Origin of the sequence: Actinoplanes sp. NBRC 103695 (assembly GCF_030269485.1) — a bacterium.
Lineage (GTDB): Bacteria > Actinomycetota > Actinomycetes > Mycobacteriales > Micromonosporaceae > Actinoplanes.
Genome location: NZ_BSTL01000002.1, coordinates 243,057 through 297,571, shown reverse-complemented (window position 1 = coordinate 297,571; position 54,515 = coordinate 243,057). Strand labels below are relative to the sequence as shown.

45 protein-coding genes and 1 riboswitch (1 of these 46 only partly in view) are annotated in these 54,515 nt (G+C 71.4%); of the genes, 8 read left to right on the top strand and 37 right to left on the bottom strand.

All coding sequences use genetic code 11. The features are described from left to right. Nucleotides 1-19: 19 nt before the first annotated feature. The 7 genes from priA to hisD are packed head-to-tail and all read right to left on the bottom strand — an operon-like array spanning nt 20 to nt 5,072. Nucleotides 20-745 (bottom strand): bifunctional 1-(5-phosphoribosyl)-5-((5-phosphoribosylamino)methylideneamino)imidazole-4-carboxamide isomerase/phosphoribosylanthranilate isomerase PriA, encoded by a 726-nt coding sequence (gene priA, locus QSK31_RS03740; protein WP_285680910.1) that lies wholly within the window; start codon nt 743-745, stop codon nt 20-22. A gap of 27 nt (nt 746-772) precedes the next feature. Next, entirely contained in the window at nt 773-1,090 is a 318-nt protein-coding gene (locus tag QSK31_RS03735) for a hypothetical protein (protein WP_285680909.1), read from the bottom strand. Beyond that, nucleotides 1,087-1,854 carry an imidazole glycerol phosphate synthase subunit HisH gene (gene hisH / locus QSK31_RS03730; protein WP_352244360.1) on the bottom strand — a complete coding sequence of 256 codons (768 nt, stop codon included), beginning with the start codon at nt 1,852-1,854 and terminating at the stop codon, nt 1,087-1,089. Before hisH ends, QSK31_RS03735 begins: the two co-directional genes overlap by 4 nt. Then, nucleotides 1,854-2,012, bottom strand: a complete 159-nt coding sequence (locus QSK31_RS03725; protein WP_285680908.1) for a CG2302 family histidine operon protein — start codon at nt 2,010-2,012, stop codon at nt 1,854-1,856. The genes hisH and QSK31_RS03725 overlap by 1 nt, the downstream gene beginning before the upstream one ends. Continuing rightward, nucleotides 2,012-2,623: an imidazoleglycerol-phosphate dehydratase HisB gene (hisB, locus tag QSK31_RS03720; protein ID WP_285680907.1), complete on the bottom strand. Its 612-nt coding sequence runs from the start codon at nt 2,621-2,623 to the stop codon at nt 2,012-2,014. Before hisB ends, QSK31_RS03725 begins: the two co-directional genes overlap by 1 nt. After that, a complete protein-coding gene (locus QSK31_RS03715; RefSeq protein ID WP_285680906.1) occupies nt 2,620-3,765 on the bottom strand; it encodes a histidinol-phosphate transaminase in 1,146 nt (381 codons plus the stop codon). Before QSK31_RS03715 ends, hisB begins: the two co-directional genes overlap by 4 nt. Beyond that, complete coding sequence (gene hisD / locus QSK31_RS03710; protein ID WP_285680904.1) at nt 3,762-5,072, bottom strand: histidinol dehydrogenase; 1,311 nt, start codon at nt 5,070-5,072, stop codon at nt 3,762-3,764. The genes QSK31_RS03715 and hisD overlap by 4 nt, the downstream gene beginning before the upstream one ends. Nucleotides 5,073-5,210: 138 nt before the next feature. Here hisD and QSK31_RS03705 point away from each other — a divergent pair, with 138 nt between their 5' ends. Next, nucleotides 5,211-5,924: an LON peptidase substrate-binding domain-containing protein gene (locus tag QSK31_RS03705; RefSeq protein ID WP_285680903.1), complete on the top strand. Its 714-nt coding sequence runs from the start codon at nt 5,211-5,213 to the stop codon at nt 5,922-5,924. Here the strand turns inward: QSK31_RS03705 and QSK31_RS03700 are convergent. The 27 genes from QSK31_RS03700 to QSK31_RS03570 form a co-directional block, all read right to left on the bottom strand. Then, complete coding sequence (locus tag QSK31_RS03700) at nt 5,839-6,543, bottom strand: hypothetical protein (RefSeq protein WP_285680901.1); 705 nt, start codon at nt 6,541-6,543, stop codon at nt 5,839-5,841. The two genes, QSK31_RS03705 and QSK31_RS03700, sit on opposite strands and share 86 nt — an antisense overlap. A gap of 22 nt (nt 6,544-6,565) precedes the next feature. Next, on the bottom strand, nt 6,566-10,099 hold the full coding sequence (gene dnaE / locus QSK31_RS03695) for a DNA polymerase III subunit alpha (RefSeq protein WP_285680900.1): 3,534 nt from the start codon (nt 10,097-10,099) through the stop codon (nt 6,566-6,568). A 79-nt stretch (nt 10,100-10,178) separates the two neighbouring features. Beyond that, nucleotides 10,179-11,816, bottom strand: a complete 1,638-nt coding sequence (locus tag QSK31_RS03690; protein WP_285680899.1) for a MinD/ParA family ATP-binding protein — start codon at nt 11,814-11,816, stop codon at nt 10,179-10,181. A 165-nt stretch (nt 11,817-11,981) separates the two neighbouring features. Next, complete coding sequence (locus tag QSK31_RS03685; protein WP_285680897.1) at nt 11,982-12,944, bottom strand: hypothetical protein; 963 nt, start codon at nt 12,942-12,944, stop codon at nt 11,982-11,984. A 187-nt stretch (nt 12,945-13,131) separates the two neighbouring features. Then, nucleotides 13,132-14,016, bottom strand: coding sequence for an RluA family pseudouridine synthase (locus QSK31_RS03680; protein WP_285681408.1), 885 nt, complete (start codon nt 14,014-14,016; stop codon nt 13,132-13,134). A 38-nt stretch (nt 14,017-14,054) separates the two neighbouring features. Then, complete coding sequence (gene lspA, locus QSK31_RS03675) at nt 14,055-14,606, bottom strand: signal peptidase II (RefSeq protein WP_352244358.1); 552 nt, start codon at nt 14,604-14,606, stop codon at nt 14,055-14,057. A gap of 17 nt (nt 14,607-14,623) precedes the next feature. Further along, nucleotides 14,624-15,031, bottom strand: a complete 408-nt coding sequence (locus QSK31_RS03670) for a TraR/DksA family transcriptional regulator (protein WP_285680895.1) — start codon at nt 15,029-15,031, stop codon at nt 14,624-14,626. Between the two features lie 200 nt (nt 15,032-15,231). Further along, entirely contained in the window at nt 15,232-16,767 is a 1,536-nt protein-coding gene (locus QSK31_RS03665) for a potassium/proton antiporter (RefSeq protein ID WP_285680893.1), read from the bottom strand. Continuing rightward, entirely contained in the window at nt 16,764-17,084 is a 321-nt protein-coding gene (locus tag QSK31_RS03660) for a DUF167 domain-containing protein (RefSeq protein WP_285680891.1), read from the bottom strand. The genes QSK31_RS03665 and QSK31_RS03660 overlap by 4 nt, the downstream gene beginning before the upstream one ends. 646 nt (nt 17,085-17,730) lie before the next feature. After that, on the bottom strand, nt 17,731-19,587 hold the full coding sequence (locus tag QSK31_RS03655; RefSeq protein ID WP_285681440.1) for a hypothetical protein: 1,857 nt from the start codon (nt 19,585-19,587) through the stop codon (nt 17,731-17,733). A gap of 41 nt (nt 19,588-19,628) precedes the next feature. Then, nucleotides 19,629-20,450, bottom strand: a complete 822-nt coding sequence (locus QSK31_RS03650; RefSeq protein ID WP_285680889.1) for a DivIVA domain-containing protein — start codon at nt 20,448-20,450, stop codon at nt 19,629-19,631. Between the two features lie 43 nt (nt 20,451-20,493). After that, nucleotides 20,494-20,802, bottom strand: a complete 309-nt coding sequence (locus tag QSK31_RS03645) for a YggT family protein (RefSeq protein WP_285680886.1) — start codon at nt 20,800-20,802, stop codon at nt 20,494-20,496. Nucleotides 20,803-20,825: 23 nt separating this feature from the next. Then, nucleotides 20,826-21,542, bottom strand: coding sequence for a cell division protein SepF (locus tag QSK31_RS03640; protein ID WP_285680884.1), 717 nt, complete (start codon nt 21,540-21,542; stop codon nt 20,826-20,828). A gap of 215 nt (nt 21,543-21,757) precedes the next feature. Next, complete coding sequence (locus QSK31_RS03635; RefSeq protein WP_285680883.1) at nt 21,758-22,468, bottom strand: YggS family pyridoxal phosphate-dependent enzyme; 711 nt, start codon at nt 22,466-22,468, stop codon at nt 21,758-21,760. A gap of 55 nt (nt 22,469-22,523) precedes the next feature. Continuing rightward, a complete protein-coding gene (gene ftsZ / locus QSK31_RS03630; protein WP_285680882.1) occupies nt 22,524-23,651 on the bottom strand; it encodes a cell division protein FtsZ in 1,128 nt (375 codons plus the stop codon). Between the two features lie 305 nt (nt 23,652-23,956). Next, complete coding sequence (locus tag QSK31_RS03625; RefSeq protein WP_285681402.1) at nt 23,957-24,724, bottom strand: cell division protein FtsQ/DivIB; 768 nt, start codon at nt 24,722-24,724, stop codon at nt 23,957-23,959. 7 nt (nt 24,725-24,731) lie between these two features. Further along, nucleotides 24,732-26,177, bottom strand: coding sequence for a UDP-N-acetylmuramate--L-alanine ligase (murC, locus tag QSK31_RS03620; RefSeq protein WP_285680880.1), 1,446 nt, complete (start codon nt 26,175-26,177; stop codon nt 24,732-24,734). A gap of 28 nt (nt 26,178-26,205) precedes the next feature. Next, nucleotides 26,206-27,315, bottom strand: a complete 1,110-nt coding sequence (murG, locus tag QSK31_RS03615) for an undecaprenyldiphospho-muramoylpentapeptide beta-N-acetylglucosaminyltransferase (protein ID WP_285680878.1) — start codon at nt 27,313-27,315, stop codon at nt 26,206-26,208. Continuing rightward, nucleotides 27,315-28,679, bottom strand: coding sequence for an FtsW/RodA/SpoVE family cell cycle protein (locus tag QSK31_RS03610; protein ID WP_285680876.1), 1,365 nt, complete (start codon nt 28,677-28,679; stop codon nt 27,315-27,317). The genes murG and QSK31_RS03610 overlap by 1 nt, the downstream gene beginning before the upstream one ends. A 61-nt stretch (nt 28,680-28,740) precedes the next feature. Continuing rightward, entirely contained in the window at nt 28,741-29,847 is a 1,107-nt protein-coding gene (gene mraY / locus QSK31_RS03605) for a phospho-N-acetylmuramoyl-pentapeptide-transferase (RefSeq protein ID WP_285680874.1), read from the bottom strand. Then, the gene (locus QSK31_RS03600) at nt 29,844-31,196 is read right to left on the bottom strand and encodes a UDP-N-acetylmuramoyl-tripeptide--D-alanyl-D-alanine ligase (protein ID WP_285680872.1); all 1,353 of its coding nucleotides are present in this window, start codon (nt 31,194-31,196) and stop codon (nt 29,844-29,846) included. The genes mraY and QSK31_RS03600 overlap by 4 nt, the downstream gene beginning before the upstream one ends. Continuing rightward, nucleotides 31,193-32,719 carry a UDP-N-acetylmuramoyl-L-alanyl-D-glutamate--2,6-diaminopimelate ligase gene (locus QSK31_RS03595; protein WP_285680870.1) on the bottom strand — a complete coding sequence of 509 codons (1,527 nt, stop codon included), beginning with the start codon at nt 32,717-32,719 and terminating at the stop codon, nt 31,193-31,195. Before QSK31_RS03595 ends, QSK31_RS03600 begins: the two co-directional genes overlap by 4 nt. A gap of 21 nt (nt 32,720-32,740) precedes the next feature. Further along, nucleotides 32,741-35,110, bottom strand: a complete 2,370-nt coding sequence (locus tag QSK31_RS03590) for a peptidoglycan D,D-transpeptidase FtsI family protein (protein ID WP_285680868.1) — start codon at nt 35,108-35,110, stop codon at nt 32,741-32,743. 6 nt (nt 35,111-35,116) lie between these two features. Beyond that, a complete protein-coding gene (ftsL, locus tag QSK31_RS03585; RefSeq protein ID WP_285680867.1) occupies nt 35,117-35,704 on the bottom strand; it encodes a cell division protein FtsL in 588 nt (195 codons plus the stop codon). Then, complete coding sequence (gene rsmH / locus QSK31_RS03580; protein ID WP_285681399.1) at nt 35,701-36,756, bottom strand: 16S rRNA (cytosine(1402)-N(4))-methyltransferase RsmH; 1,056 nt, start codon at nt 36,754-36,756, stop codon at nt 35,701-35,703. The genes ftsL and rsmH overlap by 4 nt, the downstream gene beginning before the upstream one ends. Nucleotides 36,757-36,958: 202 nt before the next feature. Continuing rightward, the gene (mraZ, locus tag QSK31_RS03575) at nt 36,959-37,390 is read right to left on the bottom strand and encodes a division/cell wall cluster transcriptional repressor MraZ (RefSeq protein ID WP_285680865.1); all 432 of its coding nucleotides are present in this window, start codon (nt 37,388-37,390) and stop codon (nt 36,959-36,961) included. A gap of 461 nt (nt 37,391-37,851) precedes the next feature. After that, nucleotides 37,852-38,652, bottom strand: coding sequence for a C40 family peptidase (locus tag QSK31_RS03570; RefSeq protein WP_285680863.1), 801 nt, complete (start codon nt 38,650-38,652; stop codon nt 37,852-37,854). Nucleotides 38,653-38,658: 6 nt separating this feature from the next. Then, nucleotides 38,659-38,839, bottom strand: a riboswitch (cyclic di-AMP (ydaO/yuaA leader). 363 nt (nt 38,840-39,202) lie between these two features. Here QSK31_RS03570 and QSK31_RS03565 point away from each other — a divergent pair. The 4 genes from QSK31_RS03565 (at nt 39,203) to QSK31_RS03550 (ending at nt 43,056) form a co-directional block, all read left to right on the top strand. Continuing rightward, entirely contained in the window at nt 39,203-40,426 is a 1,224-nt protein-coding gene (locus QSK31_RS03565; protein WP_285681396.1) for a MurT ligase domain-containing protein, read from the top strand. Next, the gene (locus QSK31_RS03560) at nt 40,416-41,129 is read left to right on the top strand and encodes a type 1 glutamine amidotransferase (RefSeq protein ID WP_285680861.1); all 714 of its coding nucleotides are present in this window, start codon (nt 40,416-40,418) and stop codon (nt 41,127-41,129) included. Before QSK31_RS03565 ends, QSK31_RS03560 begins: the two co-directional genes overlap by 11 nt. A gap of 41 nt (nt 41,130-41,170) precedes the next feature. Beyond that, nucleotides 41,171-42,013: a TVP38/TMEM64 family protein gene (locus QSK31_RS03555; protein WP_285680859.1), complete on the top strand. Its 843-nt coding sequence runs from the start codon at nt 41,171-41,173 to the stop codon at nt 42,011-42,013. Nucleotides 42,014-42,432: 419 nt separating this feature from the next. Next, nucleotides 42,433-43,056, top strand: a complete 624-nt coding sequence (locus QSK31_RS03550) for a maleylpyruvate isomerase N-terminal domain-containing protein (protein WP_285680857.1) — start codon at nt 42,433-42,435, stop codon at nt 43,054-43,056. 70 nt (nt 43,057-43,126) lie between these two features. On the opposite strand, the gene leuS is transcribed toward QSK31_RS03550, so the two are convergent. Then, nucleotides 43,127-45,940, bottom strand: a complete 2,814-nt coding sequence (leuS, locus tag QSK31_RS03545) for a leucine--tRNA ligase (RefSeq protein WP_285680855.1) — start codon at nt 45,938-45,940, stop codon at nt 43,127-43,129. A 186-nt stretch (nt 45,941-46,126) separates the two neighbouring features. Next, nucleotides 46,127-48,964, bottom strand: coding sequence for a M36 family metallopeptidase (locus QSK31_RS03540; protein WP_285680853.1), 2,838 nt, complete (start codon nt 48,962-48,964; stop codon nt 46,127-46,129). 338 nt (nt 48,965-49,302) lie between these two features. Here QSK31_RS03540 and QSK31_RS03535 point away from each other — a divergent pair, with 338 nt between their 5' ends. Genes QSK31_RS03535 through QSK31_RS03525 form a run of 3 tightly spaced genes read left to right on the top strand, consistent with a single transcriptional unit; the run spans nt 49,303 to nt 54,133 of the window. Further along, nucleotides 49,303-50,355: an AAA family ATPase gene (locus tag QSK31_RS03535; RefSeq protein WP_285680852.1), complete on the top strand. Its 1,053-nt coding sequence runs from the start codon at nt 49,303-49,305 to the stop codon at nt 50,353-50,355. A 3-nt stretch (nt 50,356-50,358) separates the two neighbouring features. Continuing rightward, entirely contained in the window at nt 50,359-51,666 is a 1,308-nt protein-coding gene (locus QSK31_RS03530) for a DUF58 domain-containing protein (protein WP_285680851.1), read from the top strand. Between the two features lie 19 nt (nt 51,667-51,685). After that, complete coding sequence (locus QSK31_RS03525) at nt 51,686-54,133, top strand: transglutaminase TgpA family protein (RefSeq protein WP_285680850.1); 2,448 nt, start codon at nt 51,686-51,688, stop codon at nt 54,131-54,133. 365 nt (nt 54,134-54,498) lie between these two features. On the opposite strand, the gene QSK31_RS03520 is transcribed toward QSK31_RS03525, so the two are convergent. After that, nucleotides 54,499-54,515 carry the final stretch of a methyltransferase domain-containing protein gene (locus QSK31_RS03520; RefSeq protein WP_285680848.1) on the bottom strand. 805 nt of this gene lie beyond the right edge of the window, so 17 of the gene's 822 nt are visible here — the last part of the coding sequence; the start codon falls outside the window, past its right edge — the gene reads right to left on this strand; it ends in the stop codon at nt 54,499-54,501.

Genomic DNA, 54,515 nt, shown 5'->3' with positions numbered 1-54,515 from the left:
GACGCAGGACCGGGGGTCGTCATGCGGCCGCCAGCACGTCGAGCGCCTCACGCACGGTGAACGCCCCGGCGTAGAGCGACTTGCCCGCGATCACGCCCTCCACCCCGACCGTCTCCAGCGTGGCCAGGGCACGGAGATCGTCCAGGGTGGACACGCCGCCGCTGGCGATCACCGGCCGGTCGGTCCGCTCGCACACGGAGCGCAACAGCTCGAGGTTGGGCCCGCGCATGGTGCCGTCCTTGGTGATGTCGGTGACCACGTACCGCGCCGCGCCGGCCTTGTCCAGGCGGGCCAGCACCTCGTACAGGTCACCGCCGTCGCGGGTCCACCCGCGTGCGGACAGCGTGCTGCCGCGCACGTCGAGCCCTATCGCCACGCGGTCGCCGTACTCGCCGACGATCCGGTCGCACCACTCCGGGTCCTCCAGCGCCGCGGTGCCGATGTTGACCCGGGCCGCGCCGGTGGCCAGCGCACGGGTCAGCGACTCGTCGTCGCGGATGCCGCCGGACAGTTCCACCTTCACGTCCAGCCGCGAGACCACGTCGGCGAGCAGCGCGGCGTTGGACCCGCGGCCGAACGCGGCGTCCAGGTCGACGAGATGCACCCACTCCGCGCCGTCCGACTGCCACGCGAGCGCCGCCTCCAGCGGGTCGCCGTAGGCGGTCTCCGACCCGGCCGCCCCCTGCACCAGGCGCACGGCCTGACCATCGGCGACATCAACAGCGGGCAGCAACTCGAGCGTCACAACAGACTCCAGATGTGGAAAGAAAGATCAGCGCCGGCCGAGAACGACGGCCGTCAAAGCGGGCAGGACCAAAAGGATCAAGGCGATGAGTACGAGCCGGAGCGCGACCTCGGGCACCAGGAACCACACCGCCGACGCCGCGACGAGGGGCACCACGACGAGCCCGACCCGTTCGCGCCGGCTGAAGCGGTGCACTGTCCCGGTGCGCCCGCGCCGCGGCGGCTTGAGCTTGCGCACCAGCGTGCGCCGCCGCATCCGCCGGGCCACCTTGCGGGCGCGGACCGCCTTCTCGCGTTCCAGCACGGCGATGCGTTCGGCCCGCCGTTTCGCGCGTTCCTTGCTCACAGCCGGGTGACCCAGTTGCGCAGCAGCGCGTACCCGGCGTCGCCGGATTTCTCCGGGTGGAACTGGGCGGCCGACAACGACCCGAGCTCGACCGCGGCCGCGAACGGCAAATCGTGGCTCGCGGTCGTCACCGTCGCCCCGGCGTCCCGCAAAAGATCAAGATCCGACGCCGCGTACGAGTGGACGAAGTAGAACCGCTCCCCCGCCGCGGTGTCGTCGAACAGCCGCGACCCGGCTCCCGCCGACACGGTGTTCCAGCCCATGTGCGGGATCCGGGACGCGGTGAGCCGGGTGACCGCCCCGGGCAGCAGCCCGATGCCCTTGGTCTCCACGCCGTGCTCGACCCCGGAGTCGAAGAGGATCTGCATGCCGACGCAGATGCCGAGCACCGGCCGGCCCTGGGCGACGCGCGACGCGATGACCGGCCCGGCGCCGAGCGATTCGATCCCGGCCATGCAGGAGGCGTAGGCCCCGACCCCGGGAACGACCAGGCCGTCGGCCTCGGCGGCGGCGGACAGATCGGAGGTGACGGTGACGTCCGCGCCGGTGCGCGCCAGCGCCCGCTCGGCCGAGCGAAGGTTGCCCGAGCCGTAGTCGAGGATGACCACCCGCGGCCCTGCCGTCGGTCCGGGCGAGGGAGACGGCGAGGGAGCGGGCAGCGGCGAAGGAGACTGCGAGGACGAGCGCAGCGGCGAAGGAGGCTGCGAGGACGAGCGCAGGGGCGAGGGAGACGCCAGCGGCGGTGGCGGGGCCGCGGAGGTCATCAGCTGTTCCCGGGCATCAGCCAAAGCACGCCACCGGTCGCGGCCAGTGCCGCCAGCACCGCGACCAGCCCGATGCTGAATTTCGTGGCGCCCTGCCTGGCCAGCGAGATCACCCCGCCGACGAGGATCCCGGCGATGATGAACAGCACGATCGCCATCAGAGGACGCCCTTGGTGGACGGCAGCTGACCGGCGTTGCGCGGGTCGATCTCGACGGCCTCGCGCAGCGCCCGGCTGAACGCCTTGAACTGCGCCTCGACCACGTGGTGCGCGTCCGGTTTGCCGCCGTCGCGGGCCGCGCGCAGCACGCTGACGTGCAGCGTGAGCTTGGCGGCCAGCCCGAACGACTCGAAGATGTGCCGGGTCATGCTGGTCGGGTAGACCGGGCCGATGTACGGCGCGAGCTCAGGCTCGTCGTGCACCACGTACGGCCGGCCGGACAGGTCGACGGCGGCCCGGCACAGCACCTCGTCCATCGGGATGGTGGCCGCCCCGTACCGCCGGATGCCGGCCTTGTCACCGAGCGCGCGGGCGAACGCCTCACCCAGCGCCAGCGCGGTGTCCTCCATCGTGTGGTGCGCGTCGATCTCCAGGTCGCCCTCGCACCGGATGAGCAGGTCGAAACCGCCGTGCTTGGCGAGTTGGTTGAGCATGTGGTCGTAGAAGCCGACACCGGTGGACAGGTCACCCTTGCCGGTGCCGTCGAGGTCGATCTCGACGAGCACCTTGGTCTCGTTGGTGACGCGCTCGATGCGCGCGGTGCGGCTCACTTCTCCTCCAAAGCGGAAAGGCTGGCGTCCAAAGCCGAAAGAAAGGCGTCGGTCTCGGCGGGCGTCCCGGCGGTCACGCGCAGCCAGCCGGGCAGGCCGACGTCGCGCACGAGCACCCCATTGTCCAGCATGTGCCGCCAAGCAAGTCGCTGGTCACCGCCCACCTCGAAGAGCACGAAGTTGGCGTCGCTGTCGGCCACCCGCAACCCGCGGTCACGCAGCGAACCGACGACCCGGTCACGCTCGGCCTTGATCGCGTCGACGTTCGCGAGCAGGACAGACCGGTGGGCCAGCGCGGCGCGAGCGGCAGCCTGGGTCAAGGACGACAAATGGTACGGCAAGCGGACGAGCTGCACGGCGTCGACCACGGCGGGCGAGGCGGCCAGGTAGCCCAGACGTCCCCCGGCGAACCCGAACGCCTTGCTCATCGTCCGCGTCACCACCAGCCGCTCGTGTGAGGGCAGCAGGGTGAGTGCGCTGGGCGTGCCGGGCCGGGCGAACTCGGCGTAGGCCTCGTCGACGATCACCATGCCGCGCGCCGCACCGAGCACCGCGTCGATCACCGACGGGTCGAGCGCCGTGCCGGTCGGGTTGTTCGGCGAGCAGAGAAACACCAGGTCGGGGTCGTGCTCCGCGACGGCGTCGGCCGCGGCGCCGGCCGACAGCCCGAAGTCCGGGTCGCGGAAGGCGCCGATCCAGCGGGTGCCGGTCCCGGCGGCGAGGAGCGGGTGCATCGAGTACGACGGACCGAACCCGAGCGCCGACCGGCCCGGACCGCCGAACGCCTGCAGCAACTGCTGCTGCACCTCGTTGGAGCCGTTGGCCGCCCACACCTGCGCGGCCGTCAGCCCGAGCCCGAGGTACGCGGCGAGGTCGGCGCGCAGGGCGTCGGCCTCGCGGTCGGGGTAGCGGTTGAGGTCGCGCAACTCAGCGTGCAACGACTTCCCGATCGCGTCCACCACCTCGTCGGGCAGCGGATAGGAGTTCTCGTTGGTGTTCAGCCGCACCGCGACGTCGAGCTGCGGTGCACCGTAAGGGGTCTGTCCACGCAGGTCATCCCGGATGGGAAGAGCGTCCAAGCGGGAGGAGGACGAGGCCACGTCGGGACGAGCGCCGGCGAAGCCCGGCTGAGGCGCGGTCATGACGCGAACCGGGCGGTGACGGCCTGGCCGTGCGCGGGCAGGTCCTCGGCGTTGGCCAGAGCGATCACGTGCGGGGCGGCGTCGCGCAGTGCGGCCTCGTCGTAGTCGATGACGTGGATGCCGCGCAGGAACGACTGCACCGACAGGCCGGACGAGTGCCGCGCGCAACCCGCGGTCGGCAGCACGTGGTTGGAACCGGCCGCGTAGTCGCCGAGCGACACCGGCGAGTAGGCCCCGACGAAGATCGCCCCGGCGTTCCGGACGCGCATCGCCAGGTCGCGGGCGCCGCGGGTCTGGATCTCGAGGTGCTCCGCAGCGTAGGCGTCGACCACCCGCAGGCCCTGCTCCAGGTCGTCGACGAGCACGATGCCGGACTGCCGGCCGCCCAGCGACTCGCGCACCCGGGACTCGTGCTTGGTCGCGCCGACCTGGGTGGCGAGCTGGGCGTCGACCGCGTCGGCCAGGGCCACCGAGTCGGTGACCAGCACGCTGGCGGCCATCGGGTCGTGCTCGGCCTGGCTGATCAGGTCGGCGGCGACGTGCGCCGGCGAGGCCGTCTCGTCGGCGAGGACGGCGATCTCGGTCGGACCGGCCTCGGCGTCGATGCCGACCCGGCCCTGGAGCAGCCGCTTGGCCGCGGTGACCCAGATGTTGCCCGGCCCGGTGATCATGTCGACCGGCGCGCAGGCGTCGGCGTCGTCGGCGCCGGTCGAGCCGTAGCCGAGCATCGCGATGGCCTGTGCGCCGCCGACCGCGTACACCTCGGTCACGCCGAGCAGGGCGCACGCGCCGAGGATGGTGGGGTCGGGCAGCCCGTCGTTGGACTGCTGCGGCGGGCTCGCCACGACCAGCGACGTGACGCCGGCCTCCTGGGCGGGCACGACGTTCATCACCACGGTGGACGCGAGCACGGCCAGGCCGCCGGGGACGTAGAGGCCGACCCGGCCGACCGGTACCCATCTCTCGGTGACCGTGCCACCGGGCACCACCTGAGTGGTGACGTCGGTCCGTTTCTGGTCGGCGTGCACCCGGCGCGCGCGACTGATGGCTTCGAGGAGCGCAGCGCGTACATCAGGATCGAGGGTCTCCGCGGCAGCGGCGATGACAGCGGGCGGCACCCGGAGGCGGGACAGGTCGACCTGGTCGAAGCGCAGGGTGGCGTCGTGGATCGCGGAGAACCCATGCTCCCGGACCGCCTCGACGACGGGGCGGATCTGCTCGACCGCGGCGGAGACGTCGAGTTGAGCACGGGGCAGCAGGTCGCGCGGGTCGTCGAGCGAGCCGCGCAGGTCGATCCGATTCAGCACGCGGGTAAGTCTAGGCCGGGGGTCCGACAGGCTCGCGGGGCGATTCCAGCCATCGGGATGGCCGGTATGCCCGAAAGGCAGAGAGATCGCGACCCCCGGAGTGCGCGCGGACAGCGACCATGCCGATACGCTCGCCTCGTGGGCACGATTCTCCCGGTCTTTCCGCTGAGCACGGTGCTTTTCCCCGGCCTGGTGCTGCCCCTGCACATCTTCGAGGAGCGATACCGCACGCTCGTGCGTGAGCTGGTCGCCGCGCCTGAGGACGGGCCGCACGAGTTCGGCGTGGTGACGTTACGGCACGGTTCCGAGGTGCTGACGGCGGTCGAGGGTGAGCCCGACCCGCCGATGCCCGATACGCCGGTGACCGCCGAGCAGCTCTACGACGTGGGTTGCACCGCGGAACTGCGGCAGGTCACCGAGCTGCCGGACGGGCGCTTCGACATCGTCACCGTCGGCCGGCGACGGTTCCGCGTGCTGGCGGTGACCAGCGGGCCGGAGGGTTACCTGAGCGCCGAGGTGGAGTGGCTGCCCGACGAGGACACCCCCGGCGAGACGGCCGAGTTGCTGGCGCCGCGGGTGCTGGCCGCCTTCCGCACCTACCTCGACCTGCTGCGCCCCGACAGCGAGGTGCTCGACCATGTGCCGGACGACCCGACCGTGCTGTCCCACCTGATCGCGGCGACCGCCCAGCTCACCACCGACGAACGGCAGCTGCTGCTGGCGGCGCCGGACACCGAGACCCGGCTGCGCACCGAGCTCAAGCTGCTCACCCGCGAGGCGGGCCTGCTGGCTCGGGTCCGGGCGGTGCCGGTGCCGCTGTCTGATCTGGCGCGACCGGCCAGCCCGAACTGACGTCGGGCGGCGGCGGCAGCGGCGCGTTGCCCAGGTCGTTGCCGTAACCGGGGCGCGACCCCGGCGTGTCCAGGTCGGGGTCGTTGGCCCAGCCGGCCATCAGGGTCAGCACGATGGCCGCGCCGAACGCGGCGACCAGAAGCGTTCCGTGCGCGCTGAGGTCCGCCGGCGCCGCGTACGTCGCGCCGAGCTCCGACGAGCCCCGCCAGTCCCGGTAGGCTTCCAGGCCGAACAGCCGCCCCGCCTGCCACGCCACCAACGGGCCGGCGAGCGTGCCCAGGATCACCCCGGCAAGCAGCCACGGGCCGCGGTGCCGGCGCAGCACCAGCCACACCACGATGGCCGCGACCACGCCGAACGCCAGGCACAGGATGCTGAACCAGCCGTCCGCGGCGATGTACTCCTCCGGCGACGGGTCGTTCACCACGATCCGTCCCTCGCCCACGTTGATCACCGGGACGGTCGGCGACAGGTAGTGCCAGAGCACACCGAGCGGACCACCGAGGATCGCGAGCACGACCACCGTCAGACCGGCGGCCGCCAGCTCACGGCCGATCGGGCGCCGGCGCGCAGGCGCCGGTTCGGCCCAGGAGTACGGCGCTTCGGGCTCGGGATTCACCCTTCGATCCTGCCAGGCCCGCTCAGGCCACCGCGGACGGGCCGAGAATCATCTTCAGGTCGGCACGTAGCGCCGGGGTGGGCGCCACCTTGAAGCCGCCCAGCCGCATGACCGTGGTCCGGCTGCCGTTCACCAGGTTGACGTGCACCTCGCAGGTGCCCGGGTGCGCGACCAGGATCTCCTTGAGTTCGCTGACCAGCGGCGGGGTGCACCGGGTGATCGGCATGGTCAGGGTGACCGGCTTGGTGTCCGGGTTGTGCGTGACGTCCGGCAGGGACATGTCCATCGCCATGATGCGCGGGGTGTCGTCGCGGCGGTCCACCCGGCCCTTGACGATCACGATGGCGTCCTCGGCGATGTACTGGCCGATCACCTCGTACGTGTTCGGGAAGAACAGCGCCTCCACGCCACCGGCCAGGTCCTCCAGGGTGGCCGACGCCCACGGCCGGCCCTGCTTGGTGATCCGCCGTTGCACGCCGGTGAGGATGCCGGCCAGCGTGACGATCTGGCCGTCCGGGATCGAGCCCTCCTCGTTGAGCGAGGCGATGGTGGCGTCGGCCGAGTTGCTGAGCATCTGCTCCAGGCCGGCCAGCGGGTGGTCGGAGACGTAGAGGCCGAGCATCTCCCGCTCGAAGGCCAGCTTGTCCCGCTTGTCCCACTCGCCGTCGCCGATCGGCGGCATCGCGACCGTGGCCGCGCTGCCCCCCTCGGTGTCGCCGAACGCGCCGAACAGGTCGAACTGCCCGGCCGCCTCGTTCTTCTTCACATCCGCGTACGCGTCGATCGACTCGGCGTGCACGGCGAGCAGCGCCTTGCGGGAGTGGCCCATCGAGTCGAAGGCGCCGGCCTTGATCAGGGATTCAATCGTCTTCTTGTTGCAGGCGACGGCGTCCACCTTGGACAGGAAGTCGTAGAAGTCGGTGTAGCGACCCTTCTCGTTCCGGCACCGGGCGATCGCGTCCACCACGTTGTGACCGACGTTGCGGACCGCGGCCAGGCCGAAGCGGATGTTCTTGCCGACCGGGGTGAACGGGCCGGACGACTCGTTGACGTCCGGCGGCAGGACCTGGATGCCCATGCGCCGGCACTCGGCCAGGTACATCGCCATCTTGTCCTTGTCGTCGCCGACACTCGTCAGCAGCCCGCCCATGTACTCGGCCGGGTAGTTCGCCTTGAGCCAGCCGGTCCAGTAGGAGACCAGGCCGTACCCGGCGGTGTGCGCCTTGTTGAACGCGTAGTCGGCGAACGGGACCAGGACGTCCCAGATCGCCTTGACGGCCTCCTCGGAGTAGCCGTTGTCCTTCATGCCGTCCCGGAACGGGATGTACTCCTTGTCCAGGACCTCTTTCTTCTTCTTGCCCATCGCCCGGCGGAGAAGGTCGGCGTTGCCCAGCGAGTACCCGGCCAGGATCTGCGCGGCGCGCTGCACCTGCTCCTGGTAGACGATCAGCCCGTAGGTCGGGCCGAGGATCTCCTCGAGCGGTTTCTCCAGCTCGGGGTGGATGCCGGTGATCTCCTGCTGCTTGTTCTTGCGCAGCGCGTAGTTGGTGTGCGAGTTGGCGCCCATCGGGCCGGGCCGGTAGAGCGCCAGCACCGCGGAGATGTCCTCGAAGTTGTCCGGTTTCATCAGCCGCAGCAGCGAGCGCATCGGCCCGCCGTCGAGCTGGAAGACGCCGAGCGTGTCGCCACGCGCGAGCAGGTCGTAGGTGGCCTGGTCGTCCAGCGGCAACGCCAGCAGGTCGACGGACTTGCCGTGGTTGAGCTCGATGTTCTTCAGCGCGTCCGTCATGATCGTCAGGTTGCGCAGGCCCAGGAAGTCCATCTTCAGCAGGCCGAGCGTCTCGCAGGTCGGGTAGTCGAACTGCGTGATGATCACGCCGTCCGAGGCGCGGCGCATCAGCGGGATGTGATCGATGATCGGCTCGGCGCTCATGATCACGCCGGCCGCGTGCACGCCGGTCTGCCGGATCAGGCCCTCGATGCCCCGCGCGGTGTCGATGACCTTCTTGACGTCCGGGTCGGTGTCGTAGAGCGTGCGGATCTCGCCGGCCTCGCCGTACCGCTTGTGGTCCTTGTCGAAGATGCCGGCCAGCGGGATGCCCTTGCCCATGACATCCGGCGGCAGCGCCTTGGTGATCCGGTCGCCCACCGCGAACGGAAAACCGAGCACCCGCGACGAGTCCTTGATCGCGGCCTTGGCCTTGATCGTGCCGAAGGTGGCGATCTGGGCGACCTTGTCCTCGCCCCAGCGGTCGGTGACGTACCGGATGACCTCGCCGCGCCGGCGCTCGTCGAAGTCGATGTCGACATCCGGCATGGACACGCGCTCGGGGTTGAGGAACCGCTCGAAGATCAGGCCGTGCGGCAGAGGATCGAGGTCGGTGATTCCCATCGCGTACGCGACCAGCGAGCCGGCCGCCGACCCACGGCCGGGACCGACCGCGATGCCCTGCTTCTTCGCCCACTGGATGAAGTCGGCGACCACCAGGAAGTAGGACGGGAAGCCCATCTGGATGATGATCCCGAGCTCGTACTCCGCCTGCTTGACGTGGGTCTCCGGGATGCCGTCGGGGAACCGGCGCTTGAGTCCCTCGAACGCCTCGTGGCGGAAGAACTCCTCCTCGGTGAAGCCGTCCGGCACCGGGAACCGGGGCATCAGGTTCTTGAACGTGAACATGCCCTCGGTGTCGACCCGCTCGGCCACCAGCAGCGTGGTGCGGCAGCCCTCCTGCCAGGCCTCCGACGAGTCCACCGCGCGCATCTGGTCGGCCGACTTGACGAAGTAGCCGTTGCCGTCGAAGCGGAACCGGTTGGGGTCGGCCACGTTGCTGCCGGTCTGCACGCAGAGCAGCACGTCGTGCGCCGCCGCCTGCTCCTCGTAGACGTAGTGCGAGTCATTGGTGACCAGCGGCGGGATCCCGAGTTTCTGCCCGATCTCCAGCAGGCCGTCACGGACCCGTTTCTCGATCGACAGCCCGTGGTCCATGATCTCGAGGAAGTAGTTCTCCTTCCCGAGCGCCTCCTGGTACATCGCCGCGGATTTCAGCGCCTCGTCGAACTGGCCCAGCCGCAGCCGGGTCTGCACGGCGCCGGACGGGCAGCCGGTGGTGCCCATGATGCCCTCGGCGTGCTCCGCGATGACGTCGAAGTCCATCCGCGGGTACTTGCCGAGCTGGCCCTCCATCGAGCCGCGCGAGTTGAGCCGGAACAGGTTCTTCAGCCCGACCGCGTTGCGCGCCCACATCGTCATGTGCGTGTAGGCGCCGCTGCCGGAGATGTCGTCGCTCTTCTGCTCGGGACGGCCCCACTTGATCCGGGTCTTGTTGAAGCGGGACTCCGGCGCCACGTACGCCTCGACGCCGATGACCGGCGTGATCCCGGCGGCCGTCGCCTGCTTGTAGAAGTCGTACGCCCCGTGCATGTTGCCGTGGTCGGTGATCGCCGCGGCCGGCATGCCGAGCCGGCTCGCCTCGGCGAGAAGCTCCTTGATCCGGGCGGCTCCGTCGAGCATCGAGTACTCGGTGTGCACGTGCAGGTGCACGAAGGAGTCAGACACCCGAAGCCCCTCTCGCCGCCGATTTTCGCGATCCCGAGCCTAGACCCGATCACCCCGCGACCGACGGACGGGCGCGCCCTTATTCGGCGAACGGCTCGATCATCATCGACGCCGCCTTGATCCACGCGGCGCGCGTCTCCGGCTGCAGATCGGCGTACTCGATCGACGACCCGACCTCGAGAGACGGGTCGTAGGGCACCACCGCGACGGCCCTGGTCCGGGTGCCGAAATGCTTGACCAGATCGTCCAGCAGCGGGGCCTTGCCCGCCGACGGGCAGGAGATCAACGTCACCGCGTTGGCGACCAGATCACCCTGACCGGTCTCGTCGAGCAGGTCGAGCATCCAGTCCGCGGTGAACGCGGCGTCCTCGCGCGGGACCGTGGTCACCACCAGCTGGTCGGCCGCCCGCATGACGGTCTGCCAGTTGACGCTCTCCACGTTGTTGCCGGTGTCCACGCAGATCACGTCGTGGGTGCGGCGCAGCAGGTCCATCACCCGGCGCACGGTGTGCTGATCGAGCCGCTGGGCGAAGCGCGGATTCTCCTCGCCGGCCAGCACGTCGTACGAACCGTCCGACGCGTGCCGCAGGTACCCGTCAAGCTCCTGGAGGAGAGCGTCGCCGTGCATGTTCTCGATCTGGAGGAGATCGTGCAGCAGGTGCCGGATGGTCCGGGCGTGCCGGGCGCTGCCGGCGCGCAGGCCGAGCGTCCCGCGCAGCTCGTTGTCGTCCCAGGCCAGGACGCCGCGTCCGCGGACACTGCCGATGGTCGCGGCCGCCAGCACGGTCGCGGTGGTCTTGTGTACGCCGCCCTTCGGGTTCGCGAAGGCCAGCACCCGTGGCGTGCCGACCTTGCGGCGCAGGATCGACACCGCGCGGTCGGACTCCTGCGCGGGCGCCGCCTGCCGCCACTCGATCCGGGCCGGCGCCGGGGAGGCCGGGGCGACCGGCGAGGCCATCGGGGGCGGTGCGAGCGGGGGCGCCGGCTGGGGAACGGTGACCGCGCCGCGGTAGGCCTGCGGCGGGGCGGTCGGCGGCACGGCCGGGGACGGGCCCGGGTTGAAGTAGCTGTGCGGCTGCGCCGGCGCCGGAGCGGGCGCGGCCTCGGCGCGGCCGTGGAAGCCCTCGGCGATGCGGGACCGGCGCGGCTCCAGCGGGTTGGCCGGGCGCTGCTCCAGCGGGTTCATCGGCCGCTGGTCCAGCGGGTTCATCGGCCGCGGCTCGGCCGGCGGGGGCGCCGGGCGGGCCGGGCGGGCCGGGGTGCGCCGGTCGAGGGGGTTCACCGGGCGGCGGTCGAGCGGATAGGCCGCCGCGCGGGCGGGCGGCTCATACCCGTTCTGGTCGTGGCCGTTGCCCTGGGCGTCAAAGCCGTTGGGCTGGGCGTCATAGCCGTTGGGCTGGGCGTCATAGCCGTTGGACTGGGCGTCGTAACCGTTGGGCTGGGCGTCGTAGCCGTTCTGCAGGGCCTCGTAGCCGTTCTGCTGGGCGGGCGCCTCGGGGCGGGCCGTCTCGGGCAGCCAGGACCGGCGGTCCAGTGGGCGCATCGGCAGCGGCTGGGAGGGCGTCGCCGGGCGTCGCGGCTCGGGCGGCTGCGGCTCGGGCGCCGGCTCCTCCTGCTCCTCATGAGTCCGGGAGCCGTGCCGTGCCCGGTCCAGCAGGCCCCGCCAGCGGCGCCCGGAGTCCGCAGGCCGGCCCCAGCCGGTCTCGGTCCCGTCCACGGCTCGTCCTCCCTGCGTAGCTCGATGGTTCCTCTGGCGTTTCCTCTGGCCGGCGGGCGTGGCCGCCACGCAACAGGCTACGGAGCCGAACCCCGTTCGGGCCACTCCCCAGCGGCCCGTCCCTGACCGCCGGGCGGCCCATCGGATGCTCGGCCGACGAGGTTTCTAACGCGTGGACCCCCCGCCGGGTTCGCCCGCCGAGCGCGCCGGAGCGCCGGGTGGGGAGGTCGGGGCTGGTGCGGCGGGTACGGCAGGGTGCTCCTCCGAATCCGGGGAAGAAGAGCCGGATCCCGCCGAGGGGGCAGCGGGCTGCTGGGGTGAGGCAGATATCACAGTGGCCCCGAGCGACGAGGGTACTGGCGTCGGGGTTGCAGTAGCAACCATCGAAGTGCCGCCGGGTGCCGGGGTGATCGCCGTGCGTGGCGAATCTGGCTGCTCAGGCAGGGGTGGACGGAACTCCACCCGGTCCAAACGGCGCACTTCGGGCGCCGGGTCGACGGCCCGCACCTCGGCCCGGCCGGCGATGCCCCGCAGGGCGGCCGGGTCGGCGTGCACCACCGCGGCGAAGACGCAGGCACAGCGCGCCCGATAGGCGTGGGCTTCGGCCGCGGCGGTGTCGGCTGCCCTCGCGTACGCCCGGCGCAGCCGTGTCTGGTCGTTTCCCGCCCCGTCCAGGTCGCGGCTGAGACGGCCGTAGTCGGCCCGTTCCTGATCCCGCGCGCCGGCCGTGGCCAGCATCCCGGCGACCACATCGTCCGGCACGCGGTACGCCGGGATCCGCACCACGCCGGCCCTGGCGTGCCCGATCGGCGCCCGGGCGTACACCTGGGCCACGGCGCTGCCACTGAGCACCGACGGCAGCTCGCCCGGCGGCACATAGCCGGAGAGCGACACCAGGGCCCAGGTCGGCCCGGCGGCCGGCAGGGACGCGAGCTCGCCGCGGCTGCTGTCCAGATAACCCGGCACGGACTGGCCCTCGACCACCCCGACCCGGACCACGTCCGGCGACGGTGGCGCGGCCGTCTCCGGCGGATCGTTGCGGTCCGCCGTCCACATGATGATCATCAGCAGCGAAGCGGCCGAGGCCAGAGCGAAGCCGGTCGCGATGCGCTGACCGGCCGCGGCCATCGGGCCACCCCTAGGCCCGATCCCGGGGATCACCCAGGGCTACGGAGAGGTCCAGAGCGCGCCTGACAGCGCCCGAGAAACGCCCACATACAACGCCGGTATGCGGACATTTCTCGATCAATGTCAGCCACACTCTGGACCTCACCTCGCACTTGGGTGATCCCCGGGATCGGGCCTCAACTGGTGGTCAGTTCGCCTCTCGGAGCAACGTGAGCGCGTGCTCCAGATCATCAGGGTAGTCCGACACGAAACGCACTTCATCTTGAGTGCGCGGATGCACGAAGGCGAGCTCCTTGGCGTGCAGCCACTGCCGGGTCAGGCCCAGCCGGGTGGCCAGCGCCGGATCGGCGCCGTAGGTGACGTCGCCCACGCACGGGTGCCGCATGGCCGAGAAGTGCACCCGGATCTGGTGGGTCCGGCCGGTCTCCAGCTGCACGTCGATCAGGCTCGCCGAGCGGAACGCCTCGTGCGTGTCGTAGTGAGTGACGCTGGGCTTGCCGGAGTTCATCACCGCGAACCGGTAGTCGGCGGTCGGGTGCCGGTCGATCGGCGCGTCGATGGTGCCCCGCAGCGGGTCGAGGTGGCCTTGCACCACGGCGTGGTAGCGCTTGTCCACCTCGCGCTCCTTGAAGGCACGCTTCAGGGCGGAGTAGGCCACCTCGCTCTTGGCCACCACCATCAGCCCGGTGGTGCCGACGTCGAGCCGGTGCACCACACCCTGGCGCTCGGCCGCGCCGCTGGTCGCGACGTTCTGTCCCATCGCCGCCAGGCCGCCGATCACAGTCGGGCCGGTCCAGCCCGGGCTGGCATGCGCGGCCACACCGACCGGCTTGTCCACCACGACGAAGTCGTCGTCGCTGTAGACGATCTTGAGGCCGTGCACCGGCGTGGCCACGATCGACGGGGCGGCCACCGGCGCCGGCAGCGTGACCTCCAGCCAGGCGCCGGCGGAGACCTTGTCGGATTTCGGGCGCGGCACGCCGTCGACCATCGCGTCACCCGCCTCGACCAGGGTCGCGGCGGCGGTGCGGGACAGGCCGAAGAGCCGGGAGACAGCCTGGTCGAGGCGCATGCCGTCGAGGCCGTCCGGCACGGGGAGGGATCTGGTGGTCACGGTGCTTTCTTATTCGCTTTCGCAGGGGTTCGGGTGCCGTCGCGCTGGCGGCCGGTGAGCTCGAGGAGCACGGCGAGCACCACACCGACGCTCAGGCAGGCGTCGGCGACGTTGAAGACCGCGAAATACTCCGCGTACGGTCCGAAGAGGCTGACCATGTCGACCACGTGGCCGTGCATGAAACTCGGGGCGCGGAACAGCCGGTCGATCAGGTTACCCAGCGCGCCGCCGAGCACCAGACCCAGCGCCAGCGCCCAGGGCACCGAGCGCAGCCGACGTGCCATGAACCCGATCCACGTCACCACGGCGACCGTCACCAGCGGGAAGACCCAGGTGAAGTTGCTGCCCAGGCTGAACGCGGCGCCGCTGTTGCGCAGCAGGGACAGGTAGATCAGTCCGCCCAGGACGCGGACCGGCTCGCCCTCGACGAGCTCGTTGGTCGAGATCTCCTTGACCACCTGATCGATGATCACGGCGAGGACGGCGACGACACCGAGCACGAGCAGCACCCGGCCCGGGGACCGCCTGGCAGCGACCGGCTCGGTCACCGTGGCCTCATCGGCGTTCAGCGTCGCTCCTCCAGCTGCTTGCAGGACACGCACAGGGTCGCGGACGGGAACGCCGCCAGCCGCTCGACCGGGATGGCGTTACCGCATTTCTCGCACCAACCGTAGTTCCCCTCGCCGAGGCGGTCGATGGCGCGTTCCACCTGAGTGATCCGCTCCAGCAGATTGTTCGCCAGAGTGATCTCCTGCTCACGCTCGAAGGTCTTCGTGCCGGTGTCGGCGGTGTCGTCGCCGGCCGAGTCGTCGAGGCGGTCACGCTGCAGCTCGGCGATCTCGGTGAGCGTCTGGTCGTACTCGGCCTGCAGCTCGTCGCGACGCTCGACCAACGCGGTGTTGATCTTCTTGGTCTCCGCCGCGCTGCGCGTCCGCTTGGTCGAGGCCGACTTCGTCTCGGTTGCCTTGGCCATGGCTACTCCCTCGGCCGCGCACCCGGCGCGGAATCTCTGCCCCCTACGTACCAAAACGGCGCGGCGACCAGGGTCGCACACACCGGAGGCTGGCAACGATACGGAACGTGAAGACCAGCGACAACACGGCGCACCGGCACCGCCCCGTCAACCGGGGCGAAACGCCCTGGTCACAGGTCGGATACCCGACGTTGTCCGGTTCACGCGCGCGGCTCGTCGCCCTTTTCGCCGAACCAGCGGGCCAGCCTCCCCCGGCGGCTCACCGCCCGGAGCCGGCGCTCGGCCACGTCCCGGGCATCGGCGGTGGCCACGATCAGCAGCGCGTCGCCCGACCGCAGCCGGGTGTCCGGCCCCGGCACGAAACCGGCGCCGTCCCGCACCACCAGCGTGATCGCCGCGCCAACCGGCAGCCGCAACTCGTCGATGTGCACCCCCGCCAGCCGCGACCCGGGCGGAATGTCCACCTGGAGCAGGTCCGCGTTCATCCTCTCCAGCGGCGCCGTCTCCACGTGCAGCTCGGTCGCCTCGCCCGGCGCGGTCACCCCCAGCAGGCGTGCCGCCGGCGCCAGCGTGCCGGCCTGCAGCAGCGTGAAGATGATCACGAGCACGAAGACGGCGTCGAACAGGCCGTCCGCGCCCGGCGTACCCAGGGAGAGCGGAATCGTGGCGAGCACGATCGGCACCGCGCCGCGCAAGCCCGCCCAGGACAGGAAGGCACTCCCCCGCCAGCCGATCCGCATCTCCGGCCGCCGCGGCCCGCGCACCGGCCGGGCCAGCACCGCCGACACCACCACCGACAGCGGCCTGGCCAGCAGCACCAGCGCCACGCCCACCACCAGCGCCGGGACCAGCGCACCGGCCAGCCGGCTCGGCGACACCAGCAGGCCCAGCAGCACGAACAGCCCGATCTGGGCCACCCAGGCCAGCCCGTCGGCGAACCCGAGGATCGACCGGCGATGCGGCAGCCGCGCGTTCCCGAGCACCACCCCCGCCACGTAGACCGCCAGGAAACCACTGGCGTGCATGACAGCGCCCGAGGCGTACGCGAGGAACATGAGCCCGACCGCCGCGATCGGATAGAGCCCCGACGAGGGCAGCGCGGCGTTGCGAAGCAACCAGCGCCCCACCACCGCCACCAGCCAGCCCAGCGCGCCCCCCGCGGCCAGCTCGTAGAGCACGATGACCAGCTCATGCCACCAGGGGTGCGGCATCGGTCCCGCGGTGGACAGCAGCACCACCAGCAGGACCACCGGGGCGTCGTTCATGCCCGACTCGGCCTCCAGCGTCGCCACCAGCCGCGGAGGCAGCCGCAGCCGCCGCAACGTCGCGAACACGGCCGCGGCGTCCGTCGACGACAGCACCGCGCCGTAGAGCAGGCTCAGCTGCCAGCCCAGCCCCAGAACGAGGTGCACGGCGAGCCCGACCACCGCGATGCTGACCGCCACCCCGACCGTCGCCAGCACGGCCGACAACCCCAGCACAGGCTTGAGGGTGGTCCAGCGGGCGGTCAGCCCACCCTCGGCGATGATCATGATCAGGGCGCAAAATCCGAGGGTACGGGTGAGCTCCGCGTCGTCGAACTTGATCCCGAGGCCCGACTCCCCGATCAGCATCCCGATCAGCAGGTAGAGCAGCAGACTGGGCAACCCCAGCCGGGTCGACACGCGCACCGCGGCCACGGCGACCAGCAGCACCGCCGCGCCGATCAGCAGGGCCTGATCCAGGTTCCCGCTCACGTTCGCAGTTCTCGAAGCAGGGCGGCGACCGCGCCGGGCTCGGCGTCGACCGTGAAGACCTTGTCCCGGCTGGTGGCGCCGAGCTTGAGCGCGACCGCCGCCGGCCGGACCCCGAACGCCGCCGCGAGCGCCCGCCGGACCGCCTCGGTCGCCTTGCCGTCGACGGGCGGGGCGTTCACGGCGACGACCAGGGCGGGCCCGTGCGGTCCGTCGTAGCGGCCACCGACAGCGGTGCGGGCGGCGCCCGGACGGACCCGCACGGCGACGGTCACGCCCGCGTCAGGGGCGCTCCTCGCCGGGGTCCGCCGCTTCGCCACGCCCCATTGTCTCGATCTTTGTCACCGCAAGCGCACCGGGGTCACGCCGCGACATTGCGTGACAGCCCAACCAAGATCGTCTACGCCTCGCGCGCGGCCCGCGTGAGGTCGAGGCGGGTTGCCGGCGCGGCGGCGCGGCATGGGTTGCCGGGCCGGCGCGACGCGGGCTGCCAGGCCGGCGCGACGCGGACTGCCGGCCGGCGCGACGCGGACTGCCGGCCGGCGCGACGCGGACTGCCGGCCGGCGCGACGCGGACTGCCGGCCGGCGCGACGACGCGACGCGGACTCCCGGCCGGCGCGACGACGCGGCACGGATTGCCGGGCCGGCGCGACGCGGGCTGCCAGGCCGGCGCGGCCGCGTCTCACGCTCTCTGCCGCCGCTCAGGCCCAGGGCAGTGGTAGCTCACGGCGGTATGCGCGCGGCCGATGCCGCTTCTGCCTACCACTACCACTCCGGGTGGTGGAGCAAGGCGGCATCCAGGCTGCCGATGCCGCTCTCACCTACCACGATCGCTGACGGCGGTAGGTCCAGGCGGACATCCGGCTGCCGCGGGCCGGGTGTCACCGGCTCGGACTGATGCGGGCCGGGTGTTAATGGCTCGGACTGCGCGTCCAGGGCCGCCGGATCCGGGCGACGCGCGGGGGTCAGAGCTGGTTGGAACGAGCGACCAGGCGGTCGACCGGGCGGCACAGGCCGCACGGGTTGAAGCCGAGTTCGACGGCTTCGCTCACCGGGAGGCCTTCGGTCAAACGGCCGACCAGGTGGGGGCAGTCTGACAGGTGGTAGCGCGGGCGTCCGTCCACGACCAGGACCTCGGCGTCCATCCGTGCGACCTGGACCGCGTCGCTGGGGTGGACAGCCTGCGGCAGCGGCTCGTCGGCGGGATCGTCCTCGTCCGCCTCGGCGAACTCCTCCTCGTCGTCCGCCTCCGCGAAGCCGTCGGCCGACGAACCCGGACCCGAGGAGCCCGGACCCGAGGAGCCCGGACCCGAGGAGCCCGGACCCGAGGAGTCCAGACCCGAGGAGCCCAGACCCGAGGAGCCCAGACCCGAGGAGCCCAGACCCGAGGAGCCCAGACCCGAGGAGCCCAGACCCGAGGAGCCCAGACCCGAGGAGCCCAGACCCGAGGAGCCCGAGGCCGAGCCCGGACCCGAGAGGCCCGGACCGGACGACCCTGGACCGGAAGAGCCGGCTGCGGACAGGCCGGAGGCGAACGAGCCGGAAGTGGTCGAGCCTGGAGCGGAAGGGTCGGCAGTGGACGGGCCCGAAGTGTCGGCCCGGTCTGGGGCGGGCTCGTCCAGCAGCAGCGGCTCGTCGTCGAACGACTCCGCCTTGCGGGTGCCGGGGTCGGTGAGCGTCGGGTCGGTGCGCCACGACTCCGGGCGGGAATCCGAGCGGGTCGAGCCGATCACCGAGGAGGCGCGGTCGAAATCGGGCTCGGTGGTGAAGCGATCACGGCCGGCGCCGGGCTCGCCGGACGAGCCCGGGACCGACCCGAAGTCGGCGGAAGCATCACGGGCGGAGCCGGAACCCTCGCGGGTCGCGCCGCCCCCGAAGCCGCTGGAGGCGTCACGGGCAGAGCCGGCGGAAGCGTCACGGGAAGAGCCGGCGGAAGCGTCACGGGAAGAGCGGTCGCCGGGCTCGGGTTCGAGAAGGTCGTCGTCCTCGTCGTCCAAGATCGGGTCAGACGCGGAGAAATCGGAATCCCCGTCGCGACGGGAACGACCCGCGCGGGCCGCGTGCGGCGGCGCATACTGATCGGCCACGGAAGCGGCCGGCGGCGGCGCGTGCTCGTCCGCCACAGCGGCAGGCGGCGGCGCGTACTCGTCTGCCACGCCGGCGGCGGGAGGCGGCGGGGGCGGGAAGTCGTCGGCGCGGGACTCGGACGAGCCGGGCGGCGGGGGCAGGAAGTCCTCGCGGCCGATCGGGGCGTAGTCGGCGACCGGTCCGGGCGGCGGCGGGAAGTCACCGGCCACGGCACCGGCGGGCGGGGGCGGCGGCGGGAAGTCGTCCACGGCGGTGGAGCGGTACTCGCCGGGGCGGCGGTCACCCTCGGCGGCAGGCGGGAAGCCTCCGGCGGCGGAACGGCGGTCACCCTCGGCGGAAGACAAGAGGTCGCCCGAGGACAGCGACTCGTCGGAGGGCGGGAAGTCGCCGGACGGCGAGCCGGGACGGCGGGCCCGGTCGGCGGCGCGGGCGCCCTGGGCGGCGCGGGCACCCTGCGCGGTGTGGGTGCCGGCGGGCCCGGTGGAGGTGCGTGCCCCGGCGGTGGCGAACTCGCTGGGCGGCCCGGCCAGGAACGGGTCGGCCTCGGGGGACTCAGGTACGCCTTGCGCGGCGCGGCGGAGCGTGGCCGCGCGGCGGGCGCCGATGACCAGGGCGACCGCGGCGAGCAGGCTGGCCACGATCGAGCCGATGAGCATCGAGCTCGACCCGTCCGCCAGGCCTAGGACAAGCAGCGTCACCGCGACGAGGATGAGCAGCAGGGTCACAACGATCATGGCTCATCCTCGTCGAGGTGCAGCCGGCCGACGACGGACTGTCAGCGGCCGGATTCGATGGAGTTGGCGCGGCTGCCGCCGTACGAGCCGGCGAGGCCCGCGGCGGCGAGGCCACCGGAACCGCCGACCGCACGACCCGCGTCGGCACGGGCGATCTCGGCCTCCAGGCCCTGCCCGCGTCCGTCGAGGTCACGCAGCTGGCTCTCCAGGTACGCCTTGAGCCGGGTGCGGTACTCCCGCTCGAACTGCTTGAGCTCCTCGATGTGCTTCTGCAGCGCGGAGCGCTTCGCGTCGAGGCCGCCCATGGCTTCCTGGTGGCGCTGGCGGGCGTCCCGCTCGAGGGCATCCGCCTTGGCGCGTGCCTCGCGGGTGACCTCCTCGGCCTTGGACCGGGCGTCGGACAGCAGCTTGTCGGCCTCGCGCCGGGCGTCGGACACGTGGTCGTCGGCGGTGCGCTGGGCCATCATGAGCACCCGCAGTGCCTGCTGCTCGCCGTCGCCGCCGCCGGAAGAGGTGGAACCGGCGCCGACGGGGCCCTGCGCGCGCACCTGGTCGAGCTCGGCCTGCATCTGCCGTGCGGCCTGCTCAGCTGCGGCCTTGTCCCGCTGGATGCGGTCCAACTGGGCCTTCATGTCGTTGAGCTCGGCGGCCATGCGGGGGTCGGCACCCGGGACGGCTGGAGCGCCACCCCGACCGCCGCGCTCCACCTGGGCGCGCAGCTCGTTGTTCTCCTCGATCAGACGGGCGAGTTCGCGCTCGACCTCGTCCAGGAAGGCGTCGACCTCCTCCTCGTCATACCCCCGCTTGCCGATCGGAGGCTTCTTGAAGGCGACGTTGTGCACGTCGGCCGGGGTCAGCGGCATCGAAACTCCTCGGGTCAGTTGCGGCCGCGTGGGGCGGGCCCATCTAGACGCTGAAGGTCATGATGAGGCGCGCTAACACGAAGTTCAAAAGCACGAACAGGATAACCAGCAGGACCAGGGACGCCAGGTCCACGCTCACGTTACCAATTCGAAGCGGTGGGATCACACGCCTCAACGCCTTGAGGGGCGGATCAGTGACGCTCCACACCGACTCCATTACGGCCGACGCGCCCCGCCCGGGCTGCCATCGGCGCCCGTACTGCAGCACCGCACCCAGGACGAAGCGCGCCAGCAGAGTCAGAAAGAAGACGTAAGTCAGTAGATAGAGAACCTGGAACAGGATCGACAGCACGTGGGTGGTTTCCCTCGTTCGGGTCAGCTCTGGGTGAAGAAACCGCCCTCAGCGATCTTGGCCTTGTCCTCTGCGGTGACCTGGACATTCGCCGGTGAGAGCAGGAAAACCCGGTTGGTCACGCGCTCGATCGTACCGCGCAGGCCGAACGCGAGTCCGGCGGCGAAGTCGACCAGCCGGCGGGCGTCACTCTCGTCCATCTCGGTGAGGTTGATGATCACCGGTACGCCGTCGCGGAAGTGCTCACCGATCGTCCGCGCTTCCCGGTAGGTCGTCGGGTGCAGCGTGGTGATCTGGTAGCGCTGGTCTTCCTCGGCGATCCGCTGGTGAACCTGCACCTGAGGCGCGAGTGCCAGATTGTCCCGCGTCGGGTAGCGCTCCGCGTGCGAGTTGTCACTGCTGGTGCTGGAGCGTGTGATGGGACGAACAGTGGCCCGCTCGGCGTGGTCGTCACGCTCGGCCGCGGCCCGCTCCTCTTCCTCGAGCTCGGCGACGGCGCGTTGAAGCCGGCCGCTGTTGCCCCGGCCGCGCTCGGCGGTGCGGGTGCGCTGGATCGGCGCGGGCTCCTCGACCTCTTCGTCCTCGTCGGCGAACTCGTCGGCGTACCGGTAACCGGAGTCCCGGTCGCGCTCACGCTCGCGGTAACCACTGGTCTCGCGGTAGCTGCGGTCGTCGTACGCGCGATCGTCGTCCTCCTCGACGAGACCGAGCCATACACCCGCCTTGCGCAGAGCACTCACGCTGTCACCTCGTCCCGCTCGGCGCCGAACCGACCGTCCATTGCCCCCACCTCGATTCCACTGTGCGGCCCGCACCCCCAAGCCCGGGCCGCTTCCCCCCTTGCACGCGCCTGACGCACATGCGCTGCGCTGTCCGGGCGTGACCGGCTGTATTCCCCCAGGAATGGCCGGTCACGCGTAAACAACACCTATGTAGTTTGCTGCCCGCCGCAAGGCTACCGCAGGCTGTTTCGCATCCCGAGCAAAGAAGTGCCGATCCGTACGTGTGTCGCTCCGTGCCGGATCGCCTCTTCCAGGTCCCCGCTCATGCCCGCGGAGACCGCGGAAGCGGAGGGGTGCTGAGCGACGAGTCGCCCGGAAAGCTCCCGCAACGAAGAGAACGCCACGTCCGGAGAAATACCGATCGGCGCCACCGCCATCAACCCGCCGAGTCGCAGGGACGGCGCCGAGGCCACCGCGTCGACGACCTCCCACAGTGCATCGCCGTGCGCTCCCCCGCGCCCGGGCGAATCGTCCAAGCTGGCCTGGATCAGCACGTCGAGCGGCTCTTCCCGCAGGTCAGCGGCCGCTTTGGCCAGCGCCGCGGCGAGCCGGACCGAGTCCACGGACTCCACGACATCGGCGTATCGGACCACGGAGCGGGCCTTGTTGCGCTGCAGCTGCCCGACGAAGTGCCAGCGCGGCGTGGCGCCGGCCGCGCGTACCTCAGCAGCTTTTGGTCCTGCGTCTTGATCCTTGTTCTCGCCGACGTCCGTGACACCCAGCGAGGTCAGGAGCACCACGTCACTGGCCGGATAGGTCTTGGTGATGGCCACCAGGGTGACCTCGTCCACCGACCGGCCGGCCGCCGAGCAGGCGCGCGCTATCCGCTCCCGCACCTCACCGAGGTTGCCGGCAAGCTGCGCGCGCCTGTCGGTGCTAGCCACCGATGCCTGGTCCTCCGGACCGCACGGAGAACCCGGAGCCTTCGGACACAAGCATTTAGGAGCCGTTCTTCAAGAAGTCCGGCACGTCCACATCGTCGAAGAGGACCCGGCGCGGCGGCGGCGTGGTGGCCGCGGGCGGCGTCGAGGGCACCGGGATCGGCGAGGTCGGCGTGACCGCCGGCGGCGAGCTCGGCTGCGGCACCTTCCGAGTGGTCTCGACCGGCTTGTACGAGGGCGTGCCCCCGTCGAAGCCCGCCGCGATCACGGTGACCCGCACCTCGTCGCCGAGCGCGTCGTCGATGACCGCGCCGAAGATGATGTTGGCGTCCGGGTGGGCCGCGTCGGTGACCAGCTGCGCCGCGTCGTTGATCTCGAACAGGCCGAGGTCGGACCCGCCGGCGATGGAGAGCAGCACGCCACGGGCGCCGTCCATGCTCTGCTCCAGCAGCGGGCTGGAGATCGCCTTCTCGGCGGCCTCGACCGCGCGGTTGTCGCCGCGCGCCGAGCCGATGCCCATGAGGGCGCTGCCCGCGCCGGACATCACGCTCTTCACGTCGGCGAAGTCCAGGTTGATCAGACCCGGCGTGGTGATCAGGTCGGTGATGCCCTGGACGCCGGACAGCAGCACCTGGTCGGCCTGCCGGAACGCGTCCATCATGCTGATCCCGCGGTCGCCGAGCGCGAGCAGCCGGTCGTTCGGGATCACGATCAGCGTGTCGCACTGGTTGCGCAGCTCATCTATGCCGGACTCGGCCTGCACCTGGCGGCGCTTGCCCTCGAACGAGAACGGCCGGGTGACCACGCCGATGGTGAGCGCACCAAGTTTACGGGCTATCTGCGCCACGACGGGAGCGCCGCCGGTGCCGGTGCCGCCGCCCTCGCCGCAGGTCACGAAGACCATGTCGGCGCCCTTGAGGACCTCTTCGATCTCGTCGCGGTGGTCCTCGGCGGCGTTCTTGCCGACCTCGGGCTGCGCGCCGGCGCCGAGGCCGCGGGTCAGCTCACGGCCGACGTCGAGCTTGACGTCGGCGTCACTCATCAGCAGCGCCTGCGCGTCGGTGTTGATCGCGATGAACTCGACGCCCTTGAGCCCGACCTCGATCATGCGGTTCACGGCATTGACGCCGCCGCCACCGATGCCGACCACCTTGATGACGGCTAGGTAGTTGTGTGGAGGAGTCATCGGGCTCTGCCTTCCCTTCCAGGGTTGGCGGCAGGGGAAGGCCCCTTGCGGATCCGTATTGTCGTCGGACCGCACTTCGTCTGCCGCAGCCGTACAAGGGAGGGCGAGGAAACCCTCACCCTCTACTAGAGGCTTACTTTTATGTCAACCATCGAACCTCTGGTCGCTACGTAAGCAGCCGTCACTGCTCAAACCAAGGACCCTCGCGGCGTGTCGGGGACCGCTTACGTGGCGGAATTCCGATGAAGCCGTAACCTCCGCCGTAAAGCTCCGTTTATGCGCGTGTGTCCGATTAGTCCCGTGGGTTACCGGATCGTCACGACTGCCGGGGCGCTCACGTCGATCGTGTCGCCCTTCTTCTTCAGCAGAGCAGTCGAGACCTGCGCCTTCGTCTCGCTCTCCGAATCGTCGCCCCAGATCACCGTCCGGTCCTTGCGGAGCGAGAGCTCGATCCGCGCCGGCGCCGGCACCGAGATCTGCAGCAGTTGGTCACGCAGCTCCTCGCTGAGCGAGCCGAGCACAGTCAGCATCGCCTTCGTCTCCACGTTGTCCGGGCCAGGTGCCGCCAGCGCGGCGAGCGGGATGCCCGAAGGCTTCCGCTCGACCGTCCGGAACGGCACGCCCTCGCCGTCGACCAGCGTGAACTGCTTGCCCGCGCGGACCGCGGCGACCGGGGTCCGCTCGACCACCTCGACCACCACGGCCGCCGGCCAGCTGCGGGACACCACGGCGTGATCGACGGCCGGCAGGCTCTGCACCCGGTCCCGGATCGCGTCCAGGTCCATCCGGGCCAGCGGCTCGCGCATCGTGACCGCCGCCGCCTGCTCGACCTGGGCGGTGCTCAGCGTGTCGGCGCCGACCACCCGCACCTCGCGGACGCCCAGCACCGGGGTCGCGTACACCATGTAGAGCAGGCCGCCGATCACCAGCAGCACGCCCAGACCGACCGCCCAGGGCAGCGCCGCCTGGAGCCGGCGCTGCCGGGCGCGGGCCATGAACCGGCGCACCGAGGACGGCACCGCGTCGGTGTCCGCCCGGACCAGCCGCCAGTTCCGCCCGCCCCCGCCGGCCATCATGCGATCAGTTCCCGTCCGGCGCGCCGGCGTCCGGCGCGTCCGTCAAGGCGGCCAGCAGCTCGTCGCCCATCAGCGAGATCGGCGGCGCGCCCATCGTCACCACCACGTCGCCGGGCCGGCTGCGCCTGAGCACCTCGGCCGGCACGTCCTCCCAGGACGGCACGAAGACCTTGTGCGCGGCGGGCAGGTCGATCGCCGCGGTCAGCGCGACGCCGCCCTCGCCCGGCTGCCGGGTCTCGCCCGGCCCGAACACCTCCATGCAGATCACCTCGTCGGCCAGCGCCAGCCCCTCGGCCAGCTCGGCCTGCAGGTCGCGGGTGCGGTAGACGCGGTACGGCTGGAACACCACGATCAGCCGCCCGTCACCGGCCACCTCGCGCAGCGTGCGCAACGCCGCCTTCACCGAGGTCGGGTGGTACGCGTACTCGTCGTAGACCCGGACGCCGGCGGCGATGCCCTTGCGCTCGAACCGGCGGCGGACCCCCGGGAAGGAGCGCAGCGCCTCGACGATCGACGGCAGCGGGATGCCCAGCTTGAGGGCGGTCAGGACGGCCGCCGCGCTGTTCAGCCCCATGTGCGTGCCGGGCAGCGCCAGCTTGATCTCGCCGAGCGACTGCCCGCCCATCGTCGCGTGGTAGCGCACGCCGCCGGTGGCCGAGGAGACGTGCGAGATCCGCAGGTCGGCCGCCTCGCTCTCGCCGTACGTGAAAACGGTCCTGCCCTCGGCGCGCAGCGTCTCGATCAGCCCGTGCACCCCCGGGTCGTCGGCACACGTGACCACGAAGCCGTCCGCGTCGGTGAGCCGCGCGAAGTCGAGGAACCCGGCCTTCAGCCCGTCGAGGTCGCCCCAGTTGTTGAGGTGGTCGCCCTCGATGTTGGTGATGATCGCCACGTGCGGGCGGTAGATCAGGAACGACTTGTCGCTCTCGTCGGCCTCGGCCACGAAATGCGGGCCGGTGCCATGGTGGCCGTTGGACCCGGCCTCGGAGATCTCGCCGCCGATCACGAACGACGGGTCCTGTCCGGCGTGCTGCAGGATCACCGTCATGATCGAGGTGGTGGTGGTCTTGCCGTGGGTGCCGGCCACCGCGATGGCCTGCCGGTTGGTCATCGCCGCGGCGAGCGCCTCGGAGCGGTGCAGCACGCGCAGCCCCCGCCGGCGAGCCTCGGCCAGCTCGACGTGGTCGTACGGGATCGCGGTCGAGTAGACGACCGTGTCCACACCGTCCAGGTTGGACTCGACGTGGGACATGTGCACCGTGCCGCCGAGAGCGCGAAGCGCGGCCAAGGTGGGCCACTCGCGCAGTTCAGAGCCCGAGACGGGTACGCCACGAGTCAGCAACAGCCGCGCCAGCCCGCACATGCCGACGCCGCCGATGCCGATCAGGTGCACGCTGCCCAGGTCCTCGGCGGTCAACTCGCCGGCCGGCGTCAGCTCCGCCGTGTTCACGCTGTCACTCCCCTACTCATCGGCCTGCTCATCGCTTCGCCACTGCTTCCACCACGTAGTCGACCAAGGCCTCGTCGCCGTCCCGCCGCCCGTACGCGGCGGCCTCGGCGCTCATCTGACGCAACCGCTGCGGGTCGCGCGCGAGCGGGATCACCGTACGCTCGACCCACTCCGGGGTCAGCTCCGCGTCCTCCGCCATCAGCCCGCCGCCCGCCTCGACCACCGGCAGCGCGTTGCGTTTCTGCTCGCCGTTGCCCCACGGCAGCGGCACGTAGACGGCCGGCGCACCGACCGCCGTGGTCTCGGCGACCGTGATCGCGCCGCCCCGGCACATGACCAGGTCGGCCACCGCATAACCGAGCTGCATGTCGGCGAGGTACGGCACCACCACGTACGGTGCCGGCAGCTCGGGCGGGACCTCGAACGGGTCGTTGCGCCCACCCTGGACGTGCAGCACCTGGACGCCGGCGTGGGTCAGCGCCTTGGCCGCGCCGGACACCGCGAGGTTGATCGAGCGGGCGCCCTGCGACGCGCCGAAGACGAACAGCACCGGCAGGTCGGGCCGAAGTCCGAAGTGGGCCAGCGCCTGGGGGCGCAGCGCCGCACGGTCCATCCGGGCGATCGAGGTACGCAGCGGGACACCCACCACCCGAGCATCGCGCAACGCCTCGGACTGCTGGGGCTGGTGCGGGAAACCGACGGCGACATTTCTGGTGAACTTCATGCCGAGCTTGTTGGCGACGCCCGGTGGCACGTTGACCTCGTGGATCACCATCGGCAGCTCACGGCGCCAGCCCGCCAGGTAGGCGGGGACGGACACGTAACCGCCGAAGCCGACGACCACGTCGGCCTGGACCTCGTCGATCACCCGGCCGGCGGCGTGCGCCGATTTCCACATCCGGTCCGGGGTGCGGATCAGGTTCATGTTCAGCGACCGGGGCAGCTGGTGCACGGGGATGACGCGCAGGTCGTACCCGGCGCCGGGGATGATCTCGCGCTCCATGCCCTTCTCCCCGCCGAGGGCGGTGATCCGCACCTGGGGGAAGGCCCGGCGCAGCGCGTCGGCGAAGGCGAGCAGCGGGTAGATGTGACCACCGGTGCCTCCTCCGGCGACCACCACCGACCGCAGCGATGCCATCACCGCCTCCTCTCACCCCCCGCCCTCGCGGGTGCCTGCTTCGCAAGAGGCCGCCGCGGCGGGGGTAGCGGCGGCAGCGGGGCCCAGACTAGCCGGACCCATCTCGACGGCGGACGGGCGTTCAAGGCCCGGGCCGCGTCCGGTTCCGCGCGGGCGAAGGAGGCGAGCATGCCGATCGCGGCGAGCGTGACGACCAGCGCGCTACCACCGGCGGAGATGAACGGCAGCGGCAGGCCGGTGATCGGCAGCAGGCCCACCACGCCGCCGATGTTGATCACGGCCTGGGCGACCAGCCAGGTGGTGATGCCGGTGGCGGCCAGCCGGCGGAACGGGTCGTCGACCCGGCGGGCGATCCGGAAGCCGGTGTACGCGAGAACCGAGAACAGCGCCAGGATCACCACGCAGCCGACCACGCCGAGCTCCTCGGCGACCACCGCGAAGATGAAGTCGTTGTCCGCCTCGGGCAGCCAGTCCCACTTGAGCGCGCTCTTGCCCAGCCCGACGCCGAACCAGCCGCCCTCGTAGATCGCCGACCGGCCCTGCAGCAGCTGGTAGCAGGCGCCCTGGAAGCAGTCCTCGGGCGGGTTGAGGAAGGAGGTGAGCCGGGCCAGCCGGTAGTTCTGCTCGCCCACCTCGCCGGAGCCGGCGCCCCGGGACGCGGCGGCGATCAGCAGGCCGACGCCGGAGAGCCCGAGCACGCCCAGCGCGGCGAACACCCGCAGGCGTACGCCGGCCGCCCAGAGCAGGCCGACGATCAGCGCCAGCAGCACCAGCATGGTGCCCAGGTCGTTGTAGCCGACCAGGACGAAGAGCAGGCCGACCAGCGGGAACAGCGGCATCGCCAGTTCACGCCAGTGGCCCAGGGCGGCGCCCTTGCGCGCGATGATGTCGGCGCCCCACAGCACCACGCCCAGCTTGGCGAGCTCGGAGGGCTGGATGCCGATCGGGCCGATGTAGAGCCAGAGCAGGCGGGCCTCGAACGGGCCGAGCTTGGCGGTGTGCACGGCGCCCACCGACTCGAGCAGCACCAGCAGGTCGAGCAGGGCCAGCAGGGCGATGGCCAGGCCGAGGATCCACGGGCCGAGGGCGCGCAGGGTGCGCGCCGGCAGCCGCTGGCAGACCCAGAACCCGAGCAGGCCGAGCGCGGCGAAGACCGCCTGGTTGCGGATCGCGCCGAACGCGTCACCGTGTTCCGCGTACGCCTTCACGCTGGTCGCCGAGAAGACCATGGTGAGCCCGATCAGCAGCAGCAGGCCGCTGCTCGCGATCAGCAGGTAGTACGAGGACAGCGGCCGCGCCAGCATCCCGTGGACGGCCGGCAGGTACTGCCGGCTGAACGACGGCTTCTTCTGGTCCTCCCCCATGTCCGTCATCATCGTCGCGCCGGACCGATACAGGGCTTCACATACCGGGCGTGTCGCAGATCTATCCCATAACCGCGAGGAAGTCGGAGTAGAACAGTCCCAGGCCGATGGCGACGCAGATGCCGGCCACGATCCAGAACCGCACCACGATGTTGACCTCGCTCCAGCCGGCCAGCTCGAAGTGGTGCTGCAGCGGCGACATCCGGAACACCCGTTTGCCGGTGGTTTTGAACGAGATGATCTGGATCACCACGGACATCGTGACGATCACGAAGAGCCCGCCGATGATGATCGACAGCAGCGTGGTGCGGGTGGCCATGGCCAGGCCGCCGATCAGGCCGCCCAGGCCGAGCGCGCCGGTGTCGCCCATGAAGATCCGGGCCGGGTTGGTGTTCCACCACAGGAAGCCGACGCATGCCGCGGCCGCCGCGGCGGCGATCATCGTGACCTCCAGCGGGTCACGCACCTCGTAGCAGTAGTTCGCGGCGGCCCGTGCGTAGTCGGTGTCACCGCACCAGTGCCGGTACTGCCAGAAACCGATCAGCGCGTACGACCCGAGCACCGCGATCGAGGCGCCGGTGGCCAGGCCGTCCAGTCCGTCGGTGAGGTTCACGCCGTTGGACATCGACATGATCACGAAGACGAACACGATGACCGAGCCGACCTTGCCGACGTCCAGGAAGTCGATGTCCCGGATGAAGGAGATGCTCTCGCTGGCCACCGTCTGCCCGTTGGTGCTGGGCACATACAGCGCCGCCACCCCGAAGCCGGCGCCGACGATCAGCTGGCCGAACAGCTTGCCCTTGGCGCTCAGGCCGCCGGAGTGCTTCCGGCGGACCTTGAGGAAGTCGTCCAGGAAGCCGATCGCACCGCAGAACACGAACAGGCCGAGCAGGACCAGCGCGGTCATGGTCGGCTTCTCCTGCGCGATCTGCCGCTCGGGCAGCGTGGTCAGCGCCAGGTGCCCGGCCACGTAGGAGAGCACCGTGGCCACGATGAAGGCGACGCCGCCCATCGTCGGCGTGCCCCGCTTGCCCTGGTGGCTCTGCGGTCCGAGGGTCCGGATCGGCTGTCCCGCCTTGAGCGCGGTGAACACCCGGATCGCGATCGGGGTGCCGAACAGCGAGATGATGAACGCGACCGCGGCCGCGACGATGACTGCCCTCACGGGCGAACCCCCTCGGGCCGCAGTGCGTCCACCACGTCCCACGTCCGGTAACGAGAACCCTTGACCAGAACCACGTCGCCTTCTTCCGGGCTCAGCAGCGCGATCGCGGCTGGTTGGTCGGCGGCGAGCTCCGCCCGGCCGGTCCAGCCCGGCACCTCGGCGGCGCCGTCCAGGATCGGGCGGGCCTGCTCGCTCACCGCGATCAGCCGGTCCACACCGAGCTCGGCGGCCAGCCGGCCGACCTCGCGATGCCCGGCGACCTCCTGATCGCCCAGCTCGGCCATGTAACCGAGCACGGCCACCGTGCGGCGGCCCGTACCCATCGAGGCCAGCGACCGCAACGCGGCAGCGGTGGACGACGGGTTGGCGTTGTACGTGTCGTCGATGACCGTCACGCCGTCGGGCCGGTCGAAGACATCCATCCGGCGCACCGACTTGATGCGCACCTCGCTCAGCGCGGCGGCGGCGTCGGCGGCCGGCATCCCGGCGGCCATCGCCACCGCGGCGGCGGCCAGGGTGTTGGCCACCTGGTGCCGCCCGGCCACCCCCAGGCGCACGGGATGGCCGGCGAGCTCGAAGGACGCGCGGCCCCGATCGTCCACGCGCAGATCCGTGATGTCCGCCTCACCGAAGAACACGACGCGGGCGGCGGTCCGCGCGGCCATCGCGGCAACGAGCTCGTCGTCCGCGTTGAGCACCGCCACCCCGTCGGCGGGCAGCGCCTCGACCAGCTCACCCTTGGCCAGCGCGGTCTGCTCCAGCGAGCCGAACTCCCCCACGTGCGCGGCACCGATGTTCAGCACCAGGCCGATCCGGGGCGGCGCCACCTCGGTCAGGTGCCGGATGTGCCCGACGCCCCGGGCGCCCATCTCGAGCACCAGGAACCGGGTCTTCGCGGTCGCCTTCAACGCCGTGTACGGATGACCGAGCTCGTTGTTCAGCGACCCCGGCGGCGCGACCGTCTCGCCCAGCCGGCTCAGCAGCTGGCCGATGTAGTCCTTCGTGGTGGTCTTGCCGGAGGAGCCGGTCAGCCCGATCACGGTCAGGTCGGGCAGCCGGTCCAGCGAGAACCGGGCCAGCCGGGCCAGCGCGTCGAGCTGGTCGGTCACCACGACGCCGGGCTCGCCGGTGTCCCTGGTGCCGAGCACACCGGCCGCGCCGGCCGCGATCGCGGCGGCGGCGAAGCCGTGCCCGTCCACCTTCTCGCCGTCGAAGGCGACGAACAGCCCGCCGGTCAGCGGCAGCCGGTTGTCGAACTCGACCGGCCCGTCCACCACCGTCTCCGGGGCGGCGTTGACGAGGCGGCCGCCGACGACGCCGGCGATCTCGCCCAGGGTCGTGCGGATCACGCGCCACCACCCGTCAAAGCCGCGGTCAGCTCCACCCGATCGTCGAACGGCAGCACCTCGCCGCCCACCTCCTGGCCACGTTCATGTCCCTTGCCCAGCACTGCCACCACGTCGCCGGGGCCGGCCATCCGGACCGCCTCGTCGATCGCGGCCCGCCGCCCGGCCACCTCGATGATCTTCGCCGCCGTTCCGGCCTGTTCCGCGCCGGCCCGGACCGCGGCCCGGATCGCCGCCGGGTCCTCGGTGCGCGGGTTGTCGTCGGTCACCACCACCAGATCGGCGCCGCGCGCGGCGGCCGCGCCCATCACCGGCCGCTTGCCGGCGTCCCGGTCGCCGCCCGCGCCGAGCACGCAGACCAGCCGGCCGCCGCGGGCGGTGGCCAGTTCGCGCAGCGCGGTCAGGACGGCCACGATCGCGTCCGGCTTGTGCGCGTAGTCGACGACGCCCAGAACCTCGCCGGGGACGGCCACCTGCTCCAGCCGGCCGGGCACGCCCGGGCAGGCGGCGACGCCGCGGGCGGCGGTGGCCGGGTCGACGCCGACCGCGGTCAGCGAGGCCAGGGCGAGCAGGGCGTTGGCCACGTTGTGCCGGCCGGGCAGGCCGACCCCGGCCTCGACCCGGCCGGACGGGCCGTGAGCGGTGAAGCGCTGGCCGTACGCGGAGGGCCGGATCGCACTCGCCCACCAGGACGCGCTCTCGGCGCCGTCGGCCGAGTAGGTCACGGTTTCCGGCTTGACCAGGGAGGTCAGCGCGTTGTCGTCGGCGTTGAGGATCTCCACCCGGCAGCGGCCGTCGAAGAGCTTGGCCTTGGCCGCGAAGTAGTCGTCGGCGTCGGCGTGGAAGTCCAGATGATCCAGGCCGAAGTTGGTCCAGCCGCCGACCTCGAAGCGCACGCCGCCGACCCGGCCCATGGCGAGCGCGTGACTGGACACCTCCATGACCACCGCGGTGACGCCCGTCTCGACCGCGGAGGCGAGCAGCGCGTGCAGGTCGGTGGCCTCCGGCGTGGTCCGGACACTGTCGACGGTCAGGTCGCCGATCCGGGTCTCGACGGTGCCGATCAGGCCGGTGGTCAGCCCGGCGGCGCGCAGGCCGGCCTCGATCAGGTACGCCGTGGACGTCTTGCCCGCGGTGCCGGTGATGCCGATCATCGTCAGCCGTGACGTCGGGTCGCCGTAGATCGCCGAGGCGGCCTCGCCGAGCACCGCGCGCGGGTCGGCGACGACCAGCACGGGCAGCCCGGGCAGCCCGGCGGCCACCGCCGCGTCCCGGCCCGCCGGGTCGGTCAGCACCGCGACGGCGCCCGCCGCGACGGCCTGCCCGATGAACTCCGCACCGTGCCGGCGAGCACCCGGCAACGCTGCGTAGAGATCACCGGGACGCACCTCACCGCTGGCGTGGGTAATGCCCGTGACCTCACCGTCGACCAGCTGTACCGGTTCGGTCAGATCGGCCTTGAGCAGGGTCGCGAGCGCGGCCAGCCGGTGCGGCGGGACACTCTGGGGGCGGGGAATGCCGGGCACGGCGTCAGACCCTACCCGGCGTCAGGGGAACAGCTTGAACTTGGGCGGCTTCGTCGCCGACGGAGGCACCCGGTAGTGCTGCAACGTCCTTTTCATCATCTCGCTGAAGGCCGGCGCGGCCACGTCGCCGCCGGTGCCGACCGGCACGTCGGCGGAGACCGCGATCACGTAACGCGGGTTGTCGGCCGGCGCCATGCCGATGAACGACCCCGCGTTCTTGCTCGTGTACTGACCGTCGACCAGCCGCTTGCCGGTGCCGGTCTTGCCGGCGATCCGCCAGCCCTCGACCGCCGCCCGCGTACCCGTGCCGCCCTTGCTGTCGACCACGGCCTCCATCAGCGTCCGCAGATCGGCGGCCGCCTGCGGGCGCAGCACCTGGCGGGTGGCCGGGGCCGGGGCGGGCACCACCGGGCCCTCGAACGGGATGGTGGCCTTGATCAGGTGCGGCTGGATGTAGGTGCCGTCGTTGGCGATCGCGGCGTACCCGGCGGCCATCTGCAGCAGGGTGGCGTCGACGCTGTGCCCGATCGGGATCGACCCGGTGGCCGAGCCGGTCCACTGGTCCGGCGGGATCAGCTTGCCCTCCGCCTCGCCCGGCATGCCCTCGCCGGTGGCCCGGCCCAGCCCGAACTTCTGCTGGTACTCGTACACCTTCTCCTTGCCGAGCTTGTCGGCGATGAGGATGGTGCCGACGTTCGACGAGTAGGCGAGCAGGCCCGCCATCGTCATCTTGGTGCCGTTCTTCTGCGGGTGCGTGTCCGCGAACGGGTACCCGCCCCGCCGCAGGGCCTTGCCGACGACCTGGACGCTGTCGGGGGTGATGATCCCCTCCTCCAGTGCCGCGCCGAAGATGAACGCCTTGTGGGTGGAGCCCGGGTCGGTGATCACGCTGGTGACCACGTCCTCCCGGTCGACCGGCTTGGACTCGAACGGCTTGGCGGCGTTGTACGTCGGGTAGCTCGCCTGGGCCAGCACCTCGCCGGTCCGCGCGTCGAGCACCACGGCGCCACCGATGGTGGCGTCCTTCTTGGCCATCTCCTCGGCCAGGATCTGCTGCACCTGGAACTGCAGGTCGCGGTCGATGGTCAGCTGCAGCGACGTGCCCGGCGACGCGGGTACGAGCTTGTGGAACCCGCCCGGGATCTCCTTGTCCAGGTCGCCCCGGCCGGTCTCGTACACCCGCTTGCCGTCGGTGCCGCGCAGCAGTTCGTCGTAGCGCGCCTCGAGACCCTCCAGCCCGGTGTGGTCCTCGCCGGTGAAGCCGATCAGATTGGCCGCCAGGTCGGCGCCGGGCACGTCCCGGCGCTCGTCGCGGTCCTCGCGGATGCCCTTGAGGTTCATCGCGGCGATCTTGTCGGCCACCGGCACGTCCACGCCGCGGGCCAGGTAGACGAAATTGACCGAGCCGCCGCCCGGCCGCTTCTTCTTGGTCATCTGCGCGAGCAGTTTGGACGGCGCGACGCCGAGCAGCGGGGACAGCAGGGCCGCGGCCTTCGCCGGGTCCTCCACCATCTCCGGGTCGGCGTAGATGTAGCGCGCCTCGACACTGTGCGCGAGCGGTGCGCCGGAGCGATCCAGGATGCTGCCGCGCGGCGCCGGGAGCACCACCGTGGTGAGCCGGTCACGGCGCTGGGCGTCCAGCTGCTTCTGGCTCTCCGGCGACTCCACCGACTGCAGCACGACCAGCCGCACGCCGATGGTGGCGAACAGCGCGAGCGCGAGCACGGTGCCGAGCCGCAGGCGGCGTGCGCTGTTGGCCAGCTTGGGTGGATCGGCGGGCGCGGCGGGCGTGGGACGCCGGTCCGTGGGCCGGCGCGGTGGTGGAGGCGGCGCGGTCTTGGCGGTCCGTCCGCCCGCGGTCCGTCGTGGTGCGGGTGCGACGGCGACCTTGCGGTCCTTGCCGACACGACCGGAGGCTTCGGTACGGGTACGCCCGGCGCCCGCCGTGGCCCGGCTCGCGGCCTTGCGCGGTGGGGTGGCCCTGCTCGGTGCCGCCTTGACCGGTGCTGCCTTGGCCGGGCCTGCTTTGGCCGGGCCTGCTTTGGTCGGGCCCGCTTTGGCCGGGCCCGCTTTGGCCGGAGCTGCCTTCCGGGCGGACGGCCTCTCCTCCTCCGGCTCCTCGGCCGGCGCGCCGCGGCGCTCCTTCTGCTTGCCGCCGTCCAGCAGCTGAAGCGCGGGACGGAACGGGTCGGTGGTACGTCCGGCGCGCGGCGAGCGGGTGCGCTGGTCGCGCTCGGCGACGGTACGCCCGCGCGGCGTGTACGCCCGGGCCTCGCCGATGCCGCCGAAGCCACGCCGGCCGCCGTCCTCGTCGCCGGGCGGCACGTCACGGGACGCACCGCGCCGGGGCTGCTGACCCCGGCGCGGTGGCTCGTCATCTCTCGGCGGCATCGCGGCCTACCGCCCGGTGCCCGGAGTGCCGGCCGCCGTGTCCCCACCGCTGGCCGGATCCTGCGCCGTCACCGCCGGCTTGCCCTGACCCGGGACCGCGACGCCGAGGATCTGGCCGTCCGGCAGCGTGATGTACGCCGGCTCGCCCTTCACCAGGCCGGCCCGCTTGGCCGCCGCGTCCAGGTTGCCCGCGCTCTCGTAGGCGGCGAGCTGGTTCTCCAGCTGCTGCTGCCGCTTGTCCAGGTTCTGCTGCTCGTCCTCGAGCCGGCTCAGCTCGAACGAGTTCTCCATGGTCTTGGTGTTGACCAGCAGAATGCCCAGCACCCCGGCCACCACCAGCGTGATGACCAGCGCGATGAACGGTGCGCGCGGCGCCCGGATGGCCGCCGGCGGTGCCACCCGCAGTCGCGGCGCCGGGTTGTCCTCCCGGATCCGCGTCCGCTCCACCGTGTCCAGCCGCAGCGCCGCGGTGCCCTCGGTACGCGCCCCCTGCGCGGTCCGGGTCACCTTCGCCTGGTGCCGGCGCGCGCCGGTCGTTACGTCCTGCTCCGCGGTCCGGCCCCCCGACCGCGGCGCGTAGGTGCGCTCGCTCATGGCCCCTCCCCCTCAATGCGTTCCCCCGGGCGTCGCCGCCCTCTTCCCCCGTGTGGTGCGGGCATCCGGTCCCGGTCGCGGCCGGGGCCTGATGCCTGGTCCTGCTCGACGCGCTCCACCGCGCGCAGCCTCACCGAGGCCGCTCGCGGGTTCGCCGCCACTTCCGCCTCGGTCGGCGGCTCCGACCCCTTCGTCAGAAGCCGCACGCTCGGTCCGGTCCCGGGCAGTTCGACCGGCAGGTCGACCGGCCCGGTGCTGCGCGCCCTCGCGGCGATGGCGCGCTTGACGATCCGGTCCTCCAACGATTGGTAGCTCATCACCACAAGGCGCCCGTTCGGCGCCAAAAGGTCTAGAGCGGACGGCACCGCGGACTCGACCGCGGCGAGTTCGCCATTTACCTCAATACGTAGTGCTTGAAACGTTCTTTTGGCGGGATTTCCACCCGTTCGCCGTGCGGCAGCCGGGATAGCCTCTTTGACCAGGTCTGCGAGGAAGGTCGTGGAGGTGATCCGCTCCCGTCCCCGCTCCTTGACGATCGCCGAGACGATCCGCGTGGCGAACTTCTCCTCGCCGTACGTCCGCAGCACCCGGACCAGGTCACCCGGCTGGTAGCCGTTCACGACCTCCTCGGCCGTGATCCCCCTCGACTGATCCATCCGCATGTCCAGCGGCGCGTCCTGCGCGTAGGCGAACCCCCGGTCGGGCTCGTCCAGTTGCAGCGACGACACACCCAGGTCGAACAGGCCACTGTGGAACACCCGGCGACCGAGCCCGGCCAGCACCGACGGCAGCTCGTCGTAGATCGCGTGCACCAGGTGCGTGCGATCGGCGAACCGGGCCAGCCGGCGGCCGCTGTGCGCGAGCGCCTCCGGATCCCGGTCGAGCCCGATCAGGACCGCGTCCGGGAAACGCTCGAGCACTGCCTCGGCGTGACCACCGAGACCGAGCGTGAAGTCGACATGCACGGCGCCCGGCAGAGCGAGCGCGGGAGCCAGCAGCTCGAGACATCGCTCGAGCAGCACCGGCACATGCGTGCCACGTTGCTCCCCCACGTCGACCCCCAAGTCACCCAGGCTCTGCGTCACCCGGTCCGACCGGACGTCGAATCCGTACCGCCAGATCCCCATCCGCTCGTGCCCGCTGCCGGCGGGCGTCGCGCCTGGCACCGGGGAAGAGGTGCCAGGAACTCAAGCGGCTGGAGATCTCGCAGTACGGCGGCAGCGACGTCTTTCCTGGCTGGTCCGTGCCACGCCGTCACAGTCCTCCGGGCAGCACCCCCTCCTCGATATCGGCGAAGTCGTCCTCGCTCGACGAGAGGTACTGCTCCCAGGCCTGCTTGTCCCAGATCTCCACCCGCGTGCTCGCCCCGATCACCACCAGCTCACGGTCGAGGGCCGCGTACTCCCGCAGGTGTCCCGGGATGGTGACCCGGCCCTGCTTGTCGGGGACCTCGTCGTGCGCGCTGGCGAAGAACACCCGGCTGTAGGCCCGGGCGGCCTTGTGCGTGACCGGCTGCTCGCGCAGCTGCCCCGCGATGCGCTGGAACTCGGGCATCGGGAACACGTACAGGCAACGCTCCTGCCCCTTGGTGATCACGACACCTCCCGCCAGCTCTTCCCGGAACTTCGCCGGGAGAATCAGCCGGCCTTTGTCGTCGAGGCGAGGGGTGTGCGTGCCGAGAAACATCGGCCCAACCCCCCTACGCCCTAACCGGCGGTTCGCGGTCCGCCGTGTCGACTCCGGGCCGGCAGGTCCCCCCTGCCACTGCGCTCCACTCTACTCCACTTCCCTCCACCCGCAACCGGAATCGCGCCGTCCCTGAAACGGATTCGCAGACGTAAGTGCAGGTGGGAGACGTGGAGCGCGAGTGGAGGGGAAACCGGCGATCATGCCGTCCGCTTTCCGACATGACGCCCAGGCGGGCACGAAAAGTTGCCCGGAATAGCGTCGAAAGCCATTCCGGGCGTCGGGGTGGAGCGGAGTGGAGGGGTTCTCAGACGCCGATGGGGCGTGACCCCGGAACCTCGGGTCACACCCCATCGGTGCGATCGTGACGCACCTTACTTACTAAGGCGCCTGGATCAGACCAGCCTTACTCACCAGGACGGCCTGGATCAGACCAGCCTTACTCACCAGGACGGCCTGGATCAGACCAGACGACGCACCACGTAGTTGCCGCCGAACATCTTGCGCTTGGAGACCCGTGCGCCGGAGTGCGGCGAGTCCCAGATCCGGCCGTTGCCGGCGTAGATCGCGGCGTGGTAGCCGTACGAGCCGGAGCGGTAGACGATCAGATCGCCCACCTGCTTCTTGCTCTTGCTGACCGCCTTGCCGTACTTCTGCTGCGAGTTGGCCTTGTGCGGCAGCTTGCGCCCGGTCGTCTTGCGGTAGACGTAGAGCGTGAAGCCGGAGCAGTCGAAGCGGCTCGGGCCCGTTGCGCCGTACTTGTACAGCGCGCCCTTGTGCTTCGAGGCCTCCGCCACGACCTTGGCCCCACTGGCCTTGACCGTGATCAGCACCCGGCTGCTGATGCCCGGCCGCACACTCCCACCGCCGGTGTAGGCGGTGCGGAAGGTGACCGAGGCGAGCGGCTTGCTGTAGAAGGTGACCGACCCGTCGGAGCGGATGGTGCCGGTCTGCCAGGTCTTCCAGCCGTTGCGGTACGCCTGGAGGCGAACCTTTCCGGTGACGGCCTTACCCGTCTCCGGGTTGATCCACTTGGACGTGATCCGCACGGACTTGCCGTACGCGATCGTTCGCGCGCTGACGCTCTGGGTGACCTTCGGCAGCGGCCGCGTGGCCGCGGCGGAGGCGGTGACGACCGGGGTGGTCGCCGCTGCCGCCGGCTGCGTGGCCACGAGCTGGCCGGCGCAGAGGCAGAGACCCAGGGACAGGGCGATGCTGCCGGTGCGGAACTTGCCGCGCCGGCTCGAGGTGCTTTGGTGCACGGTAGAGATATCCCTCCGGCACGCCTGCGGAGTTAGCTGTCGGGTTCGGGCGGGAAGGATGCCCGGCCGCGTGGTGCGGCTTCACCCCAAGATCCTCAGGTAACCGCCGGTAGTGGCGGGCCTTGACGAGGATCGGAAATGGTTCCCCCGTCCCTGCCCCCGTTGCCTGTTGTGGTCGTCCATTACTCGGGTCGTGGTGACCGGTCGGGGCAGGGCTCGGCGTTGACCCGCATCTCCACGAGCCGCAGGCGGTTGCCGGCAGCCAGACCTTGATAACCGAAATTCCGCACGGTTGCGGAGGGTCACTGATCACAGAGAGTGATTGGCACGGGAACCGATGTCCGGTTTGGACGACGGTCAAGACAAATGCCAATGCGCAGTGAAGTTTCACAACTACGCAGGGTCGAAGGTTACGGGTGAATCTCGCCACACAATTAAGAAACTTTGCGATGATCTTGGAGGCCGCTATGTCCACTTTCTCCGGGCGGAGGCGGGGCGCATCGACGGTCTGTCCGGTTCGGGTACTGTCGCCACCGTGACGGACGGGAAGATGCCCATGCGCGCGAAGGTGGCGAGCTCCGTCTCGCGCACCGCCGCGGCGATCTCACGTGCCGCGGGCCGCGGTGACGGCTCGGTGATCGGCGGCTGGATCGGACTCAAGATCGATCCGGACCTGCTGAAGAACCTGGCCGCGGGTCGCGCGATCGCGTTGGTCTCGGGCACCAACGGCAAGACCACCACGACGCGGCTCACCGCCGCGGCGCTCGGCGTGCTCGGCCCGGTGGCGACCAACTCGTTCGGCGCCAACATGCCGACCGGGCACACGTCGGCGCTGGCCAAGGCCGGCGCCACGCCGTTCGCGGTGCTCGAGGTCGACGAGCACTACCTGGCCCGGGTGATCGACGAGACCACCCCGCGCGCGGTCGCGCTCCTCAACCTCAGCCGCGACCAGCTCGACCGGGCAAAGGAGGTGGCGATGATGGCGCAGATGTGGCGGACCGCGCTGGTCGACCACCCCGACATCCGGGTCATCGCCAACGCCGACGATCCGATGGTCGTCTGGGCCGCCACGCAGAGCCCCAACGTCACCTGGTTCAGCGCCGGCCAGCGCTGGCACGACGACTCCTGGGTCTGCCCCGAGTGCGGCTCACCGATCGAGCGGCGCGAGGGCGAGTGGTGGTGCACCGGCTGCCCGCTGCGCCGCCCGCGCGCCCAGTGGGTGGTCGAGGACGAGGGCGTCACCGACCCCAACGGCGACTGGCACCTGGTCAAGCTGCAGCTCCCCGGCCGGGTCAACCTCGGCAACGCGGCGGCCGCGCTGGCCACCGCCGCCGAGTTCGGCGTCCGCGCCATCGAGGGCGTGCCCCGGCTGTCCTCGGTCAGCTCGGTCGCCGGGCGGTACGCGCAGGTCGACCGGGACGGCCGCAACATCCGCCTGCTGCTGGCCAAGAACCCGGCCAGCTGGCTGGAGGCCTTCGACATGGCCGACCAGGCGCCCACGCTGCTCTCCATCAACGCCCGCGACCCCGACGGCCTCGACACCTCGTGGCTGTACGACGTCGACTTCTCACCGCTGCGTGACGGCCGGCCCGTGCTGATCACCGGCGACCGGGCCTACGACCTGGCGGTCCGTCTCACGGTGAACGGTGTGCCCTTCCGCCACGTAAAGACGTTCGACGAAGCGATCCAGGCGTCCCCGCCCGGCCGCCTCGAGGTGATCGCGAACTACACCGCCTTCCAGGACATCCGAGCGGAGCTGGACCGTGTCAACTGAGAGCGTTCTGCGCATCGTCTGGATCTACCCGGACCTCCTGTCCACCTACGGCGACCGCGGCAACATGCTGATCCTGGCGCACCGTGCGGCCCTGCGCGGCATCCCCGCACAGACCTACGAGGTCCGCTCCGACCAGCCGATGCCCGCCACCGCCGACATCTATCTGATCGGTGGCGGCGAGGACGGCCCGCAGGCCCTGGCGGCCCAGCGGCTGATCGCCGACGGCGGCGTGCACCGGGCGGTCGGCCAGGGCGCGGCGGTTCTGGCGATCTGTGCCGGTTATCAACTGTTCGGGCACTCTTTCTTCGCCAAGGGGGCCAAGTTCGCCGGCCTGGGCCTGCTCGACCTGGACTCCGACCGGGGCGAGACGAGGGCCGTCGGCGAGCTCCGCGGCGAGATCGACCCGCGGCTCGGGCTGCCCGCCCTGACCGGTTTCGAGAACCACGGCGGGCGTACCCACCTGGGGCCGGACGTCTCACCGCTGGCCAGAGTGTCCGCCGGCATCGGCAACGACGGGCAGACCGAGGGCGCCTGGCACGGCAAGATCCTCGGCACCTACAGCCACGGCCCGGCCTTGGCTCGCAACCCAGCGATAGCCGACCTGCTACTGCGTTGGGCGATCGGCGCGGATAGTCTTGCCCCCGTCGACGACACCTGGGCCGAAGCGCTCAGAGCCGAGCGACTCACCGCAGCAAGCGTCTGACCAGCAGAAACAGCCCGACGACACAGGAGCGGTAAGCCTTTATGACTGACACCCTGATCGCCCCGCAGGCCATCACCATCCCCGCGGACCCTCAGGCTGCCTCTCCCCTGGCTGCAACCGTCGCCGGCCCTCAGGCGTCTCCCCTGGCCGCAACCGTCGCCGGCCCTCAGGCGTCTCCCCTGGCCGCAACCGCTACCGACGCTCCGGCGCCGGTCTCGTGGCGGCGCCGCCTGGCCCGCTTCGGCGTCCTCGGCCTCGTGGTCGCCGGCCTCGCCGTCGCCGCGTCGGTGCTGCCGCTGCGTGACATCGCCGACCAGATCGCCTCCTTCGGCCCCGCCGCGGCCGTCGGCGTCGCCGTGATCGGCGGGCTGCTGCTCTCCGTGCTGGTCCCCCGCACCGCCATCACACTGGCCTGCGGCGCCCTCCTGGGTGCCACCACCGGCGCGGCGACCGCGCTGGCCGCCGCCGTGATCGCCGCGGCCGCCACCTACTACGCCGGCCGCTGGGCCGGGCGGGGCGCGCTGGGCGCCAAGGCCGACGGCCGGATGAAGCGCCTGGACGGCTGGCTCAACAAGCGCGGCCTGGCCGCGGTGCTGCTGGTGCGTTTCCTCCCGCTCGCGCCGTTCGGCCTGATCGGCTACGCCTACGGCACGACCAGCGTCTGCCGCAAGCGCTACCTGCTCGGCACCACCCTCGCCTCGATCCCGTCCGCGGTGTCGTACGCGGTGATCGGTGCCGCCGTGACCGCCCCCGGCCAGCTGAACCCGATGTCCCTGGCCCCGGCCCTGATCGGCTTCACCCTGACCACCACGATCGTCGTCCGCTGGCGCCGCGCCGCCCGCCGCGACGCCGCCCTCGCCGCCACCGCTCCGGCCGCCGCCTGACCCACCAGGCCCCTGGCCGCCCGGCCGCCCGGACGCCGCACCCAACCCGTCGGGCCGTCAGACCGCCCCGCTCGCTGCGCCGCGCTCGCTGTGCCGCGCTCGCTGTGCCGCGCTCGCTGTGCCGCGCCTCGCTCTGCCACGCTCGCTCTGCCACGCTCGCTCTGCCGCGCCCCGCCCCGCCAGACCCCGCCGCCGCGCTCCGGCCGCGCCAGACCTCGCTGCGTCCGCCTGACCCCGCCTTGGCCGGCCCACTGCCGCCCATCTGGGCGACGCGGCCCCGCTGCTCCGGAGGGTGATGCGTATAGGTAAGCAGAGCCTCAACGAGCCGGGACCGTCGCTACGGCGCCGACGCGATACCTATATGTGCTCAGAGCAAAGCGGCCGCGAGACCTAGCCGCCGCCTCTGGCAGGGTGGGCGGATGAACTTCCGTCACGCCTACCGGGCCGTCGCCGTCTCGTTCGCCGATCTGATCTCGCACGTCCCGGTCGACCGCTGGCACGCGCCCGCACTGGGCGACTGGAGCCTGCTCGACCTGGTCGGTCACGTCGTCACGGAGTTCCGCGACGTGCCCGAGGTGCTCGCCGCCCGGACCGGCACGGTCGAGATCCCATCGTCCGAGGCGTACTGGGCCTTCGCCCGGGTCACGCCTCCCGACGTCGTGGCGAAGGCCCACGCCGAGTCCGGTCGTGGCGCCCGCGAGGCGGGAAAATCACTGGGGAGCGATCCGGCGGCTGTGGTCAACGAGGTCGTCGGCCGGGCCACGCAGGCGCTGGCCGCGGTCAAGGACGACGACATCGTCACCACCGCGGCGGGCGGCATGCGGGTGCGGGACTGGCTGCCGACGCGGACCTTCGAGCTGGTGGTCCACGGTCAGGACGTGGCCGAAGCGGCCGGCGTGGAGTTCGCGCCCGGTTTCGAGGCGCTGGCGGAGGCGGTCTCGCAGGCGACCCTGGTGGCCGTCGCCGTGGGCGACGGCCCGCTGCTGCTGCGGGCGCTGACCGGCCGCACCGCGCTCCCCGACAACTACTCGATCATCGGGTGAACCCAGAAGTGGTAGGCAAATCGGGCACCCGACGTGCGGATGCCCGATTTGCCTACCACTTCACGAACCGTCAGACGACGACGCTGACCAGGCGGCCCTTCACGACGATCACCTTTTTGGGCTCGCGGCCGGCCAGTGCCTCGGACACCGCGGACAGCGCTGCCTCGCGTACCGAATCCTCTGGCGCATCCGGCAGAACCTCGACCCGGCCGCGGACCTTGCCGTTGATCTGCACCGGATAGGTGATCGACTCGGCCTTCAGCTGGACCGGGTCCGCCACCGGGAAGTCCGTGTACGCCAGCGTGCCCTGGTGGCCCAGCTTGCCCCACAGCTCCTCGGCCATGTGCGGGGCGAACGGGGCCAGCATCAGCACCAGCGGCTCGACGGCCTCGCGGGTGGACACCGTCTGCGGGGTCAGCGCGTTGGTCAGCTCGATCAGTTTCGCGATGGCCGTGTTGACCCGCAGTTCCTCCAGGTCGGCGCGGACCCCGTCGATGGTGCGGTGCAGCAGCCGGCGGGTCTTGGCGTCCAGTTCGCCGTCGGTCACCCGGACGGCGCCGGTCTCCTCGTCGACCACCAGGCGCCACACCCGCTGCAGGAAGCGCTGCGCGCCCACCACGGCACGGGTGTCCCACGGCCGGGAGGCGTCCAGCGGGCCCATCGCCATCTCGTACACCCGGAAGGTGTCCGCGCCGTACTCGTCGCACATCTCGTCGGGGGTGACGACGTTCTTCAGGCCCTTGCCCATCTTGCCGTACTCGCGGACGACCTCCTGGTCACCGTGGTACCACTTGCCGTCGCGCTCGGTGACCTCGTCGGCGGCCACGATCATGCCGCGGGCGTCCCGGAACGCGTACGCCTGGATGTAGCCCTGGTTGAACAGCTTGCGGAACGGCTCGAACGAGGACACGTGGCCCAGGTCGTACAGCACCTTGTGCCAGAAGCGGGCGTACAGCAGGTGCAGCACCGCGTGTTCGACGCCGCCCACGTACAGGTCGACGCCGCCGCAGTCGCCCGGCTTCTGCGGGCCCATCCAGTAGGCCTCGTTCTCCGGGTCGGCGATCGCCTTCTGGTTGTGCGGGTCGGTGTAGCGCAGCTCGTACCAGCACGAGCCCGCCCACTGCGGCATCGTGTTGGTCTCCCGGGTGTACATCCGCGGCCCGTCGCCCAGGTCCAGTTCGACCTCGACCCAGTCCTTCTTGCGGGACAGCGGGGTCTCCGGCTCGCTGTCCGCGTCGTCCGGGTCGAACGTACGCGGGGAGAAGTCGTCCACGTCCGGCAGCTCGACCGGCAGCATCGAATCGGGCAGCGCTACCGGCAGGCCGGTCTCGTCGTACACGATCGGGAACGGCTCGCCCCAGTACCGCTGCCGGCTGAACAGCCAGTCGCGCAGCCGCCAGGTGGTGGCGCCGCGGCCGGTGCCCTGCTCCTCCAGCTTGGAGATCATCGCGGCCTTGGCATCCGCCACGCCCATGCCGTCCAGCCAGTCGCTGTTGACCGCAGGACCATCCCCGGTGTACGCGCCCACGAAGCCCTCGGGCGCCTGCACGGTACGGATGATCGGCAGCTCGAAGACCTCGGCGAACGCCCAGTCGCGCTCGTCCTGCCCGGGCACCGCCATGATCGCGCCGGTGCCGTAGCCGGCCAGCACGTAGTCGGCGATGAACACCGGGACGCGGGCGCCGTTGGCCGGGTTGGTCGCGTACGCGCCGGTGAAGACGCCGGTCTTCACCTTGCCGTCGGCGGTCCGCTCCTCCTCGGTCTTGGCGGCCGCGGCGGCGCGGTAGGCCGCCACCGCCGCCGCGGGCGTGTCGTGGCCACCGGTCCACACCGGCTTCGTGCCGTCCGGCCAGGCCGCCGGAGCGATCCGCTCGACCAGTTCGTGCTCGGGCGCCAGCACCATGTAGGTGGCCCCGAACAGGGTGTCAGGGCGCGTGGTGAACACCGTGATGACGGAGTCGCCGACCGGGAAGTCCACGTGGGCGCCCCGGGAGCGGCCGATCCAGTTGCGCTGCATGTGCTTGACCGGCTCGGGCCAGTCCATCAGTTCCAGGTCTTCGATCAGCCGGTCACCGTACGCGGTGATCCGCATCATCCACTGCTTCAGGTTGCGCTGGAAGACGGGGTAGTTGCCGCGCTCGCTGCGACCGTCCGGCGTGACCTCCTCGTTGGCCAGCACCGTGCCCAGCCCCGGGCACCAGTTCACCGGCGCCTGGCTGACGTACGCCAGCCGGAACCCGTCGACGACCTCGCGACGCTCCACCGCGGACAGCGCCGCCCAGTCACGGCCGCCGGGCACCTCGCGGGCGCCCGCGTCGAACTCGGCGATCAGGTCGTCGATCGGCCGGGCCTTGCGGATGTCCGGGTCGAACCACGAGTTGAACACCTGCAGGAAGATCCACTGGGTCCAGCGGTAGTAGTCCGGGTCGATGGTGGCGAACGAGCGGCGGTTGTCGTACGCCAGGCCCAGCCGTCGCAGCTGGATCCGGTAACGCTCGATGTTCGCCTCGGTGGTGGTCCGCGGGTGGGTGCCGGTCTGCACCGCGTACTGCTCGGCGGGCAGCCCGAACGCGTCGAAGCCCATCGGGTGCAGCACGTTGAACCCGGCCATCCGCTTGTACCGGGTGTAGCAGTCGGTGCCGATGTAGCCCAGCGGGTGCCCGACGTGCAGGCCGGCGCCGGACGGGTACGGGAACATGTCCTGCACGTGCAGTTTCGGCGCGCCGGACCGTGGATGGTCCGGGTCGGCCAGGTCGCCCACCGGGTTGGGCGCGGCGAAGGTCTCGTGCTCCGCCCAGTACGCCTGCCAGCGCGGCTCGATCTCGCCGGCGGTCGCGGCGGTGTAGCGGAACGGCGGGGTCTCGGGGTCGCTCATCGTCACCATCTCGTCTTCAAGTCAGCTGGGCCGGGGTCGTTTCAGGGCACAAAAAAGCCCCTCTCGCAGGAGGGGGCGCCGCGCTGACGTCAGGAGTGACGGGTCAGCACGGCCGGCTAAGAAGCAGGAACGACCGGGCCATGTGTTGCATGATACCGGTCGCCGCCGGGTGGCGGCGACCGGTATCACCGGTGGCTAGACCGCCGGAGATCCGTAGATCGCCAGCTCGGTCGAGTCCAGGAACGTGCAGCCGCTGATCGGGGCCGGGCAGAGCCCGGCCGCCTGCGCCTGCGAGTTGACCATCGTGAACCGGATGTACGCCACCCCGGTGCCGCCGGCGGTGACCGGGACGATCTGCGGGGTCACCGTGTTCAGCGGGAACCGGCCGCTCGCCGCGACGGTCCAGGCCGAGCCGTCCGCGGACGTCTCCACCCGGAAGTCACCGGTGCCGGCGCTCGCGTCGTCGCCGCAGGTGGCGGACGGGTTGATCACCAGCTGGCCGATGTTGACCGCGGCGGGCAGCTTGATCACCTGGTTCTGACCGTTCGCCGCGACGTCCGAGCCCCAGCCGGAGCCCTGCGACTGGTCGATCAGGCCGATCGGGCCACAGCCGAAGGACGTGTAGTCCGGGCCGGTGGCCGACACGACCGTGGCGCCGCCGCTGGCCGCCGCCCAGTCCCGGCGCACCGCCCAGTCCTTGCGGTTGGTGCCCGACCGGATGGAGATCGACGGGACCGAGTTCGGGTCGTAACCCGCACCCTGAGCGAAGACCTTCGGGTACGTGCCCGGGATGATCCCGCTGATCGTGTACGTCCCGTTGGCCGCCGTGACGGCCGCGTAGTCACCGGCGAAGCCGGAGGCGTGCCCACCGAAGGCAACCGAGACACCCACCGCGGGACGGCCGGAGTCCTGGTCACTGACGGTGCCGGTGAGCGAGCCACGCGGCGAGTTCGGGTTCGGCGGCAGCGAGAAGTCCTCGGCCGGCGACGTGTCGGCGGCGTTCAGCGCGCCGGCGAAGTAACCCATGCCACGGTCGGCGAAGACCTGCCAGATCTTCTTCTGCAGCTTGCCGTCGTTGACGACCAGATCCGCCTGGAGGATCGAGTTGCGCATGTCCAGGAAGGTCGGGTCCGACGGAGCCAGCTCCATGGCCCGGGTGACCAGCGAGCGCGACTTGGCGCTGCCGATGACCTTGCGCAGGTCCCACAGAGTCTGCGCCCAGATCTCACCGTCGGCGTGCACCTCGGGGACGCCGGAGGGACGAACCCGTCCGTAGTCGCCGTAGGTGTAACCGCCCTTGCCCGCGGCCGGGGTGCCGGCACAGGCGGTGACGGTGCTGTTCAGCGAGCAGTCGGTCGCGGCGGTACGGATCGAGCCGCCCGCGGCCCAGTAGACGCCGACCTTGAGCTCGCCGTCCGCGGCGGTGTCCGCGAGCAGGCCCTTCGAGGCCAGGTAGTCCATCGCGTACCAGTCGCTCCAGGCCTCGCCCATGGCGCCGGCCTGCTGGCTGTTCAGCGTGGAGTTACCGGTCGCGTCCACGACCAGACGGTTGGACAGACCGTGGGTGTACTCGTGGTACACCACGTCCGCCTCGTCACCGGTGTTCGACGCGATGAACGTCGCACTCGGCTTGGTCAGGTACATCTGCATGCGCGGCGAGGTGCCGTCCGGCGGCGTCGCCATGTTGGCGTTGTCGTCGTGGTCGGCGTCCGGCAGGCCGTTGGCGGTGTTGGCGCCGTCCATCGCGTTGCCGACGACCGCGTCGCCGTCGACCGCCTCGAAGTTGCCGGCGGCGCGGGTGAACCCGATCGGGGCGGCGGCGAGGTGGTCGTGCCAGTTGCCGAGGAACCAGTACATCTGCGTCGCGTTCTGCGCCCGGTTCGTCTGCCAGGAGTTCGGCACCGCCGGGTTCCAGGAGCACTTGTACTGCGCCGAGCACCGGCCGCCGACCTGGCTGGTGAAGTCCACGAAGGGGAATTCGAAGCTGCGCTTGGCAGCCGGGAGGACCTCTTCGGTCGCCTGGGCGGTGTCGTCGTCGTTGACGTCGGAGTAGACGTGCGCGACGTTGCCCTCGAGCTTCGGGGCGTCCACCGGCAGCCACTTGTTCAGGTTGACCGTGCGCTGCGTGCCGCCGGATGGGGCACCCGGGTAGTTCTCCCAGGTCTGCGCCCGGTCGTGGGCCACGATGCTCTGCCGGAACAGCACCTTGCTGTCCGCGGCGTCCACCACGCTGAGGTAGCCCTCGTCCATGGTGAGCACCTGCCAGGCCAGCTTCGGGCCCGAGGCGGTGTTGAAGACGACCTGGCGGGCGTTGCCGCCGTCGGTGAACTTCGCGTCCTTCGCGGAGGCCGAGCTCACGGTCGCCGCCGAGTCGCCGAAGACGTCCTGCACGGCGGCCTTGCGGGCGGCCGCGGCGTCGAGCTTGGCCGCGCCGGCCGAGGCGGGCAGGCCGGCCAGCGGCGAGCCGTCGACCGAGATGAGCCGGCCGTCCTTGGCGATGTGTGCCTTGACGCCGTTGCCGAAGACCTCGACGCCGCCCACGCTCTGCGTGAAGCTCAGGTGCCGGGTGCCCTCGATGTCGACGTAGTCCTTGCGGAGCTTCAGCCCCGCGAGGTCGGCCGCGCTGAGACCGAAGACGTCGCTGTGCGCGGCCAGGTAGTCGCGGGCGATCGTCTCCGGAGCGGCCTTGCTGGCGGCGGTCAGGAAGCCGTCGAGCTTCGCGACCTGGCGGGGTGTGCCGGTCGCCTGATCGATCTCGACGACGCCCTGGATGCCGAGCGCCTCGCGCAGGTCACGGGTGGGCGACCCGGCCTTCGCCGCGGCGACTGAGCGCTTGGCCGCGGAGGTGCCGGGCTTGGCGGGAGCGAGCGTACGGGCGTCGAAGTTGGGCAGCTCCGACGGCGATCCCGCCGGCTGGGGTGCCGGGGCGGCCGGCGCCGCCTGCGCGGTGGCAGGCAATAAGCCGGCGAGTAACACCACGCCCGCGGCGGAGGCCAGCCACCGCCGGCTGGATGGTGCATGCAGGTTTTTCAATTCAGGTCCCCTCGGCCTGTTTCGGAGACCCGGCCGGCTCTCGTGGAGCCTTCGTGATGGTCGGAACCCCGATCGAGTAGTTCGAGGGCGATCGTTCCGCCACATCGACTTAGGTAACCAGATCGATGTCTGATTCGTTACTCGACCGTGATGATCGTCCGGTTGACCGGGCCTGGCATCCTGTCCAGCGCCCGGCTCGGCGCTTTGCTGTGACCGGGCTAACCTGTGGAGACGGGCGGCGAGCGCCGGAGGCCCACGGACCGCCGGCCGCCCGCGAACCTTCGGTGCCCTTTCGGTGTACGCACGTAGGAAGGGCGAGGACGACATGGAGGAGGCCCGTGACAACCCCCACCTGGGATGAGCCCGGCGGACCGATGCAGCTCGACGAGTTTCGCGTCGCCACCGAGGCCATCATGGCCAACATCGAGCACGTCATCGAGGGCAAGCACGCAACCGTGCGGCTCGCCCTCGCCGTGATGCTGGCCGAGGGCCATCTGCTCATCGAGGATGTGCCCGGCGTCGGCAAGACCAAGCTGGCGAAGGCGCTCGCCCGCAGCATCGACTGTTCGGTCCGGCGGATCCAGTTCACGCCCGACCTGCTGCCCAGCGACGTCACCGGGGTGAGCGTCTACAACCAGGAGCAGCGCGACTTCGAGTTCAAGCCGGGCGCGGTGTTCGCCAACCTGGTCGTCGGCGACGAGATCAACCGAGCCTCGCCGAAGACCCAGTCCGCCCTCCTGGAGTGCATGGAGGAGCGGCAGGTCACCGTCGACGGCACCACGTACGAGCTGCAACCGCCGTTCATGGTGATCGCGACGCAGAACCCGATCGAGATGGAGGGCACGTACCCGCTGCCTGAGGCGCAACGCGACCGGTTCACCGCCCGGATCGCGATGGGCTACCCGGACCCGCGGGCCGAGCTCGCCATGCTCGGCGGGCACGGCGCCGTCGACCCGCTGAACGCCCTGCGCGCCGTTGCCGACGCGGCGATGGTCCGCCGCCTGATCGCCACGGTTCGTGCCGTGCACGCCGCGGACGCCGTCCAGCAGTACGCGATCGCCCTGGTCACGGCCACCCGGGAGGCCCCCGAGATCCGTCTCGGCGCGTCTCCCCGGTCGACGCTCCAGCTGGTGCGCACCGCCAAGGCGGTCGCAGCGCTCGAGGGCCGTGACTACGTCCTCCCGGACGACCTGCAGGCGCTGGCCGTCCCGGTGCTCGCGCACCGCATCATCCCGACGACCGACGCCCAGCTGAACCGGCGCACCACGGACGCCATCGTGGCCGAGATCGTTCACCGGCTCCCGCTGCCGCACGATCGGGCGCGGTCGCCGTACGACACCCGCCAGGCCGGCGACAACCGAGGAAACACGTACGACACCCGGGGGCGGTAACCCATGCGGGAGGCCATGCAGGGCCTGACCACCCGCGGCCGGTCGTTCCTGGCCGCCGCCGCGGCGGCCGCGCTGTCCGCGTTCATCCTCGGCGAGCGTGACCTGCTGCGGGTGGCGATCCTGCTGGCCGCGCTGCCGCTGCTGGCCGCGGCGTACGTGGGACGCAGCCGCTACAAGCTCGCCTGCACCAGGTCGCTGGAACCGGCCCGCACCCCGGTCGGCTCCAGCTCGCGGGTGATCCTGCGGCTGCAGAACCTCTCCCGGCTGCCCACCGGCACGCTGATGCTGGAGGACAGGCTGCCGTTCGCGCTCGGCTCGCGCCCGCGGGTCGTGCTGGAACGGCTCGGGCCGCACCAGGCCAGCTCGGTGGCCTACACCGTGCGGGCCGACGTGCGCGGCCGGTACCCGGTCGGCCCGCTGGTGATCCGGCTGACCGACCCGTTCGGGCTGTGCGAGCTGAACCGCTCGTTCCCCAGCGTCGACCGGCTGACCGTCATCCCCCAGGTGGTGGCGCTGCCGGCGGTGCGTCTCGCCGGGGAGTACGCGGGCACCGGCGAGAGCCGCGCCCGTTCGGTCGCGGTGCACGGCGAGGACGACGCGGCGACCCGGGAGTACCGGCGCGGCGACGACCTGCGCCGGGTGCACTGGCGGTCCACCGCGCGGACCGGCGAGCTGATGGTCCGCCGCGAGGAGCAGCCCTGGGAGAGCCGGGCCACGGTGGTCCTCGACACCCGGGTGTACGCCCACCGCGGCGAGGGCCCGGCGGCCAGCTTCGAGTGGGCGGTGTCCGCCGCGGCGAGCATCGCGGTGCACCTGCGCCACGCGGGGTACAAGTTGCGCCTGGTCACCGGCACCGGCCTCGACGTGGACGCGACCGAGGTGGCCGGCGACGGGATCATCCTGGACACGCTGGCCGACGTGACCACCTCGCAGAACGGCGACATCTCGGTGCTCGTCGAGCAGGTCCGCCGCCGGTCCGACGGCGGGCTGGTGATCGGCCTCTTCGGCAACCTGACGGTGGCCGAGGCCGAGGTGCTCAGCGGGCTCCGCGGCAACGGCGCCACCTGCATCGGGTTCGCGATCGACAGCACCACCTGGGTCAGCCTGCCCGAGGGCGAGCGGACCGAGGCGGACCGCGCCCAGCAGGCCGCGGCTCTGGCGCTGGTCCGCAGCGGCTGGCGGTCGCTGTCGGTGACGCACGGCGACACCCTGCCGGCCCTGTGGCCGGCGGCGGCGCGAGGCTCGCAGGGCTTCGCATGGCGGGCGGCGATGGCCGAGACGGTGGCCGGCGGCGGTGGCGGCCGGCGATGACATACGACAGGAGTCTGAGGTGACCGGGCGAAGGCGACTCGGGCTGGTCGCGGCCACTGCCACACTGCTGGCCGCCGCCCCCCTCTCCGTGATCTTCGATTCGTGGGTGTGGCTGATGCAGTGCATCCTCGCGGTCGGGCTGGTCGCGGGGGCGGCGGTGCTCACACGTACGCTGCGCATCCCCGGCTGGGGCCAGGCGCTCGCCATGGTGCTGACCCTGCTGCTCGTGCTGACCTGGATGTTCCCCAGCGGCGACGAGATCCTCGGGCTGATCCCGGGACCGGACACGTTCGAGCACTTCGGGCAGCTGTTCGGCCAGGCCGGCGAGGACACCCGCAACTACGGGGTGCCGGTGCCCGACCGGGACGCGCTGCAGTTCATCACCGTGCTCGGCGTCGGCGGCTGCGCGATCGCGGTCGACCTGCTCACCGTCGGCATGCGCAAGCCCGCCCTGGCCGGCCTGCCGATGCTCGCCATCTACTCGGTGCCGGTCGCCATCTTCGTCGACAGCGTCCCGGCGGTCCCGTTCATCGTGGGCGCGATCGGGTTCCTCTGGCTCCTGGTCGCGGACAACGTCGATCGGGTACGCCGCTTCGGCCGCCGCTTCACCGGTGACGGGCGCGACGTCGACGTCTGGGAGCCGTCCCCGCTGGCGGCCGCCGGTCGCCGGCTCGCCGCGGTCGGCGTTGCCGCGGCGGTGCTGCTCCCGCTGGTCGTCCCCGGGCTCACCACCGGCCTGCTGTCCCGCCTGACCCAGGTCGGCACGGGCGGCGCCGGCAGCGGCTTCGGTGGCGGCGGCAACGGACGGGTCAACCTCTTCTCCTCGCTCAGCGGCTCGCTCACCCAGAGCGAGACCAAGGACATGATCCAGGTGACCACGAACGAGGAGGACCCGTTCTACCTCCGCCTCGCCGTGGCCGACGTGGTGAACGCGCAGGGCTTCGCCAACCGCACCCCGACCGGCCAGCAGGTCACCCGCGGCCTGCCCGACCCGCGCCAGACCAGGCGGCCCGGCGTGCAGTTCGCCGAGTACAAGGCCTCGGTGAAGATCCTCGACCTGACGATGGCGTTCGCGCCGATCTACTCCACTCCGGTGGCGACCGACGAACTGGGCGCCGCCTGGAACTTCGACCCCAACACTCAGGTCGTCTTCTCCACCCGCACGACCACCCGCGACAAGGAGTACTCGTTCGACTACGTCCGCGCCAACTACCGGCCGGAGGCGCTGCGTGAATCGCAGCCGGTCACGGACGACACCCTCCGGGCCCTCACGACCGTACCGAAGGACGCGGTCGTCGAGCAGTTGGTCGCCGGCCTGATCAAGGGCAAGGAAACCGACTACGACAAGGTCATGGCGATCTACAACCACTTCTCGCGGGACAACGGGTTCACCTACAACCTGCAGACTACGAGTGGTACGTCGGGCTCCGAGATCGCCGCGTTCCTGCAGAACAAGGCCGGCTACTGCCAGCAGTACGCGGCCGCGATGGCCTGGATGGTCCGCCAAGCGGGCATCCCCGCCCGGGTGGCGTTCGGCTTCACCCGCGGCGGCGACCGCGACGGCAACACGTGGACGATCACCAACCGCAACGCCCACGCGTGGACCGAGGTCTACTTCGACGGCTTCGGCTGGGTTCCGTTCGACGCCACCCCGGTGTCCGGCGTGGTCGGCTCCACCCGCTCCGCCTGGGCCCCCGACGTCGACGCCCCCGACCCGGTGGAGTCGTCCTCGACCACTCCGACGGCCCCCAACGCGACCTCGTCCGGCGGCGCCACCGACCTGGAGCGCCCCGACCGCAACTTCGACGACCCCGCCCTGGCCGGCGGTGGCGGCACCGGCTCCTCCGGAGGCTCCACGACGGCCCTCTGGATCGTCGGCATAGCCGCGCTGCTGATCGCCCTGCTCCTGGTCCCCGCGCTGCGCCGCTCGCTGACCCGCCGCCGCAGACACGCGGCCACGGTCAAAGAGTTGCAGCCGGTCACACCCCTCGCCGCCACCGGCGCAACGGACATCACGGTGACCACGGAAACCACCCAGGCCAGGGCCGACGCCCACGCGGCCTGGGACGAGCTCATCGACACGATGATCGACTACCGGGTGCCGATCGACCCGACAGAAACCCCACGGGTCACCGCCCAGCGCCTGGTCCGCGAGGCGGAGCTGGAATCCCAGCCCGCCGAGTCGGCCACCCTGCTGGGCCGCGCCGAGGAGCGGGCCCGTTACGCCCGGCGCCCCCTCCAGGGCGGCGAGCTGACCGAGGCCCTCACTCACGTACGCAAGGGCTTGTCCCGCTCGGCGACCCGGCGCACCCGCCTGGTGGCCACGCTGATGCCCCCTTCGGTGATGCTGCGCTGGCGCCTGGCAACGGGCGACGCCTCAGCCGTCGCGATGGGTTTCTTCAGCCGCATCCGCGAGTCCTTGGTCCGCTTCAGCCCGCGCCGCCTCCTGGCGTCACGAGCCCGCTGACAGCCCGCCAGCTGGCAAACTTCGCCCCCTGACAACCCGCCGCGAGCAACGTCGCCCGCCCACAACGCGCACCCGCTGACAATCACGCCCGCTGACAACGTCGCCCGCTGATAATCACGCCCGACGGCCCACCCGCACCCGCGGGCGGGCCGTCGCCGTGTTCCGGCCGCGCAACGCCACTGGCCGCGCAACGCCACTGGCCGCGCAACGCCACTGGCCGCGCAACGCCCACTCTCTGGCCCTGCCGGCGCTCCGGCCGATGCGCACTCGGCTCACAGCTGACTGGCCCCTCGCCTTTCTTGGGCGGGGTGCGTTTTGCTCTGCTTACCTATACGCAACGCCTACCTACACGCAACGCGGCGTCGTCAGGGGGCTGGTCGGT

Coding starts and splice junctions, on each gene's coding strand:
- hisH (WP_352244360.1), bottom strand. CDS start 1,854: ATGACCTCCGCGGCCCCGCCACCGCCGCTGGCGTCTCCCTCGCCCCTG.
- QSK31_RS03725 (WP_285680908.1), bottom strand. CDS start 2,012: ATGGCGATCGTGCTGTTCATCATCGCCGGGATCCTCGTCGGCGGGGTG.
- QSK31_RS03715 (WP_285680906.1), bottom strand. CDS start 3,765: ATGACCGCGCCTCAGCCGGGCTTCGCCGGCGCTCGTCCCGACGTGGCC.
- QSK31_RS03685 (WP_285680897.1), bottom strand. CDS start 12,944: ATGGCCGCGGCCGGTCAGCGCATCGCGACCGGCTTCGCTCTGGCCTCG.
- QSK31_RS03680 (WP_285681408.1), bottom strand. CDS start 14,016: ATGCGCCTCGACCAGGCTGTCTCCCGGCTCTTCGGCCTGTCCCGCACC.
- QSK31_RS03670 (WP_285680895.1), bottom strand. CDS start 15,031: ATGGCCAAGGCAACCGAGACGAAGTCGGCCTCGACCAAGCGGACGCGC.
- QSK31_RS03655 (WP_285681440.1), bottom strand. CDS start 19,587: ATGATCGTTGTGACCCTGCTGCTCATCCTCGTCGCGGTGACGCTGCTT.
- QSK31_RS03650 (WP_285680889.1), bottom strand. CDS start 20,450: ATGCCGCTGACCCCGGCCGACGTGCACAACGTCGCCTTCAAGAAGCCT.
- ftsZ (WP_285680882.1), bottom strand. CDS start 23,651: ATGACTCCTCCACACAACTACCTAGCCGTCATCAAGGTGGTCGGCATC.
- QSK31_RS03625 (WP_285681402.1), bottom strand. CDS start 24,724: ATGGCCGGCGGGGGCGGGCGGAACTGGCGGCTGGTCCGGGCGGACACC.
- murG (WP_285680878.1), bottom strand. CDS start 27,315: ATGGCATCGCTGCGGTCGGTGGTGGTCGCCGGAGGAGGCACCGGTGGT.
- QSK31_RS03610 (WP_285680876.1), bottom strand. CDS start 28,679: ATGGGGGAGGACCAGAAGAAGCCGTCGTTCAGCCGGCAGTACCTGCCG.
- QSK31_RS03590 (WP_285680868.1), bottom strand. CDS start 35,110: ATGCCGCCGAGAGATGACGAGCCACCGCGCCGGGGTCAGCAGCCCCGG.
- ftsL (WP_285680867.1), bottom strand. CDS start 35,704: ATGAGCGAGCGCACCTACGCGCCGCGGTCGGGGGGCCGGACCGCGGAG.
- mraZ (WP_285680865.1), bottom strand. CDS start 37,390: ATGTTTCTCGGCACGCACACCCCTCGCCTCGACGACAAAGGCCGGCTG.
- QSK31_RS03565 (WP_285681396.1), top strand. CDS start 39,203: ATGCCCATGCGCGCGAAGGTGGCGAGCTCCGTCTCGCGCACCGCCGCG.
- QSK31_RS03555 (WP_285680859.1), top strand. CDS start 41,171: ATGACTGACACCCTGATCGCCCCGCAGGCCATCACCATCCCCGCGGAC.
- QSK31_RS03550 (WP_285680857.1), top strand. CDS start 42,433: ATGAACTTCCGTCACGCCTACCGGGCCGTCGCCGTCTCGTTCGCCGAT.
- leuS (WP_285680855.1), bottom strand. CDS start 45,940: ATGGTGACGATGAGCGACCCCGAGACCCCGCCGTTCCGCTACACCGCC.
- QSK31_RS03530 (WP_285680851.1), top strand. CDS start 50,359: ATGCGGGAGGCCATGCAGGGCCTGACCACCCGCGGCCGGTCGTTCCTG.